This window comes from Corynebacterium sp. AOP36-E1-14 (assembly GCF_052377495.1).
Taxonomy (GTDB): Bacteria; Actinomycetota; Actinomycetes; order Mycobacteriales; family Mycobacteriaceae; genus Corynebacterium.
In genome coordinates this window covers 1-57671 of the sequence record NZ_JBQSWV010000002.1, presented here as the reverse complement: position 1 = coordinate 57671, position 57671 = coordinate 1, and the positions used below count along the sequence as shown (strand labels likewise).

The 57671-nt window shown below is 70.1% G+C and carries 41 protein-coding genes, 1 tRNA gene and 1 pseudogene (1 of these 43 running past the window's edge); 16 read left to right on the top strand and 27 right to left on the bottom strand.

All coding sequences use genetic code 11. The features are described 5' to 3' along the window. From ACT3TD_RS01450 to ACT3TD_RS01430, 5 genes and pseudogenes are all read left to right on the top strand, one after another. A pseudogene (locus tag ACT3TD_RS01450) lies at positions 1-667 on the top strand (NAD(P)/FAD-dependent oxidoreductase); its annotated part reaches 647 nt to the left of the window's first position; the annotation flags it as partial. Between the two features lie 39 nt (positions 668-706). Next, the gene (locus ACT3TD_RS01445; protein ID WP_441578808.1) at positions 707-1492 is read left to right on the top strand and encodes a DUF1365 domain-containing protein; all 786 of its coding nucleotides are present in this window, start codon (positions 707-709) and stop codon (positions 1490-1492) included. Between the two features lie 3 nt (positions 1493-1495). Further along, entirely contained in the window at positions 1496-2791 is a 1296-nt protein-coding gene (locus tag ACT3TD_RS01440) for a class I SAM-dependent methyltransferase (RefSeq protein WP_441578793.1), read from the top strand. Then, positions 2788-4161, top strand: a complete 1374-nt coding sequence (locus tag ACT3TD_RS01435; protein WP_301443489.1) for an SAM-dependent methyltransferase — start codon at positions 2788-2790, stop codon at positions 4159-4161. The genes ACT3TD_RS01440 and ACT3TD_RS01435 overlap by 4 nt, the downstream gene beginning before the upstream one ends. Next, the gene (locus ACT3TD_RS01430; protein ID WP_301443488.1) at positions 4151-4993 is read left to right on the top strand and encodes a DUF1295 domain-containing protein; all 843 of its coding nucleotides are present in this window, start codon (positions 4151-4153) and stop codon (positions 4991-4993) included. The genes ACT3TD_RS01435 and ACT3TD_RS01430 overlap by 11 nt, the downstream gene beginning before the upstream one ends. On the opposite strand, the gene ACT3TD_RS01425 is transcribed toward ACT3TD_RS01430, so the two are convergent. From ACT3TD_RS01425 to ACT3TD_RS01415, 3 genes are all read right to left on the bottom strand, one after another. Then, complete coding sequence (locus ACT3TD_RS01425; RefSeq protein WP_301443487.1) at positions 4938-5432, bottom strand: MarR family winged helix-turn-helix transcriptional regulator; 495 nt, start codon at positions 5430-5432, stop codon at positions 4938-4940. The genes ACT3TD_RS01430 and ACT3TD_RS01425 overlap by 56 nt on opposite strands. Positions 5433-5766: 334 nt before the next feature. Further along, on the bottom strand, positions 5767-6021 hold the full coding sequence (locus tag ACT3TD_RS01420; protein ID WP_301443486.1) for a helix-turn-helix domain-containing protein: 255 nt from the start codon (positions 6019-6021) through the stop codon (positions 5767-5769). Further along, complete coding sequence (locus ACT3TD_RS01415; RefSeq protein ID WP_301443485.1) at positions 5937-6266, bottom strand: helix-turn-helix domain-containing protein; 330 nt, start codon at positions 6264-6266, stop codon at positions 5937-5939. Before ACT3TD_RS01415 ends, ACT3TD_RS01420 begins: the two co-directional genes overlap by 85 nt. Before the next feature lie 360 nt (positions 6267-6626). On the opposite strand from ACT3TD_RS01415, the gene ACT3TD_RS01410 reads away from it, so the two are divergent. Then, on the top strand, positions 6627-6998 hold the full coding sequence (locus tag ACT3TD_RS01410; protein ID WP_301443484.1) for a histone-like nucleoid-structuring protein Lsr2: 372 nt from the start codon (positions 6627-6629) through the stop codon (positions 6996-6998). 63 nt (positions 6999-7061) lie between these two features. Then, positions 7062-9014: an amino acid transporter gene (locus tag ACT3TD_RS01405; protein WP_444637938.1), complete on the top strand. Its 1953-nt coding sequence runs from the start codon at positions 7062-7064 to the stop codon at positions 9012-9014. A 4-nt stretch (positions 9015-9018) separates the two neighbouring features. Here ACT3TD_RS01405 and ACT3TD_RS01400 read toward each other — a convergent pair whose 3' ends face one another. Genes ACT3TD_RS01400 through ACT3TD_RS01390 form a run of 3 tightly spaced genes read right to left on the bottom strand, consistent with a single transcriptional unit; the run spans position 9019 to position 11791 of the window. After that, positions 9019-9819 carry an anti-sigma factor gene (locus ACT3TD_RS01400; protein ID WP_301442986.1) on the bottom strand — a complete coding sequence of 267 codons (801 nt, stop codon included), beginning with the start codon at positions 9817-9819 and terminating at the stop codon, positions 9019-9021. Between the two features lies 1 nt (position 9820). After that, positions 9821-10420 carry a sigma-70 family RNA polymerase sigma factor gene (locus tag ACT3TD_RS01395; RefSeq protein ID WP_301442985.1) on the bottom strand — a complete coding sequence of 200 codons (600 nt, stop codon included), beginning with the start codon at positions 10418-10420 and terminating at the stop codon, positions 9821-9823. 21 nt (positions 10421-10441) lie between these two features. Beyond that, complete coding sequence (locus tag ACT3TD_RS01390; protein ID WP_301442984.1) at positions 10442-11791, bottom strand: hypothetical protein; 1350 nt, start codon at positions 11789-11791, stop codon at positions 10442-10444. A gap of 243 nt (positions 11792-12034) precedes the next feature. Here ACT3TD_RS01390 and ACT3TD_RS01385 point away from each other — a divergent pair, with 243 nt between their 5' ends. Beyond that, entirely contained in the window at positions 12035-13465 is a 1431-nt protein-coding gene (locus tag ACT3TD_RS01385; protein ID WP_444637937.1) for a hypothetical protein, read from the top strand. 4 nt (positions 13466-13469) lie between these two features. Here the strand turns inward: ACT3TD_RS01385 and ACT3TD_RS01380 are convergent, their stop codons facing one another. The 11 genes from ACT3TD_RS01380 to wzm form a co-directional block, all read right to left on the bottom strand. After that, entirely contained in the window at positions 13470-14531 is a 1062-nt protein-coding gene (locus ACT3TD_RS01380) for a TRAFAC clade GTPase domain-containing protein (RefSeq protein WP_301442982.1), read from the bottom strand. Beyond that, positions 14528-15550, bottom strand: a complete 1023-nt coding sequence (locus ACT3TD_RS01375) for a hypothetical protein (RefSeq protein WP_301442981.1) — start codon at positions 15548-15550, stop codon at positions 14528-14530. The genes ACT3TD_RS01380 and ACT3TD_RS01375 overlap by 4 nt, the downstream gene beginning before the upstream one ends. Positions 15551-15561: 11 nt before the next feature. Continuing rightward, the gene (locus ACT3TD_RS01370) at positions 15562-17160 is read right to left on the bottom strand and encodes a GAP1-N2 domain-containing protein (protein WP_301442980.1); all 1599 of its coding nucleotides are present in this window, start codon (positions 17158-17160) and stop codon (positions 15562-15564) included. Between the two features lies 1 nt (position 17161). Then, complete coding sequence (locus ACT3TD_RS01365; RefSeq protein ID WP_441578791.1) at positions 17162-19483, bottom strand: cell surface glycoprotein; 2322 nt, start codon at positions 19481-19483, stop codon at positions 17162-17164. A gap of 10 nt (positions 19484-19493) precedes the next feature. Further along, positions 19494-22331, bottom strand: a complete 2838-nt coding sequence (locus ACT3TD_RS01360) for a hypothetical protein (RefSeq protein WP_441582259.1) — start codon at positions 22329-22331, stop codon at positions 19494-19496. After that, positions 22331-25966, bottom strand: a complete 3636-nt coding sequence (locus ACT3TD_RS01355; RefSeq protein WP_301443519.1) for a tubulin-like doman-containing protein — start codon at positions 25964-25966, stop codon at positions 22331-22333. The genes ACT3TD_RS01360 and ACT3TD_RS01355 overlap by 1 nt, the downstream gene beginning before the upstream one ends. 58 nt (positions 25967-26024) lie before the next feature. Continuing rightward, a complete protein-coding gene (locus tag ACT3TD_RS01350) occupies positions 26025-28763 on the bottom strand; it encodes a vWA domain-containing protein (protein WP_441579489.1) in 2739 nt (912 codons plus the stop codon). Positions 28764-28766: 3 nt separating this feature from the next. Next, on the bottom strand, positions 28767-29297 hold the full coding sequence (locus tag ACT3TD_RS01345; protein ID WP_301444000.1) for a hypothetical protein: 531 nt from the start codon (positions 29295-29297) through the stop codon (positions 28767-28769). Between the two features lie 360 nt (positions 29298-29657). After that, positions 29658-30131, bottom strand: coding sequence for an NINE protein (locus ACT3TD_RS01340; RefSeq protein WP_301442256.1), 474 nt, complete (start codon positions 30129-30131; stop codon positions 29658-29660). A 169-nt stretch (positions 30132-30300) separates the two neighbouring features. After that, positions 30301-31092 (bottom strand): galactan export ABC transporter ATP-binding subunit Wzt/RfbE, encoded by a 792-nt coding sequence (gene wzt / locus ACT3TD_RS01335; RefSeq protein ID WP_301442257.1) that lies wholly within the window; start codon positions 31090-31092, stop codon positions 30301-30303. Between the two features lie 12 nt (positions 31093-31104). After that, a complete protein-coding gene (wzm, locus tag ACT3TD_RS01330) occupies positions 31105-32010 on the bottom strand; it encodes a galactan export ABC transporter permease subunit Wzm/RfbD (protein WP_441579490.1) in 906 nt (301 codons plus the stop codon). A gap of 188 nt (positions 32011-32198) precedes the next feature. On the opposite strand from wzm, the gene ACT3TD_RS01325 reads away from it, so the two are divergent. Then, entirely contained in the window at positions 32199-33506 is a 1308-nt protein-coding gene (locus tag ACT3TD_RS01325; protein ID WP_301442258.1) for an aminotransferase class V-fold PLP-dependent enzyme, read from the top strand. On the opposite strand, the gene ACT3TD_RS01320 is transcribed toward ACT3TD_RS01325, so the two are convergent. Further along, positions 33503-34489, bottom strand: a complete 987-nt coding sequence (locus ACT3TD_RS01320) for an NAD(P)H-quinone oxidoreductase (protein WP_301442267.1) — start codon at positions 34487-34489, stop codon at positions 33503-33505. The genes ACT3TD_RS01325 and ACT3TD_RS01320 overlap by 4 nt on opposite strands. A gap of 120 nt (positions 34490-34609) precedes the next feature. Here ACT3TD_RS01320 and ACT3TD_RS01315 point away from each other — a divergent pair. Together ACT3TD_RS01315 and ACT3TD_RS01310 are read left to right on the top strand one after the other, a co-directional pair. Then, positions 34610-34697, top strand: a tRNA-Ser gene (locus ACT3TD_RS01315). 188 nt (positions 34698-34885) lie between these two features. Further along, complete coding sequence (locus ACT3TD_RS01310; RefSeq protein ID WP_301442259.1) at positions 34886-36394, top strand: GntP family permease; 1509 nt, start codon at positions 34886-34888, stop codon at positions 36392-36394. A gap of 13 nt (positions 36395-36407) precedes the next feature. On the opposite strand, the gene ACT3TD_RS01305 is transcribed toward ACT3TD_RS01310, so the two are convergent. Then, on the bottom strand, positions 36408-37004 hold the full coding sequence (locus ACT3TD_RS01305) for a L,D-transpeptidase (protein WP_301442260.1): 597 nt from the start codon (positions 37002-37004) through the stop codon (positions 36408-36410). Between the two features lie 77 nt (positions 37005-37081). Next, a complete protein-coding gene (locus tag ACT3TD_RS01300; protein ID WP_301442261.1) occupies positions 37082-37861 on the bottom strand; it encodes a hypothetical protein in 780 nt (259 codons plus the stop codon). Positions 37862-38302: 441 nt separating this feature from the next. On the opposite strand from ACT3TD_RS01300, the gene gltB reads away from it, so the two are divergent. The 5 genes from gltB (at position 38303) to ACT3TD_RS01275 (ending at position 46638) form a co-directional block, all read left to right on the top strand. After that, positions 38303-42895 (top strand): glutamate synthase large subunit, encoded by a 4593-nt coding sequence (gltB, locus tag ACT3TD_RS01295; RefSeq protein ID WP_301442268.1) that lies wholly within the window; start codon positions 38303-38305, stop codon positions 42893-42895. Continuing rightward, the gene (locus ACT3TD_RS01290) at positions 42895-44472 is read left to right on the top strand and encodes a glutamate synthase subunit beta (protein WP_301442262.1); all 1578 of its coding nucleotides are present in this window, start codon (positions 42895-42897) and stop codon (positions 44470-44472) included. Before gltB ends, ACT3TD_RS01290 begins: the two co-directional genes overlap by 1 nt. Positions 44473-44529: 57 nt before the next feature. Next, on the top strand, positions 44530-45183 hold the full coding sequence (locus ACT3TD_RS01285; RefSeq protein WP_301442263.1) for a LysE family translocator: 654 nt from the start codon (positions 44530-44532) through the stop codon (positions 45181-45183). A gap of 277 nt (positions 45184-45460) precedes the next feature. Continuing rightward, positions 45461-45820, top strand: a complete 360-nt coding sequence (locus tag ACT3TD_RS01280; protein ID WP_301442264.1) for an RNA-binding S4 domain-containing protein — start codon at positions 45461-45463, stop codon at positions 45818-45820. Then, complete coding sequence (locus tag ACT3TD_RS01275) at positions 45820-46638, top strand: VOC family protein (RefSeq protein WP_301442265.1); 819 nt, start codon at positions 45820-45822, stop codon at positions 46636-46638. The genes ACT3TD_RS01280 and ACT3TD_RS01275 overlap by 1 nt, the downstream gene beginning before the upstream one ends. A gap of 104 nt (positions 46639-46742) precedes the next feature. Here the strand turns inward: ACT3TD_RS01275 and ACT3TD_RS01270 are convergent, their stop codons facing one another. The 7 genes from ACT3TD_RS01270 to ACT3TD_RS01240 form a co-directional block, all read right to left on the bottom strand. Beyond that, the gene (locus ACT3TD_RS01270) at positions 46743-48392 is read right to left on the bottom strand and encodes a glycoside hydrolase family 25 protein (RefSeq protein ID WP_367620295.1); all 1650 of its coding nucleotides are present in this window, start codon (positions 48390-48392) and stop codon (positions 46743-46745) included. A gap of 256 nt (positions 48393-48648) precedes the next feature. After that, positions 48649-49149 carry a hypothetical protein gene (locus ACT3TD_RS01265; RefSeq protein WP_441579428.1) on the bottom strand — a complete coding sequence of 167 codons (501 nt, stop codon included), beginning with the start codon at positions 49147-49149 and terminating at the stop codon, positions 48649-48651. 58 nt (positions 49150-49207) lie between these two features. Beyond that, the gene (locus tag ACT3TD_RS01260; RefSeq protein WP_441579429.1) at positions 49208-50368 is read right to left on the bottom strand and encodes a PrsW family intramembrane metalloprotease; all 1161 of its coding nucleotides are present in this window, start codon (positions 50366-50368) and stop codon (positions 49208-49210) included. After that, positions 50358-51245, bottom strand: coding sequence for a hypothetical protein (locus ACT3TD_RS01255; protein ID WP_301443219.1), 888 nt, complete (start codon positions 51243-51245; stop codon positions 50358-50360). Before ACT3TD_RS01255 ends, ACT3TD_RS01260 begins: the two co-directional genes overlap by 11 nt. Positions 51246-51255: 10 nt before the next feature. Continuing rightward, positions 51256-53325 carry a M13 family metallopeptidase gene (locus ACT3TD_RS01250; RefSeq protein WP_301443220.1) on the bottom strand — a complete coding sequence of 690 codons (2070 nt, stop codon included), beginning with the start codon at positions 53323-53325 and terminating at the stop codon, positions 51256-51258. Between the two features lie 21 nt (positions 53326-53346). Beyond that, complete coding sequence (locus ACT3TD_RS01245; protein ID WP_441579430.1) at positions 53347-53700, bottom strand: hypothetical protein; 354 nt, start codon at positions 53698-53700, stop codon at positions 53347-53349. A 455-nt stretch (positions 53701-54155) separates the two neighbouring features. Further along, positions 54156-57608: an arabinosyltransferase domain-containing protein gene (locus tag ACT3TD_RS01240; protein WP_444614756.1), complete on the bottom strand. Its 3453-nt coding sequence runs from the start codon at positions 57606-57608 to the stop codon at positions 54156-54158. Between the last annotated feature and the right edge of the window lie 63 nt (positions 57609-57671).

Here is a 57671-nt window from a genome sequence, read left to right as displayed (position 1 = left end):
CTCGCCGCAGTGGCGCACGGTCGTCGGCGGGTCACGCGAGTACGTCCGGCGCGTCACCGCGGTGGTCGCCGGACGTGGCGGGGAGGTGCTCACGGGCACGTCCGTCACCGGTGTGCGGCAGGACGCCGGGTCGGTCGTCGTCACCGTCGCCGACGGCACGTCCCGACGTTTCGACGGGGTCGTCGTGGCCACCCACCCGCAACAGGCCCTGGACATGCTGGAGGAGCCGTCGGCGGTGCAGCGGGAGATCCTGTCGGCGATCCCGTACTCGCGCAACGAGGTGCAGCTGCACACCGACACCTCGCTGCTGCCGCGGGCGGCGGGTGCGCGGGCGTCGTGGAACCACCTGGAGCGCGACGGCGGGGGCGTGGTGGTGACCTACGACATGACCCGGCTGATGCGGCTGCCGCACGCCGACGGGACCCGCTACCTGGTCACGCTGAACGCCGCGGACCTGGTCGACCCGGCCACGGTGCTGGCCACCCGCCGCTACGGGCACCCGGTGTACACGCCGTCCTCGGTGGCGGCGTCGCGTCGGGCGGGTGAGCTCGACACCGGGCGCATCGTCTTCGCCGGAGCCTGGCAGGGCTGGGGGTTCCACGAGGACGGTGCGCGGTCGGGGCACGACGCCGCGGTGCGGCTGCTGCAGGACCCGGGTGCGACCCCGCCGGCACAGCCAGCACAGCCGGCACCGCCCCAGCGTCCGGTGAACCGCGTGCTGCGGACCCGGGTGCGCCACGCGCGCACCTCCCCGCTGGTGCACCGGTTCACCAACCGCTCGTGGATGTGGCTGGTGGACCTGGACCACCTGCCGGACCACGGGGCGGCGTCGTGGTGGCGTGGCGCGTTCGTCGCCGGCGACCACCTGGGCGACCCGGGGCGCAGCATCCGCGACAACATCGTCGACCTGCTCGTCGAGCGTGGGGTGCATGCCCCGGTGGGGCGGGTGGCCATGGCGGCGATGCCGCGGGCCTGGGGCAACGGCTTCAACCCGCTGTCGGTGTTCTGGTGCGACGCCGAGGACGGTTCGCCGCTGGCCACGGTCCTGGAGGTCCGCAACACCTACGGCGGACGCCACGCCTACGTGGTGCGTCCGGATGCGGCGGGCCGGGCGCGGGCGGACAAGGAGCTCTACGTCTCCCCGTTCCACGGCACCGACGGGAGTTACCGGATCCGGGCCCCGCGGCCGGTCGACGGCCGGGTGCAGGTGGGGATCACGTTGGAGACGCCGGGCTACTCCTTCACTGCCTCGGTGCACGGGCGTCCCGCCCACGACGGCGGCCCCCGCTGGTCCGACACCGTGCGCGCGGCACCGGCGGCACTGCTCACCGCGGTGCTCATCCGGGTGCACGGCGTGTGGCTGTGGGCCCGTCGCCTCCCGGTGCAGCCTCGACCAGACAGTCACCCAGAACACCACCCAGAACACCACCCAGAACACCACCCAGAACACCACCCAGAAATCACCCGGTACACCACCCCGAACGGAGCCTGACCAGTGAACTCCCCCGTTGACACCACCGCAGACACCACCGCACACACACCCCTCGCCCCGCCCGTGCCCGCCCCGGCGCACCCGTCCGGTCTCGTGCCGGCCCCGCCGCAGGCGCGTACCGCCGCCCGCGTCACCCGGCGGCTGCTGGTGCGCGCGGCACGCACCGCGGGCATCACCGTCGCGCACGCCGGCGACCCCGCCCAGGCGTTGCAGGACGCCGACCTGCGTGTCCTGCGTCCCGGGGCGTTCTACGCCCGGTTGGGCGCCCGGGGGCTCACCGGGTTCGGCGAGTCCTACACCGCAGGCGACTGGGAGGCCGACGACCTCGCCGGCACACTCACCGCCCTGTGCCGCAGGTTCACCACCCTGGTACCCGGCTGGATGCAACGGTTCCGGGCGGTCTACCTGCGGCGACGACCACGTTCCCAGCGGAACACTGTGGACGGGGCGCGGGCGAACATAAGCCACCACTACGACCTGTCCAACGACTTCTTCGCCGCCTTCCTCGACCCCGGCATGAGCTACTCCTCGGCCCTGTTCGACCCGCCGGGGCTGGACCTGCGTGCGGCGCAGGACGCCAAGATGGACCGGGCCCTGGACCGTGCCGGGGTCGGCGCGGGCACCCGCCTGCTGGAGATCGGCACCGGCTGGGGTGAGCTGGCGATCCGCGCCGCCGGGCGTGGGGCGCGGGTGCACACGGTCACGCTCTCCGCCGAGCAGGCCGCCCTGGCCCGGGAGCGCGCGGCGAGCGCCGGGGTGGGCGACCTGGTGGACGTGGAGATCCGCGACTACCGGGAGGTCACCGGCACCTTCGACGCGGTCGTCTCCGTGGAGATGGTCGAGGCCGTCGGCCACGAGTACTGGGACGACTACATGGCGGGCATCCGGGACCGCCTCACACCCGGGGGCACCGCGGTCGTCCAGGCGATCACCATGGACCACGACCGTATGCTGGCCTCGCGGGACAACGCCACGTGGATCACCACCTACATCTTCCCCGGCGGGTGCATCCCGTCGGTGCCTGCGCTGGACGCCGCGGCGCGGCGGGCGGGCCTGCGTCCCGGGGCCCGTCGCTTCTTCGGCGCGGACTACGCCAGGACGCTGGCCCTGTGGGACGAGGCGTGCGAGCGGCAGGCCGGACGCATCGGAGAGCTCGGGTTCGACGCGCCGTTCCGTCGGCTGTGGCACTTCTACCTGGCGTACTGCCGGGCGGGGTTCGCCGCCGGCTACATCGACGTCGGCCAACTGGAGTTCCACCGGCCGGTGGACTCCACCACGGGACGGGAGGATCGGTCATGACCGGGGTGCGGAACGAGGATGAGGGCGTCGCGGGACGTCTGGTGTCGGTGGTCACGCAGCTCACCGGGGTGGCCCCGGAGGAACTGCCGGTGCGGTTGCGCGCCTGGGACGGCAGCGTGGCCGGGCCGGACGCCGCGGCGGGTGTGCCGACGCTGGTGGTCAACGACCCGCAGGCGCTGACCCGGCTGCTGTGGTCGCCGGGTGAGCTGGGCCTGGCGCAGGCCTACGTCACCGGTGAGATCGACGCTGAAGCCGCCGGGACAGGGGCCGGCGACCCGCTGGCCGAGGGGTTCGCCCGCCTCGCCGCGCTGGCCCGGCGTCCGGACGTCCGCCTGCGGATGCCGGCGTCCTCCCCGGGTTCTGCCGGGCTCGCAGGTCTTGCCGGGGTCGCTGACGTGCTGCGCACGGTGCGCGAACTGGGTGTGGTGCGGCGACGTCCGGCACCGCCGGCGTCCCAGGCACACCTGCGGGGCCGGGTGCACACCCGTGCACGGGACCGTTCGGTCATCGCCCACCACTACGACCTGTCCAATGAGTTCTACGCGCAGATCCTCGACGAGACGATGTCGTACTCCTGCGCCTACTTCGGTGCAGACGCCGGTGCGGTACCGGCACGCACACTGGCGGACGCCCAGCGCGCGAAGCTGGACCTGCTGTGCACCGCCCTGCAGCTCAGCGAGGGCCAGCACCTGCTGGACGTGGGCTGCGGTTGGGGGTCGACCGCGGTGCACGCCGCGGAGAACTACCGCGTGCGCGTCACCGCGGTGACGATCTCGTCCGAGCAGCGCGACTGGGTCGAGCGGCTCGTGCGTGAGCGCGGGCTGGACGACCGGGTCACCGTGATGCTGCAGGACTACCGGGACGTGCGTGGTGTCTACGACGCGGTCTCGTCGGTGGAGATGGGGGAGCACGTGGGCCAGCGCAACTACCCGACGTTCATCCGCACGCTGCGCGACCGGGTGCGTCCCGGCGGGCGGGTGCTGCTCCAGCAGATGTCGCGCCGGGGCCGTCACCCCGGCGGCGGGCCGTTCATCGAGGCGTTCATCGCCCCGGACATGCACATGCGCCCCCTGGGGGAGACCGTGGCGATGTTGGAGGACGGTGGTCTGGAGGTGCGCGCCGTGCGGGGGATGCGCGAGGACTACGCCCGGACCGTGGACCACTGGATCGACCGTTTCCTCGGCAACCGGGACCGCATCGTGGATCTCGTCGGCGAGGAGGTCTTCCGCGTCTGGCACCTCTACCTCGTCGGCGGGGGCATGGCGTTCCGGCAGGGGCGCATGGGAGTCGACCAGATCCTGGCCACCCGTCCCGGGGCGGACGCGGCCGACGGCACGACCGAGGGCACAGGGGGCGGCGATGTTCGCTGACTGGTTGGGCGTCGCGCTGGCCTGCGCCGCGACGACCGTGGTGGTGATGGCGGTCGTGGCGGTGGTGGTGCGCCGCAGCGGCCGGGTCGCGGTGATGGACGTGCTGTGGGGTCCGCTGATCCTGCTGAACTCGGTGACGGCGGTGCTCGTCGGGCCGTCCGGCGCGCCGGCGTGGCTGATGCTCGCGGTGGTGGCGGTCTGGGCCGCGCGGCTCTCCCGTCACCTGCTCACCCGCGTCGGTCACGACGTCGAGGACCCCCGGTACGAGGAGCTGATGGAGAAACCGGCGTCCTCCCTGCTGACCTCGGTGCTGCTGCCGCAGGGTGCGGTGGCGTGGCTGGTGTCCGTGCCGCTGCAGGTTGCGGCGGCGGCAGGAGCCACAGGTGATTCAGGTGCGCGGTGGGCGTTGGTCGTCGTCGGCGTGGCGGTGGCGCTGGCGGGGCTGGTGGTGGAGACCGTCGCCGACCGGCAGCTCGACGCCTTCCGGGCACAGGGGGTGTCCGGACGGGTGATGGACCGTGGTCTGTGGTCGTGGAGCCGCCACCCGAACTACTTCGGGGAGGCGGTGGTGTGGTGGGGGATCTGGATCGCCGCCGCCGGGGCCGTGCCGTCGGCCCCGGCAGCGCTCCTGGCGCTGGTCTCGCCGGTGGCGATGACCGTGACGCTGGTGTGGGGTACCGGCGCCCGCCTGCTGGAGAAGCGGATGCAGGGTCGCGCCGGGTGGGAGGACTACCGGCGACGGACCTCGGCGTTCATTCCGCTGCCCCCGCGGCGTTCTACGCCCCCGGAGACCCGGAATCCCCAGGGGCCTCAGGACCGACGGAGTCGGTGAGCGCGTCGAGGAACCTGATGATGGCCTGCCGGTCGCCGGACGGTACCGCGTGGGCTGCCTGCATCATCTTCTCGTGCATCGGGGAGAGCCAGTCGTCCACCTCCTCGTGGGCGTGGTCGGTGGCGACGATCACGACGGAGCGCCGGTCGTGGGGGTGTGGGGCGCGGCGCACGTGACCGGACTCGGTGAGCCGGTTGAGCAGCTTCGCCGTGGCGGCGGTGGAGATGTGCAGCGCGTCGGCCAGGCCGCGGGCCGTCACGGGCGTGCCGGCACGTTCGCAGGCGATGACGTGCCGGACGGCCTCGGTGTCGGTGGCGTTGATGCCCATGTCCACCCCGAGATGACGCCGCATCTCCTGGTCGGCGCGGCGGAAGCGGCGGACGGCGTGCAGCAGAGCCACTGCGGGGTCCGTCGCGTCGTACCAGTAGTCCGTTGACATGTACTCAGCATAACCGGTCGGCACAACTAACTCATATAGCTAGAGCGGCGAGGTAAGTGGGCGTCGCGGGATATTGGCCGAAGGGCGATCTCGGTCGCGGGCACCGGGCGTCACTGTCGTGTCACCGGCACGACACCCCGGGGCGTATCTCATGTCAGTGCAGGTCCGACGCGGGAATATTGCCGCTGAGTCATCATTGGAATGTGGCGTGCGGAAGCCGGCGACAGACGCGGTTATTCGCCGAAATGGCCGACGCGGGAGATGCTGCCTCCGTCTGTCGCGGGCCCGTTATTCTTAGCCCGGGATATTAACTTTAGTTGTACGAATAGTCGGATTATGTCTCGAGGTTCGGAATGTCGAGATGTCCCCAAATCCGGCCGATCGTGGAGACCGACAGCCCGGTACGGCGGGAGAGCTCCCGCCGGGTCCAGCCCGCCGTTCCCGTCCGGCCGTGGTGGCGCCCGGGGTGGTGTGCCTTGAGTACCGCGCGGATCTCCTCGATGGTCATCGACGGGGGACGCCCCGGACGGGGTTCGTCGGCCAGTCCGTCGAGCCGGCGCTCGACGAACCTGCTGCGCCACTTGCCCACTTGCCCACGGTCGGTCGGGAGACGCCGAGATGCTCTGCGACACGGGTGTTCGGCGCCCCTGTCGCGCACGCGAGGATGATCCGGGAGCGCAGGGCGAGCTGCCCACCGTCCCCGTTCGGCGACGGTGTGTCCGGCGTGCCTTTCGCCCACTCGGTCAACGTCGCCCGTTCCTCGGGGGACAGCGTCAGCGCCGTCTTCGGGCGCCCTGGCGGGCGGGAGTTCCGGAGGCCGTGATCGTCGGTCATGTCGCTAGCCTAGCGAGATAGGTACTTTCCGTGCCACTTTTTGAGTTTTCCGGAACGGAACGAGGGAATGGAGGTAATGATCCTCGCCAGGTGAACGATAAAGGTCGGTCCACCTCCAATCGAGGGTGGACGTCCCCCTTATCCGACCGGTCGCCCCTAGCCCCGTACAGGGGATGGCGCCGGTATCGGTGTCCGGCCTTGCGTGGCCACCCTCGAATGGAAAGTCAACGAGAGAAAAAGAATGCTTTGCGCAAGAAATAGTGTGACGTTTGGGGGCACCGTCACGGGGGCGTTCGGAACCGCCACCGGACCGCCACCGAGCCTCCGGGGAAAAGGGGGGTCGATGGTAGACTGACCGGAATGGGACGACGAACAGTGATCACCTACGTAGACGACATCGACCGTGAGGAACTGGCCCCCGACGAGGTCCGCAGCGTGAAGTTCGGCTTCCGTGGCGACGACTACGTCATGGACCTCTCCGAGCTCAACGCCGAGATCTTCGCCGAGGAGCTCGAGCCCTACCTCAAGGTGGCGCGCAAGGTCCGTGCCTCCACCGGGCCGCGCCAGGCGAAGGGCACCCTGTCGGCCAACGCGGCGCGCGTGCAGCGCTCCAAGCGCAACCAGCGCATCCGCGACTGGGCCAACGACAACGGTTTCGTGGTGTCCTCCCGGGGAAAGCTCTCCGACGAGGTCATCAACGCCTACGAGGTCGCGAACCCGCAGGACATCTGACACAGGACATCTGACCTGCTAATACCCCTTGTCGCCGGGGGTGCACGGGCGTAGCTTCTTGCTATGCGTAGAGCGCAGGGCCATCCACCGGTCCGCCGGGACGCCTTCACCGCACAGGTGCCGCGTCCCCTCCGAACCGCCGGCCACGACACCGGTCACAGTACGGGGCACGACGCCCGCCACCCGTGGTGGAAGGTCATGTGCCTGTCCGGCGTCGACTACTTCTCCACCCTCGGTTACCAGCCGGGCATCGCCGTCGCCGCGGCCGGTGCCCTGGCCCCCGTGGCCACCCTGGTCCTGGTGGCGGTGACGCTGCTGGGGGCGGTTCCGGTCTACCGGCGTATCGCCGCCGAGTCGCCGGACGGTCTGGGCTCGGTCGGCATGCTCGCCGCCATGGTCCGCGGCTGGCGCGGGAAACTCCTGGTCCTCGTGCTGCTCGGCTTCGCCGCCTGCGACTTCATGATCACGGTCACGCTGTCCGCCTCGGACGCGGCGGCCCACCTGCTCAGCTCCTCGACCAGCCCCTTCCTCCTGCCCGTCACCCTCGTACTCGTCGGCCTGCTCGCCGCGGTGTTCCTCAAGGGTTTCACCGAGGCCGTGCGGGTCTCCGTGGTGCTGGTGGGTGTCTACCTGGCACTGACCACCGCGGTGGTCGTCGCCGGACTGTGGCGCATCCTCACCGAACCGGGCCACGTGGCCGACTGGACGGCCGCACTGTCCAGCCAGCATTCGAGCGTGTGGGCCATGGCCGCCGTGGCGGTGCTGGTCTTCCCGAAGCTGGCGCTCGGACTGTCGGGGTTCGAGACCGGGGTGTCGGTGATGCCGCTGATCCGCCCGGGCCCCGGAACGGATCCTGGAACCGAGATCACCGCTACCGCGGCACGTGACTCCCGCATCCGCGGGGGACGCCGCCTCGTGCTGGTCAGCGCGCTGGTGATGAGCGCCTTCCTCGTGGCGTCCTCCCTGTGTGTGACGATGCTGGTTCCCGCCGGGCAGCTGGCGTCCGGCGGTGAGGCCAACGGCCGCGCCCTGGCGTGGCTGGCGCACGAGCAGTTCGGGCCCGTCGTCGGCAACCTCTACGACGCCTCCACCATCGCGGTGCTGTGGTTCGCCGGTGCCTCGGCGATGGCCGGGATGCTCGCGCTGATCCCGCGCTACCTGCCCGCCTACGGCATGGCGCCGTCGTGGGCGCGACGCTCGCGTCCGATGGTGGTGGTGCTGACCGGCGTGGCGGTGCTGCTCGTGCTTCTCTTCCGCGCCGACGTGGACGCCCAGTCCGGCGCCTACGCCACCGGTGTGCTGGTCCTGCTGTTCTCCGGGGCGTCGGCGGTGACGCTGCACACGAGACACCGTGGCACACGTCGGGCGACCATCCTGTTCGCCCTGGTCACGCTGGTGCTGGGCTACACCCTGGTGGCGAACGTGATTGAACGTCCCGAAGGGCTGCGGGTGGCGGCGTGGTTCATCGTGGGCATCATCGTGGTCTCGGCGGTGTCACGCACACGCCGCTCGCTGGAGCTGCGCGGCACCGAGATCCGGTACGACGCCGCGGCGCAGCACATCCTGCAGGCCGCTGCCGCCGGCACCGGGGAGCTGCACCTCGTCGCCACCTGCGCGCAGGACGTGGCGGGGGACGTGGCGGCGCGGGAGCGCGGCGTGCGCCGCGCCAACCACCTGCCGGCCGACCGGGCCTTGGTGCTCCTCGAGGTCAGCGTGACCGACGCCAGCGACTTCACCTCCGTGCTCGAGGTCACCGGCCGGGCCGTCGACGGGGTGCCGGTACTGAACGTCACGGCCACGACGATGCCCAACGCCGTCGCCGCGGTCGCCCTGGACGCCCGGGAGCACGTCGGTGTGGTGCCCGACCTCTACTTCGAGTGGGGGACGGGGACGCCGGTGCACGAGATGCTGCGCTTCCTCACCGTCGGCCGTGGCCACAACGCCGCGGTCACACGCGAGGTGCTGCGCCGGGTGGAACCCGACGAGGCCCGCCGCCCGCGCGTGCACGTGGGCTGACGGCTCAGCCGTTCCCGTCTGTGCCGCCGAGCGCGAGCACGACCACCGGGTCGCTCGTCGGAGCCGGTGAACCACCGGCCGGTTCCTCGGTGACGGCCATCGCGGCGGCCCCGGTCCCGTCCGCCCCGCCGTCGCCGCCGACGCTGATGACCCCGTCGGAACCGTCGAACAGGCCCGCCGAGGTCGGCTCGCCGGCGTCGTCGAGGGCCCACAACTGGTAGACGCGGTCGTCGGCGACCCCGGGCAGGTCGCGGGCGATGACGGTCATCTCCCCACCGGCGGCGACGACCGCCACGGACCCCTCTTCACCGTCACCGACACGTTCCGAGGTCACCGACGCGCCAGGGGAGGTGAGCATCCGGGTGATCTCCCGGGTGGTGTCCTCGGCCTGCACCGAGGTGTTGTGCTGGGAGATCGCCACCGTCAGCGACGGCACGGCGACGGCGAGGGAGACCGCGGCGACCGCCGTCATCACCCAGGCCGTCCTGCGGGAGCGGCGGTAACCGTCCAACCGGGTGACCGGTGTGACCGGGGCCGCCGGCGCATCAGGACCACCGGCACCGTCCGCGGCGAGGCGGCGCATGACCGCCTCCTTCACCTCCGGCGGCGGGGCGGTCTCGTGCACCGCCGCCAGCTGCGCGGCGACCTCCCGGTAGCGGCGCAGCGCGGCCGCGGCGTCCGGGTCGGACGCCGCCAGCGCCTCGGCCTCCCGCACGTCCTGCGCGGAGTCCAGGGCGTCGAGCGCCAGCCCGACGAGAAGTTCATCGGTTCGGTCACGGTCAACATCACGGTCCGGTCCGGTCATCTCAACTCATCTCCAAACAGGTGCGCATGCGCGACAGGGCCGAGCGGATACGGCTCTTCACCGTGGCCAACGGCGCGGTGAGGTGGCTCGCCACCTCGGAGTAGGTCCGCCCACCGAAGTAGGCGGCGACCAGGGACTCGTTCTCCAGGTCCGTGAGCTCGCCCAGGCAGTGACGCACCCGGTCGGACTCCTCGCGCCGGAGCAGGTCGGTGTCCACCCCGCCCGAGCCGCCGGCGGCGTCCGGCACGTCGACGTCCCGGAACTCGTGGTGGGTACGGTGCTCGCGGACCCGGCGGGAGGACTCCGAACGCACCCCGTCGACGGCACGACGGTGCGCGATCATCGCCGCCCAGGCGTACACGGTGCCACGGGCGGGGTCGTAGGACGACGACCTCGTCCACAACTCCAGCATCACCTCCTGGGTCGTCTCGGCGGCGATGCCCTCGTTGCGCAGGACGCGACGGCAGATGCCGTGGACCACGGGGGACACCTCGTCGTAGAGCAGACCGAAGGACCCCCGGTCGCCGGCGGCGGCACGCTCGACCAGTGCGGTCAGCTGCGTCTGGTCCCGTCGCCCGGGGTCGGGGGTCTGCTGGGTCATGAGGTCGATCATAGGGATGGTTCAGTCGACGAGAGCGTCCTTGAGCGACTGGATCGTCCCGGCCACGGTGGAGATGTGTCCGGCCAGGCCCTCGGCCAGCTCATCGGCGTCGAGCTCGCCGTCGGTGATCCCGGCGAAGAACTCGCCGGCCTGCGGACGGTAGCCGTCGAGGTTCTCCAGCGCCTCGTCCGCTGCGGCGGTGTCGTCGGTGGCCAGGGCGTTGGCGTAGTCCACGAAGTAGCCGATGTGCTCGCGCCACAGCGCCAGGAACTCCTCGCCCTTCTCCTCCCCGGCGACGGAGCCGACCGCCTCCGACAGGGCCATGGAGTTGTGGTCCAGGGTGTCGGCGGCCGCGGCGAACGCCTCGGAGTCGGTGCCGCCCTCCGTGGTGTAGGCGGTGAACACGGCTACCCCGGCGAGGTACACGTGCTCCTGCAGCCCGGTGGCCAGGGTGACGCGCAGGGTCGCGGCATCGTCGGTGGCATCTCCCTCGATGTCGTTGCCCTCGGCGAGTCCCGAGGCGAGCGTGGCGATGAAGTCGCCACCGTGGGACGCCGCGGCGTGCAGGTCCCCGTAGGCGGCGGTGTCGCCGGCGGCGAGGGCGTCGATGGCCTGTGAGAGACTGTCGACGTGGTGCTGCAGGCCCTCGGTGGCCTCACCGGCGTCGATGACCCCCTGCGACAGTCCGGAGAACGCCTCGCCGGCATCCACCGTGTACTGCGTCAGGTCGTCCTGGGCGGCGGCCTTCGCCGCCTCGTCGCCCTCCTTGGCGGCGGTGGCGTAGTCCACGAAGTAGCCGATGTGGTCACGCCAGAGCTCCAGCACGGCGTCGCGCTTGTCCGGGTCGATCGTGGCGACCATGTCGGCCAACGCCACGGCGTTGGCGTCCAGGGCGTCGGACGCGGCGGCGAAGGCGTCGGAGTCCGCTCCCTCGGTGTAGGCGGTGGCCACGGCCATGCCCGCGAGGTAGACGTGTTCCTGCAGGTTGGACGCCAGGTCGGCGTGCAGGGTGGCGGCGTCGGAGTCCGGGTCACCGTCGATGCCGGCGGAGGCGACGATGCCGTCGGCGAGGGTCTGGCCGGTCATCGGCATGTGGGACGCCGCGGTCATCGCGTCGGCGAAGGGGTCGCCGGTGCTCACCGGGGTGATGTCCCCGCCGGAGCCGTGGCCGGAATGCTCGTCCATGGTGGAGTCGGTCATGTCATCCATGTCGGAGGTGCTGGAGGTGCTGGAACTTCCTGAGGTCATTGAGCCGGTCGACCCGTCGGAGCCGTCCGAGTCGTCCGAACAGGCGGCGAGGGCCAGGATCAGGGCGGCGGCGGAGCCGACGGCGACCGTCTTGGCGGTGTACTTGGTGGACTTGGTGGACATGGTGGGCACTCCTCGGTGTGTGGGCCTGACATGAGGCCCGGGGATGGTGTCACCCCTGAGTTCGGAGCCGCACGCGCCGCGGATTGGTCGGGTGGGGAAAAAGTTTCGGGAAAGTTCCCCGGCCGCCGTCAACCGGGGTGTTGCGCGACCCGTCCACCGGGTATTCCTTAGAATGATGGGCGACGACACAGTTTTTGCAGTCTTCGCCCTTCATCTTTTTCTTCGTCACCACAGGAGCCCACCATGGTCGCAGCACCGCTGGACACGTTGACCGTCATGCAGGACCTCGACCAGCTCCGGGACCTGGCCGACGAGAACTGGGACGCGCTGTCCTCCGCCGGCCAGGCGGAGGCCTTCCTGGCCCAGACCGCGGAACTGGACACGGTGTCGCTGCGCATCGGTGAGCTCTCCGTCGACGACCCGCGGCTGCGCAGCGTGCGCGACCTGGCCTTCGCCCGCTGCGTCGCCGCGCAGGCGTGCCAGCTCGGCGACGAGCTCGAGGCCGCGGCGTCCCTGCTCGCCGCCCTGTCACTGTCAGCGGGCGACCCGGTGATGCTCGCCACCGCCCGGCTGCACCTCGCCGAGTCCGCCCTGCTCCAGGGCAGGAGGGAGGACGCGGAGAACCTGGCGCTCAGCGTGCGCATGGCCGAGGGCGAGATCGACGCCACACCGGTGGCCGGAGGCCTGCTGGAACGCATCCGCCGGCCCGAACCTGAGCCGGAGCCGGAGCCGGAGCCCGAGGTCGTGCTGCCGCAGACCGTCACGGCGTCGGTGACCTGGGACGACCGCGTCCGCGAGCTCGCCGCCGAGCCGTTCACCGAGGACAACGACGCCCGGTGGGACGAACTGCTCGGTGAATGCCGGTACAGCCTGGAGACCGCCGACAGCACCGGCGACCTGTCCGCCCTGCGGCACCGGCTGGGGGAGCTGATGGACGTCATCGCCGGGTCACCGTCGCTGGAGTCCCCGCACCTGCGGCCCGAGGTGATCACCCGCGCCGTGGGCGTGCACCGCCTGCAGCAGGCGGTCATGGAGGCCCTCGGAGACTCCATCCGTGCACGCCAGGACCGCAACAGGTTCTTCGAGACCGTGCTGTCGCGGGTGAACCGCGAGCTCCCGTCCTCGGTGCCGCTGGACGACAGGATCCTCGTCACCCACCTGCACCTCAACCTGTCCGCCGAGGTCACCGGGCACGACCCGGAGGCACGCAGCGGGTACGCCTCGCAGCTCGCGGAGCTCTACCAGCGCAAGAACGACCACAACGGCGAGATCATGGCCTTCCTGGAGAAGGGCGCGTGCCTGGAGAAGCTGGGTCGGCTGGCCGACATGTACGACGTCTACGAGCAGTCGCTGAACCTGTCGCGACGCTACGGGCTGACCAGCGGGGTCATCTGGTCCACGATCCGCCTGTCCTACGCGCACTTCCTGGCCAAGGATCCCCGCACCGCCACCCAGCTGCTGCTGGACATGGACGAGCGGCTCACCGAGGACGAGGTCAGCGGGGTCGACGAGCGCGAGGCCTACGCCGAGGCGAAGGTCGCGCTGGCCAACCTCTTCGCCCACGCCGGTGCGCAGGACGGCTCCCAGCGTTTCTACGGTGAGGCCGCCGACATCTTCGACTCGATCGGCAACGACGGCCGCGCGTGGGAGTGCCGGCAGAAGTCCCTGCAGTGACCGGCTAGCCGGTGAACACGCCGTGCGGGGCGAGCACGGAGAGCACCGGGTCCAGCACCCGGTAGGGGGCGATGCCGCGGCGGTTCAGCTTCTCGCCGTTCGGTGACTCGCCGAGCGCGGAGACCGCGCAGTACTGCCACAGGTCCGGGCGCACGTGTCCGGCGGCCTGCGGGGCGGCGTCGTACGTCCAGCCGTAGTCCTGTCCGATGAGGTTGACCAGCTTGTCCGCCGACATGTAGCGCAGCAGGCTCTCGATCTCCAGGTGGAGCAGCCGTTGGTCGTTGACGTCGTGGTCCCAGCCGGTGTCGCGGCGGAAGGCCGCACCGTGGTTGCCCATGATGCGCGCCCATTCATTGTCGCCGGTGCGGGCGAGCTGCTGGAGCGTGTCGAACTTCGAGATCGTGACCGCCAGTTTCGGGCGGCTGCCGTCCAGCAGGCGGATGAGGTTGCGCAGCACGTCCTCCGGGTCGCCGCCGGTGAGGTTCTGCGGCGGGATGATGCCCTGCAGGTAGGTGCGGATCGCCGGGACGCGCAGCGGGTCGAACAGGAAGATGATCAGGTCGGCGTGGCGGAAGAACGACAGTTCCGACGGGTCGGACGGCAGGTTCTCCAGGTCCTCGCCGGCGACGTCGCGGAAGACCAGGTAGTGGGGACGCAGCGTGCCCTGGGCATCCGTCCACCGGCCGAGGGAGAAGATCAGTGGGTCGCGCTGGTACGCGTCCGAGCTGGAGGCCGGCGGGGTGGCCGGCATGTGCTTCATCTCCCGGTAGAGCGGGGTCTCGTAGTGGGTGCGGAAGCGTTCCTGGGTGGAGTCGTCCGCCGCCTCGACCACGCGGTTGTGGTGGCTGGCGATCTCCTCGAGCTGTTTGATCAGCACCGCGGTGTACAGGCTCTTGCCGGACGCCCGGGCGCCGGCCATCGCCACGCAGTGCACGTGCGCGTGGTCCCAGTCGGACGGCAGGTCCTGGTGTCCGGAGACGGAGGCGCCCGGGTGGAGGGGCTCGAAGGTGTACGGGTCGCGGGAGAGCGATCCGGCCTGGTTGGGGGCCTGGTGGGCGGATGTCACGCGGAGACCTCCTTCACGGAGTCGAGGATGGAGGCGACGACGGCGGCGCCGTGGTTGAAGGCCCCCGGGTCGCCGGCGAGCAGGCCGGCGGCGAGGCGGGCGTCGACCGGCAGCACGCCGGTGGCGGCGGTGAGGTCGGGGGAGGAGGAGAACAGCGACGCCTCCTCCACGGACCCGTCGCCGAGGACGAGGACCAGGGAGGTGGAGCGGCCTGCACCGTCTGCGACCATGCCGGTCACCGGTGTGGAGGTGAGGTGGACGGTCAGGGTTCCGGGGGCGGTCCCGGCCGGACCTGCCGCCGTTCCTGCCGCCGGGGTCCCGGGCAGGACGGACGCGCCGACGCGGGTGACGTCCGCCGCCGCGGCCTGCAGGACGAGGTCGTCGAGCTCGGGGACGGAGACCTCGCCGCGGCGTCCGGCGCCGGTGAACAGTTCCACGGTGTCGAGGGAGAAGGTGGTGGCCAGGCCACGCACCGCGGTGACCGCGGCGGTGAGGGTGTCCGGCTCGGTGGCGGCCGACAGGGTCGCCCCGGTGTCGGCGAAGACCCGCAACGCGGAGACGCCGGAGACGCCGGCCGTGGAGGTCAGGTGGGTGCGCACGGCGGAGGACACCGCCATCACCGCCCGCGGCAGGTCGGTGGACACGGAGGAGCCGTAGGCCGTGAGGTTGTAGGAGGAGCCGGTGTGGTCGATGCGGCCGAGCTTCTTCTCCGGGACCCCGCCGACGCGCACCACGGGGAACTCCACGGTGGTGCGGTCGGTGCCGGTGACGGTGAGACGCACCGCCTGGTCGATGCCGAAGTCGCCGCCGGAGGTGGGGGCGATGGTGATCGTCGCCGAGGCGGGCACGGCGGTGACGATGGCCAGGGTGTTGTTCGGGGTGGTTGCCCGGACGTCCTCGCCGGTGACGCTGATGCGCAGGTCGGACGTGCTTCCCCCCACGGGGAAGACCTGGACCTTCAGCAGGCCACCGTCGTCGACGGCGTGGGACTCGCCGTCGTTGAGTGAAATGGTGTGCATGGATGGTGTCCTTATCGTCGGGGGGTGCGGTTGAGCGGGAGGTGGTCGGGCTGGGCCTTCGCCAGTGAACGTTGCCGACCGAGGTACACGGCCTCGGCGAGCTCGCGGAGGCGGGGATTGACCAGTGAGCTCAGGTTCGGGTGTCCGGTGTCGTAGAAACCGTGTTCGGAACCGTGGTGGACGGTGTAGTCGACGGTGTCGTCCACCAGCCGGTCCCGGTCGGTGTCGTCGACGGCGCAGAGCGCGTCCTGGTTGCGGTCTCTCCCGGCTTGCCGCAGCGCAGGGAAGTACCCGTAGGACGCCAGCGCCAGCATGCGCACCCGCGTGGTCCAGCCGAGTTCCGTGGCCGGGTCGAGCAACAGGTACTGGGGGACGGGCTGGGTGAACCCGTGGCGTGCCTCGGTCTGGGTGAACACGTTGTTCCACTCCGAGAGCGGTGCACCCAGGATGAAGTCGGTGTCGATGTCGGAGGTGAAGACGATGGCCGGCAACGTGCCCTCGGGTGTGGACCGTGCCGGTGCTGGTGCCGGTGCCGCCGGGGCAGGCCGGGGCTGTGTCGGCAGTGTCGGCTGTGCGGGTTCGGCCGTGGCACCGGTGTCGAAGGGGTTCGCGGTGTGCGACGTGGCCTCCGGTTCCCCCGGTGTCTGTGGCGCGGTCACCGGTGCCCAGGTCGTCCCGCCCCAGCCGGACATGACGGACGTGGCCGCCAGGCTGGACGTGCTGGGCGCTGCGGGCGCCGGGGCGTCCGGCACGACGGGGAGCACCGCTGCGGTGTCCACGACGAGGACGCCCGGGGCGTCCTGCATCTTCTCGGCCTCGGCGGACGGCACCACGGCGAAGGACACTCCGGCGGCGAGGGTCTCGGTGACCGTGGCGGCCTTCTCGTAGGTCGACCAGGTGAAGGAACGGTCCGCCGGCAGCGTCGGCGGGAGCTGGTCGGCCAGGGCGGTGATCCACAGGGGCCCTTCCGCGACGTCGGTGAGCAGCACCACCGGTGTGCCGTCGGTGACCCGGGCGGCGAGGAAGTCCAGGATCTCGCGGCGCGGAACCGGACCCGCATGTGGCCGGACCCGGCCCAGCTCCTGGGGCCAGGACAACTCGTCGGCGGTGCCGGTCCCGTCGAGGAAGCCCTCGATGACCTTGTCGGTCAGCACGGTGGTCTCGGTCATGTCGGTATTGCCGGGGGCCTCGGCGGCGTCGACCTTGCGCTTGCCGTAGGGCGCGGGGACGGACGCGGAGAACATCAGCTTCACCGCGTCGCGCCGCGGCAGGTGGCCGGGGTCGCTGACGAAGACGTAGGTGAAGACGTTGCCGGGGCGTCCCGTCGCGTCCTGACCGGCGGGCACGGAGGCGAGGAACACGCCGGTGTCCGCGGACTCCACCGGCTCCCACGGGGCGGGCAGCCAGGCGAACCGGCGGATCCGCCGGGCCAGCTCCTCGCGGTCGGGGAAGGTCGGCAGCGCGACCGGGTCGGACAGGTGGGTGGGGATCAGCGGGACGACCTCGTCGACCTGGAAGGCGGCGAGCTCCCCGGTGCGGTGGCCGACGCCCCATCCGCCGGAACGCTGGTCGGACGGTGAGAACGAGGCGTAGGTGAAGGAACCGGACATGTCAGGGGTGCACCTTCCGACGCGACGGGTAGGCGAGCTTCGTGGTGACGACGGACTCCACCACGATGGCGGGGATGGTCGCGGCGTTCCACGACGTCGGGGTGGTGCCGGTGGAGGCGCCGGTGCCGGCGGCGTCGGGGTTGCCGAGGCTGCCGCCGAACGCGCCGGCGCTGAAACCGGCGCGCGGGGTCGGGCTGGCGGCCGGTGCCGGGGTGGCAGAGGAGGCAGGGGTGGTCGGGGTCTCCGGTTCGTCGACGAAGAGGCGCAGGTAGCCGCCGTCGATGGTGGTGTGGTCGATCCACCAGGTCGCGTCCTGCGACGATGCCGAGGTCACTCCCCACCCAGGGGTGGACTGCGACCCCTGTTCCGGGCCGGACAGCGATCCCGACGGCAGGGCGGACTGGTAGAGGTCCGTCGTCGGCTGCGGCTGCCCGGCGGGCCCGGCCGACGCACCGTCCTTCGCGCACGTCACCGCGGAGCCGTCGCCGATGTGCAGCGGGAGCCGGGACGGGTTGTGCACCAGGCGGAAGTGCGGGGCGTTCGCGTCCGGGTTGCCGACCGACCAGATCTGCAGCTGCGGGAAGCCGTCCGGCGAATCGGTCAGGTCGTAGGAGTACGCGCGCAGCCCCGGGTAGGTGATCTCCGTGGGGGAGTCGGCGTACTTGTCCTTGCCCGCCCAGATCGCCGCGGGGGTCAGCGTGACCTTGTCGCCGGTGTTCAGCAGGTTCAGGCGCACCCCGCCCTGGCGGCGGTAGGCGTCCTCGTCGAGACGCATCCGGTCCTGGGTGGTGCGCACGTTGATGTGCGTGGCGCCGGCCGGCCAGTCGAACGTGATGAGCTGGCCGGACACCCGCTCCACCAGCTGCGGGTCGGTGATGTTCTCCACGCGCTGCAGCACCCGGCTGTCACCGACCCACGCCCGCTGCTCCACGATGTTCACCGGGGTGATGTACACCTGGTGCCAGTCGGCCGGCCACACCAGCGTGCGGGTCACGTGCTCGCCGGGCACGGAGTTGTCGTCGGTGGTCCACTTGGTGGAGCCCAGGGCATCGTCGTCGTCGAGGTAGCCGCGGTCGACCTGGCCCAGGGGGAGCTCCGGGTCCGGGGCGGTGTCGGTGAGGAAGACCCGGACCTGACCGGTCGGCGGGGCCTCCCACTCCAGGATGATCTGGTCCTCGTTGTTGTGGTCGGGCAGGTAGCCGGCGGTGATCAGGGAGACCTTCTGGATCTCCGCACTGACCAGGATCTTCTGTTCCGGGATCGCCGGGCCGGTGTGGGTGCGCCCGCGGAAGGAGACGACCGGGGCCAGGGTGAAGTCGTAGTTCAGCCCGCGGGTGCTGACGCGGTAGCTGAAACCGGACTGTTCCACACCACTGACCAGCATGTTGCCCGGGTCGGTGAGACGTCCGGCGTAGCCCTGCCTGGCGTGGTAGACGCGCACCTCGTCGTGTCCGGGCATGGCGTCCCAGGAGCCGTTGACGGTGCCGTTGGACTCGACGAGCTTCACGTCGCGCGGCGGGTAGATCGCCACGTCCTCACCGATGAACAGGGCAGGGGCGTTGAGCAGCCCGGCGGGGCCGCCGTCCCAGGTGTAGGCCCAGACCATGTAGTGGCGCAGGCCGGTGGAGTTCGGGCGCTCGTCGCGGAAGGCGGTTCCGTGGGTGATGACCAGTTCGGTGCCGGCGCCCGGGGCGCACTCGGCCTCGTGGTCGGCGGCGATGACGCGGTAGAGGGTGGTCTCCTTCGGACGGTTCGGCAGCTTCGGCCAGGTGATCAGCACGGACTCTTTGCCGGTGACGTCCGGGTCCTGCGAGGCCTGCGGGTCCTGTGGGGCGGGGTCCTCCACCGAGTAGTTGACCTTGATCGGGCCGGGGGAGGTGTAGCCCTCCGGCGCGCTGTAGGCGAACGCCTCGTCGGAGCGCTGGAAGATCTGGGTGAAGATCGGGTCTCTCTCGAAGTCGGACTCGTCCACGGTGTTCGTGGCGGCGTCGCCGTCGAGGAGCAGCTTCATCTGGTCGGCGAGGGACATGGGCGCCTTCGGTTCCTTCTTCTGGTTCTTCGAGGACGGGGCGGGGGACGTCGCAGGCTCGGGTTCGGGGGTGGGCTCAGGTGCGGGCACTGGGGCCGGTTCGGGGGCTCGCTCTGGGGCTGGATCTGGGGTGCGGCCCTCGAAAAGACCGCGGACGTCGGACGCCAGGGCGTCCTTCGCCTGGTCGTCCAATCCTGATGGCAGCAGGTCGCGGACCGCGTCCTGTGTGGGGTCGGCGAGGGTGGCGATCCGCCGGCAGACGTCGAGGGGCAGGTCGTGGATGTGGGAGGTCATGTCCTGTCCGTCACTCCCCGAACCGGGGGCCGTCGAAGGTGGGCGCCTCGAAGGACGGTGCCTCGAAGGACGGTGCATCGAACGTCGGCGTCTCGAAGGGGGCGGCCTCGAACACGGGCATCTCCGTGGAGGTGACCGGCACGTCGGCGGCGGCCTCGGGCTCGCCGCCGAGGTTGGACAGGGCGGTGGTGCGTCCGAACTGCACCAGGGTGGCCGAGCGGGTCAACGTGTGGGACGCGTCGCTGCGCGTGCGGTCGAGACGGCACACGTTCGGGTCCATCGACGTGGCGCCGTCGTTCAGCGCGACGGTCGACACCACGTCCTGCAGGAAGTTGCCGGCGACCCGGTTGTCGGTGTGCAGGGTGCTGAGGAACTGCTCCTTGGTGGTGGACATCGGAGCACCGTTCTCGAAGTAGAGAACCGTGTCGATCGTCTCGGCGAGTTCGCGTCCGAAGTTCTTCGACGCCTCGGGGGAGCCGATGATCCGCGCCCAGTGCTGGCGGGTGTGGTCGCGGTCCTCCAGCTGCGGGGCGACCGACCAGGCGGTCAACCGGTCGAGCGGCGAGCCGGTGCCGGCACCGGACTGGCCGCGCAGCTGCCCCTCCGGCGGGGTGTGCTCGCCGGTGTGGTGCGACAGGCTGGCGGCCGCGTCCTCCATGAGGGAGTCCAGGGCGTTGGACGCCCACTGCGAGGGGAAGAGCTTCTCGCGGATGGAGTTGACCAGGGGGACGAGCTTCTCGTCGGGGACGGCGGCCTGCCCGATGCGGGTCGACAGCGGCAGCCCGGCCGACGGCGACGCCAGCCCCTCACCGGTGGACAGGTCACGGCCCAGCGGGCGCGAGATCGCCCGGCCCAGCACCGTCGACCAGCTCAGGAGCTGCCGGTAGGCGGCGATCTGGCGGTTGTAGTTCTCCATCGCCGCGTTCACGTTCGTGCCGGTGATCTGCACGTTCGCCCGGAACAACCGCAGGTTCTCGAGGTAGCGTTCCACCCCGCGCCGGGCACGGGCGTAGGCCACCATGTGGATGACCATCAGCACGAAGGAGCCCAGCAGGAACCAGCCCAGCGCCCAGCGCCAGTCGAAGCCGGAGAAGAAGCTGAGCTGCCACTCCGACTTGTAGTGGATGGTCGTCGAGTAGGCGAGGAACAGGATCAGCAGGAACTCGAGCCCCAGGAGGGAGAAGGTGGTCCTCGTGTAGGCCGAGTTCCTTCCGGCGGTGTCTCGGTGGTCGAGGTCGTCCAGGTTCTGCTTGTGCCGGTCGTACCTCTCCAACTGGTCGTGGACGTTGTGGCGGGACTGGTCGATCAGCCCGGTCAGGCCTTCGCCGGTCTGCCAGGCGAAGCTGCGGGACGCGGTCTGCTTCCACGCGGCGAAGTCCGCCTGGAGCTGCCGGATCTCCGGCTCGCGGGTCTGCCCGGCGACGAAGGCGATGCCCTCCTCGTAGGCGGCGGCCTTGCGCGCGTCGAAGGGACGGATGGTGGCGTCCTCCTCGGAGATGCCGAGGCGCTGGCCGAGCAGCGGGTGGAAACCGTGGAAGGAGTCGTCGACGTCCGGGACGGCCTGCCAGCCCTGGCGGACGATGGCGCGGTTGCCCCAGGCGTCCTTCGGGGACTGCAGGTTGCCCTGCTGGCGTTCGGTGCCGTCCACCAGTGTCAGCGAGATGTCCTTGTAGGAGTCCCACATCTCGGAGAGCTGGGGGACCTCGCCGACGCGCACGCCGGACTGCAGCGCCTGGCGGCGGTACCAGGCGGCGGTGGCGGACATGTCGTCCAGCGACATCGACTGGGCGGGGGACGACGCCGAGTTCGAGACCACCCGGACCGGGGAGTCCTCACCGTAGAGGAAGGTCTGGGTCCGGTTCTCCGCGGCGCGCAGCGTGGCCTGCCCGGCCTTCTGCGCCCAGCTCTTCGGACTGCCCAGACCCATGCGGAAGTAGTCGCCGAGGAAGGAGAACAACGCCTTCCACCACTTCTTGCGCACGACCTGTCCGCTGTCCTCCGGCTGCATGGGGGTGGTCAGAGACGGGCCGTGCTCGGCGAGCAGGCGTTGGGCCATGGCCTCGGGCACGCCCTCGTCCTGTCCCAGGTAGCTGGCCTGACGTCCGTCCGGGGTGACCGGCTGCGGCAGCCGGTCGCGGACGTCGGACGCCTGGCGGCGCAGCTGGTCCTCGACCGTGGAGGCGTCGATGGTGCGGTGGTACGAGCGTGCCAGACGCACGCGGTACTCGCCGCCGGTGGAGATCGGCGCGCCGTTGTCCTCGGTCAGCGCGCAGCCGGTGGCGCTGGACCACAGGCCGGTCAGACCGCACAGCGTGGGTGCGGCGACACGGGCGATGTCCGTGGGGTCACCGGCCCTGAGCACCGGCTCCAGTGGGGTGTGCGGGGCCTCGGAGTCCTCCGGGGCGATGGCCACGGTGGTCGGCCACGACTGGTGGCTGGTGGGGCTCCAGTTGCCGCGCGGCACGCGGGGCAAAAGGACCCGCACGCGGCCCGGTGCCGTCGACAGGCGCGACTCGACCGCGTTGGTCCACCGGTCGACGGCACCCATGTCGAGTCCGGCGCTGGTGGTCGTGGTGTCCGTGGCGCTCTCCACGTCGAGTGCGAGGAAGAGGATGGTCCCGGAGATCGTGCGCAACGCCTGGTCGAGGGGCAGGATGCGTTGGCCGCTCCCGCTGACAACGCGTACGGAGGGCGTGGCCGCCGCCGAGTCCGGCAGCCGGGGGTCCACCCAGTAGAACGGCTTGACCATGCCGAGCGAAGACAGGTCGGTCAGGTTGCGGCGCACCTGGTCGGCCACGGTGCCGTGGCCGAAGAAGATGACGGTCGGTGTGGTGTCGGTGGCGCTCATCAGAACAGGTCACCCCCGAAACCGGTGAAGGTCGGGCCGGACGTCGGGGCGGGCTGGCCGGCCGGCGGGCCGCCGGGTAGACCACCGGGCATCCCGGCCGGCGCCGCGGGCGCCTCGGCGCGCTGCTTCGCCTCGTCGAGCCTGGTCCGCAGTTTCGCGGTCATCTCGACCACGTCCGGGGCGAGGTCGTGGAACAGCGGCATGTTCGAGGCGTAGGAACGCTCTCGCACCGTGGCCCACGGCTTCTCCTGGGTCTGCGCACCGGGCAGGCCGGAGCCCTGACCGGGGATGAAGGCGTCGGCGTTGGTGGCGTAGGACGTGAGGTAGCGGGTCACGATGCCGTGGCGCTCCTCGACGTCGGCGCCCTGCGGCGCCTGGTCGGGACGCTCGCCGGAACCCAGGAAGGTGCTCAGACGCTCCACGACCGGGTGGATGATGTTCGTGCCGTCCGGTGTGGGGCCCTCGGTGGCGTTGTCGTACAGGCCGCGCAGCAGCTGGTAGGGGCGCAGCGACCAGGCAGGCTGGCCCTTGTCGTTGCGGGTCTGGATGTTGGCGTAGGCCAGCAGGACCGACTCGATCACGGCCGGCATCCAGTCGATCTTGTGGCGCATCTCCTTCGGCGGGGTGAGCAGCGGGTGCGGGAAGGGCACCCACTCGGAGCGGGCGTCGTCGTACACGTGCGCACGTGCGGTCGGCAGGCCGTCGTCCTGGATGTAGATCCGGCCGGTCGCGGTGCCCACGATCCAGCCGGCGACCATCGCCTTGCGCTCGTCGTCGGACAGCGGGACGGAGCCGGCGATCGTGCGGCTGCGGCGGTCCTTCCAGAAACCGGCGTTGTTGCGTCCGGTGCCCCATTCCTTGGCCACATGCGGGAACAGCGAGCTGTAGACCACCGGCGAGTAGTTCGGGTACGAGCCGAAGACGTCGATGTGGCGGATCTTCGTGTCCGTCGACAGTGCCCCGGTCAGCACGCTCTCGGTGGAGGGGTCCAGGTTGGTGGTCTCGTTGAGCACGGAGACCAGCTGGTCGGTGGCGGAGTTCGCCTTCAGCGGGATCTCGGAGAAGGTGTAGCGGTAGCTCTCGTCGGTGCCGTGCACCTGGCTGACCATCGTGGAGTCCACGGCGGCCAGGGGGCGGGCCTGCGCCAGCGCGGTGCTGAAAGCCTCGCGCAGGCGGGCGATGCGGCGGGCGAAGGTGGCGTCGTTCGTGGCCTCGTCCTGCGTCATGTAGCTGCGCAGGTCGGTGCCGATGAACTTCGAGAAGTGGTAGTCGGGACGCTGGATCCACAGCCGGGACCGCTCGAGCAGCTGGGCGGGGCGGATCCGCGCGGTGAACGAACCGTGGCGCGACTCGCGCTCCTCGTGACCGGATGGGGAGGAGACCAGGTGGCGGCTGACCCAGCCGGCACGGTTGCCGCCGGGACGTGCCGCGGCGGAGAGGGTGTTGTTCGGCGCCTTCTCCGAACCGTTGGTCTCCCACGTGCCCAGAACGACCGACTGGGAGGCGAGCTGTGTGGCGGCGGCCGCGTCGAAGACGGACGGCTCGGCGACACGCACGTCCTGCAGGACGTGGGCCTCGAAGTCGGAGGGGAAGCTGTCGACGTCGCTGATGAGGATCTCGTTGGCGGAGCCACGGAAGCGGTCGTTGATCATCTCGTCGCGGTTGCGGGGCCAGGCGACCGGGTCGTTGGTGGCCACGTCGGCGAGGTTGACGTTGACCTTCTTCTGCTTGTCGGCGTACTCGAGGTCGGCGTGGGCGTCGGTGAGTTCGCGGGTCAGCCGGCTCAGCGCGTTGTTGAGGAAGTCCTCCAGGACCGGTGCGAGGTATGCGGCCACGCGGATGCCGAAGTACTCGGTGAACTGGCCACGGTACTGCGTGGCGATGTTGTCGAGGATCTGGCCGGAACCGGTGACGGCCCCGTTGCCGGTGAGCGGCTGCAGCAGCTGGTCGATCGGCGGGGTGACCACCGCGGGGCTCCTGCCCCGGGTGGCGGCCACGTAGTTCTCCATGGGGTTGATGAGGCGCTGGCGGATGTCGTCGGCGAGCTTGTCGAGCACCTTCTCCACGAAGGGCAGGCCCACCGAGGCGAGCTCCTCCTCGGCCATCTGGATCACCACGTCGCAGAACCGGTCGGCGAACTCGTGCACGGACGCGTACGCCGCGGTGTCCAGCTGATCGTGGACGCCCGCCGGCACGCCCGGGTCGGTGAGACGGCTGCGCACCAGCGAGCCCCATTCGGCGGCCTTCATGCCGTCGGACGCGGGCAGACGCTGGCGCAGCCACACCTTGGACTGCTCGGCTGCGGTCTCGGCGAACTGTCCGAAGAGGTGCCCGATCCAGCCGGCGATGAACTGCTGGTTGGGCTGGGACTGCAGGACCGCCTTGTTGACCCAGACCCGGTCGAGGATTCGCGGGTAACGCTCGTTGAGCCGCTTCTGGAGCTGCTCCTCACCGGTGTCCGAGCTCAGCGGGTCCATGTGGCCGCGCAGGATCCGGTCGAAGGAGGTGCGGGCCAGGCGCTGGGCGGAGTACTCCGCGTAGCGGTCGCGGCCCATGCTGAGCTGGGCGTACCCCATGGAACCCCAGGGCATGGCGCTCCACGGCACGCGGTCGGCGTTGGCCCAGCCCAGGATGTTGCGGTCTGGCTGGTTGGCCGGCGGGTTGCCCAGGGAGTACTGCACGAAGCTGTCCGCGGACTTCTCCGAGGACATCAGTGCTGCCAGCGAGCGGCCGAGGCCACGGAAGATGGTGTTCGGGTCGCCGTCGCCGAAGCGGGCACCGGTGGCGCCCATGCGACCGCCGATGGGGAACAGGCGGGCGAAGGTGTTGCGCGAGGCGCCGGCCTCCACGCCGAGCGCCTTGAACAGGTCCACGTCCGCCTTGGTGGAGGACCCGGTCTGGGTGGCCACGGCCTCACCGAACATGGCCAGGGCGTTCGGCCAGGCGCCGACCATGGCGTCCGACGGGAGGTTCTCGAAGACCTCCGGGGTGTACATGAACACACCGGTGTGCTCCGGCTTGGCGTTCGGCAGGGTCGACAGGATCCGGCAGACGTCCAGGAACATCGAGGCACCGGCACCGCCGGCCATGGAGGAGACCACGAGGATCACCGGGGAGGCGTCCGCGGCACTGCTCTGGTGGCCGGTGATGCGGTGGTTCAGGTCGTTGAGTTCGGCGATGGTCGACGCCTCCTCGAGGACGTCCATCGCGGACTTGAGTTCCTCGCGCATCTTCGCGATCGACTGCAGGGTGAGCATGCGGCCGACCGCGCGGAACTGGCCGGCACCGTCGGAGACCGGGGTGGTGTTCGTCTCCGGTGCGCGCGGTGCCCAGGTGGCGATGTCGCCCAGGGCGCCGCGGCGGCCCAGGTACTGGGAGAGCCCCGAGTCGAAGGTGCGGTACTGCTGCTTGGAGCCGATGCCGACGTAGCGCCCACCGTTCTCGGGGACGTTGCCGAGCCCGCCCGGCCCCTTCTCCGGGTCGATCGGCACGTCGATGCTGACGAACTGCCATGCCTTCGGCAGCGAGGTCAGCGTGGGGTCGAACGACCGCAGGTGCGCCTTGAGCTGGTCGATCATGTACGCCTGGGTCTTGGCTCCGGAGCCACCGCAGCCGACGACGAGGAACTTCTTCACACTGTCTCCTTAGGGGTGATACTTGGGTCTTGCAGGGGTGTGCCGGGTGCGCTGGGGGTCAGCGGGGGCCGAACGGGCTGGATCCGGGGGATCCGAAGGGGTTGTCGCCGAAGTCGGGACCTGACTGGGTACCGGGCTGGGTGCCGGAGGGACCACCGTCGGACGGGGAGCCCCATCCGGTGGCCGGACCGCCGAAGGGGCTGGCCCCGGCGTCCGGTGAGAACGGTGCCGCGCCTGCGGCGCCGGCTGCGGGGTCGGAGGCGGCACCGCCGTCTCCACCTGCCCCGGCGCCCGAACCGGGTGCTGTCCCGGTCTCGGCCAGCGAGGTCGACAGACGGTTGAGCAGGTCCGGGGTGTCCGTGGTGATCTTGCCGACGAGCGCAGTCAACCGGTCGTCGGTGATTCGTTCGTCCACGGCGAGCACGACCTCGCCACGCGAGGGGTCACCCGGTGTGCCGATCACGAACCAGTGGTTGTGGACCGCCAGCGGCAGGCGCGCGGAGTCCTTGACCTGCAGGCCCTCGTCACTGATCGACGGGGTGGCGTCCACCACCGCGTACGGCGCCGACAACGGGTTCGCGCCGAGCTTCACCCTGACCTGCGTTCCGGCGAGGTTGACCTCGCGACCGGTGGAGGTCACCCGCGGGGTGCCGGAGACGATCTCGTCGAAGCCCACGGTGAAGGCGCCGCCGGTGTCCGGGCGCACGAGGCGTCCGTTGTCCACGCTCACCGGGATCCGCAGGGCGTGGATGCCGGGCGAGCCCGGGATGCGCCCGGTGAACCACTTCATCAGGTAGAGCACGCCCAGCGGGATGAGGATCGCCGCCAGCAGCGCGCCGATCAGCGTCGCGATGAACACGGCCGTGTTGACCGGGGCGGACATCGACCCGGTGAGCTCCACGTCGATCTCAGCGGTGGAGTCGCCCTCGGCGGAGACCAGGTTGACCGTGGGGGTCACCGAGACCCGGCCGTCGGCGAGGTCCTCGGTGCTCACGGTCACCGGCAGATCGGCGGTCTCACCCTCGGCGAGTTCCAGGGCGTTGTCGGCGCTGTTGTGTGGCGAGGACACCGACACCTGGTCCACGCCCTCGGGCAGCACGGTGGGACCGTCGCCGGCGGAGTAGGACGCGTCGGCGACCCACACCTTGCCGGGGCCGGTGACCGGCACGCTGACCTCGGTCTCCCGCGAGTCGATGGTCAGGTCGGCCGACCCCAGGGTCGGCATGTTGACCGGGGTGACCGTGACGGGGAAGCCAACGACGATCGGGCTCAGCGCCGTGCCGGGTGCCGAACCGGAGGCCTTGGTGGTGATGTTGGTCTGCACGACCACGTCACCCGCGGTGGGTTCGGTGATCGCGTCGAGGGGGAACTCGACGGCGTCGCCGTCGCTGACGGACGTCGGCTCACCGAGGTCGGTGCTGCGTCCGTTCCGGTCGATGAAGTGGGCGGTCATCGTGGCCTCGCCCTCGAGGTCCACGCCCGCGCCGTTGCGGTCGACGAGCGAGGCGGTGAGGACCTCGTCGGACTTCATGCCGCTGGGGATACCGTCGTCGAGCTCGTCGACCTTCACGGTCAGGCCCGGTTCGAGCACGACCTTGGCGTTGTAGCGGGCGGCGTCGGGGGCGTCGGCGCCGGAGGTGTCGTAACCGAAGGACCACTCGCCCTCCCAGCTCTCGCCGTCGGCGAGGGTCAGGTCGGCGTCGACCATGCCGTCGACGGCATCGGTGGTGGTCACGTTCACCTCGGCACCGCCGACGGTGTGCTCGCCCTCGGTGAGTTCGAGCTCGTCACCGTCCGGGGAGGTCAGCACCGGGGTGATGCCGTCGCCGATGGACGTGGTGGGCTGGGCGGAGAGCCGGACGGTGGTGATGGAGTTGTCCAGGGTGAACGGTTGCGGTTCGTTCATCGACAGGGTGGAGTCGATGCTGTTGGCGGTGGGGATGAAGTTGCGGAAGGACGCCAGCAGGCCGGCGGGGTCGGTGCCGGCGTCGAAGAACGCGCCGTTGGGTGCGGCACCGCCGCAGTCCTCCTCGGCCATCCGGGTGAGCAGTTCGCGCGGGTTGGCGGTGCTCTGCGGGATGAGGCCGACGCTGAAGAAGCGCACCCCGGAGTTGCGTAGGGAGGCCAGCGGGCTGCCGGGCCGGCAGACGTCCTCGGCGGCGGCCTCGCTGCTCTTCTCCTTGTCGGTGACGGCACCGTCGGTGAAGAAGAGGACGGACTGGCAGTCGCTGGGCTGTCCGTCCTCTCCGGTGGGGGCCGAGGCGAACTCGGTGAGCGCACCGTTGAGGGCGTCGCGGTAGGAGGTGTAGCCGTCCTCGTTGCGGTCGGTGAAGCCGTCGATGGGGTCGTCGAGCTCGTCGACGCCGTCGCGCACGTTCACCCATCCGCCGTAGTCGGAGGTGTCGTTGTGGTAGCCGTCGCCGAAGCCGGCGAGCTTCACGTTGATGTCGGCGTTCAGGTCGCCGGCGTGGATGCCGAGCTGGTTGACCAGGTCGCGGGTGGCGTCGACCCGTACGTTGCGGGGGTCGGTCGGCGGCTCTCCGTCGAAGCCCTTCAGTGACTCCGACTGGTCGATGATCAGCAGGATGTCGGCGGACTTCGTGGCGGCGATGCAGCTACCCAGGTCGGCGATGTTGTCCTGGCCGGTCTGCGACAGGCCGGTCTCCCCGCCGGGCTGGGCCGTCGCGGCGGGCAGGCCGAACATGGTGGCCGTGGACAGCAGTGCCGCGGCACCGACGGCGCTGACGGTGCTGACGGCACGGCGGGCCCGGGGGCGCAGGATGGTGTTGTCGGTCATTCGTCAGGCTCCCACGGTCTTGCTGATCCACAGTGCGATTTCGATGGCGGTGGCGATGACGCCCACGCAGGCCACACCGATGGCGACCTTGTACAGGACGGCCTGCGAGGAGGTCTCCACGTAGAAGTTCTCGGCGCGGCGGCGGGTGTCCTTCGCGGTGTGCACGCCGAGCAGGATGAAGGTCACGATGCCCGCCAGCGCCCAGCCGGCCAGGGCGAAGACCCGGAAGACGAAGTCGGTGGGTGACCCGGTCACCACGGCGATCACGGCGAAGACCACGCCGAGGACGGCCGTTGCCGTCGCCGTCGCGACGAAGGCCCAGGGGCCCGTGACGGGACCCGAGACCGGGCCGGAGGACGGACCGTCCGACGGGGTGGCAGCGGACGGCGCGCCGCCCGGCGTGAAACCGCCCGGGGACGACGCGAAGCCGGGGGAGGCTGACGGGGATCCGGACGGGGACCCGGGTGAAGACGACCCGGGAGAAGACCAGGTGGGGCCGTCGGAGGCAGGGCTACTGCCGAAGGGACTTGTCATGGTAAAGACCTACTTGGCGCTGAAGGACGACGGGGAGGAGCGTGGGCGGATGAGGACGGACTCGCGACGGGGACCGCCGGTCCGACGCCCACGGCTGAGCTTCAGATGTGCAGTCCCCTGGCGGGGGCTTGGAGAGGACCTCATGAGGCCAGGTATTTGCCTGGCCGGAAAATTAATACCCCGACCGTATCAGAACTATCTCATGGTTGATTCAGGTCTTGCGTGCCTGGGCGGATGCCGGCCGGGTGGGGCCGGAAGGGCACGGTGGGGAGGTGTGGTGAGGGAGGGTGGCGGAGCGGGGCTCTGGGGGCGCTGACGGTGAGGCGGCGAGCGGGGTGGTGCCCGGTCGGGTGTTCGGTGCTAGCTCAGCGGGATTCCGCGGGCGTCGCGGTCGTACTTCCCGCCGCCGATGAGGATCATGATGAACTCGATGAACGCCCAGATGCCGACGGCGAAGATGAACAGGAAACCGATGGCGAAGATGGCGGTGAGGTAGCCGAAGATGGTGAGGATCAGCTGGCACACGGCCTTGCCGGTGTAACCGAGGTAGAAGTTGTGGATGCCCAGGGCGCCCAGGAAGAACGCCAGCAGGGCGGCGGCGAGCTTCGACTTCTGGGGGCCGGTGTACATGGGGGCGCCGTAGCCGGCGTGCTGCGGCATGTTCCCCTGCGGGTAGTGCTGGGGAGCCTGCTGCTGGTACTGCTGCGGCTGCTGGTGGTTCTGCTGGTACTGCTGCGGCTGCGACGGGTACTGCGCCGCACCGTAGGAGCCGCCCTGCGGCGCCGGGTTTCCGGAGTTGCCGCTGTCCTGGGGGGTGCTGAAGGGGTTGGTCACTGAAGGCTCTCCTCGATCTACTGGCTACTCGACGTGGTGTCAGGGGCCACGTCGGCAAGTAGAGGATAACCTACCAGATAAGAAGCGTTTATTTAACCTCTTCTATTCAGGCTGCTCTTGGTAAGAGCGTGGACCGCCTCCCACCTGGCGGTCTGCCCTGGCGTTACCGCTAGTCCAACCGCCCCAGGTCGCGCAGCACGTTGCGCACGTGCTCGGCCGCCCCCGGCCCCTCGTACTCGCCGACGATCTCGTCCACCGGCCCGCAGGACCGGATCTGGCCGTGGTCGACCCACAGGGCGGAGTCGCACAGCTGCGCCAGGAACTCGTTGGAGTGCGAGGCGAACACCAGGATGCCGGACTTCTCCACCAGCGACTGCAGGCGGATCCGCGCCTTCTCCATGAAGGCGGCGTCCACCGCGCCGATGCCCTCGTCCAGCAGAAGGATCTCCGGCTCGATCGAGGTCACCACGCCCAGTGCCACGCGCACGCGCATGCCGGTGGAGTAGGTGCGCAACGGCATGGCCAGGTAGTCGCCGAGCTCGGTGAACTCGGCGATCTCGTCCATCTTCTTCTCCATGGACCTCCGGCTCTCGCCGAGGAAGAGGCCACGGATGATGATGTTCTCGAAGCCGCTGATCTCCGGGTCCATGCCCACACCCAGGTCGAAGACCGGTGCCACACGTCCCTTCACCGCGGCGGAACCGCGCGTGGGTTCGTAGATGCCCGACAGCAGGCGCAGCAGCGTGGACTTGCCGGCACCGTTGTGGCCGACCAGGCCGATGCGGTCGCCCTCCTCGAGGTGCAGGTTCACGTCACGCAGCGCCTCGACGACCACGGTGTTGTCGGAGTTTCGTCCGATCGCGCCGCCGGCCGCGCCGAGGAAGGCCTTCTTCAGGGAGCGGGACTTGGCGTCGAAGATGGGGAAGTCGACGCAGGCGTCGTAGGTGTCGATGGAAACCATGGTTGTTCTCCTTTAAACCCAGTAGCTCACGCGGGAGCGCCACTGGCGCATGAACACCATGGCGAACAGGGTGCCGAGTACGGTCAGTCCGATGACGATGAGCCAGGAGTGCATCTCGACCGGCTCGTCGATCATCGGTCCGCGGACCACGCTGAGGTAGTGGAAGAGGGGGTTGATCTCGGCGATCCGTGCGCGCTCGGCCACGGCACCGCCCTGCTCGAGCAGTGTCTTGGTCGTCCACACGATCGGGGTCATGTAGAACAGCAGCTGCACCAGCGACTCCAGCAGCGGGGCGACGTCGCGGTAGCGGGTGGCGATGATGCCGAAGAACATCGACACCCACACGCCGTTGGCGACCAGCAGCGCCAGGCCCGGCACGGCCAGCAGGACCTCCCAGCCCACGGGGATCTGGAAGACCACCAGCAGGATCACCCAGATGACGAGGTTGTGGCACAGGATCAGGAACTGCTTCCAGACCAGTCGGTAGACGTGCACGCTCAGCGCGCTGGGCAGCTGCTTGATCAGCCCCTCGTTGGCGATGAAGACCTGCGAGCCCTCGATGATGCACCCGGAGATGAATCCCCACATGATCAGGCCCACGGCGACGTGGGGGAGGAACTCCTTGAGGTCCATCTGGAAGAGCATCGAGTACAGCAGGCCGAGGGCCAGGGCCATCACGCCGGTTGCCAGGGTGATCCACAGCGGGCCCAGCAGGCTGCGCCGGTAGCGCTGCTTGATGTCCTGCCAACCCAGGGCGAGCCAGAGCTCACGCTGGCCGAACCCGCTCTTCAGGTCCTGCCACGCGGCACCGAACGTCTGGGAACGGGAGGTGGGTGCCTCGCCGTCCACAGGGGCGGCGACGAAGCGCTCGTACTGCGGTGCGGTGGCCACCGGCCGGGGGTTTTCTGAATCTGACACGTGGTTACGGTACTCCGGAACGGGCGGGTGTGCGGTAATCAACGCCGGTACCACTCATGTCCGTGGGTCGATGTAGTATCGGTGACGTTGACGGGACGGCGCGGTGGTTCACTGCGCCCAAGTAGCTTGACCTGCAGGAATATTCTCAGTCTGCCGGTGTGGCGAGATGCGGAAAGGGGCAGTCGGAAGTGTTCGACATCGCGAGGGTGCGAGGCCTCTACGAATCCCTGTCGGAGGGCTGGACCTACCTCAATGCAGGACGGCGCGCGCAGGTGCCCGAGAAAGTCAGTTCGGCCGTGTCACGGGCGTTCCGTGCGTCCCCGCTGCAGGGGCAGGACGGTGGCCCGCGTGGCGACCGGTACGTGTCGGCGGCCCGTGAGGCCGTCGCCGACCTGGTCGGTGCGTCCCCCGAGTGCGTGGTGCTGGGGCCCAGTCGGGCCACGTTGCTGAGCACCCTGGCCACGGCCGTGCCCGCGAAGCTGCGCATGGGCCGTGAGGTCGTGCTCAGCCGGGTGGACGAGCCGTCCAACATCACGCCCTGGAAGCTCGCCGCGGACCTCTACGGTGCCTCGGTGCGGTGGGCGGAGGCGGACCTGACCACCGGCGCGCTGCCTGCCTGGCAGTTCACCAGCCTCATCAGCCTGGACACCTCGATCGTCGCGGTGCCGGCGGCGAACGCCCACCTGGGCACCGTCACCGACGTGCGCGCGATCGCCGACATCATGCGGGCGAAGTCGCGGGCGTGGCTCGTCGTGGACGCGGGCGCCTACGCGCCCTACCGTCTGATCGACATGGACGCGTGGGACGCGGACGTCGTCGCCCTCGACCTTGCCCCGCTCGGCGGCCCGGAGGTCGGCGCCCTGGTGTTCCGCGACCCCTCACTGCTGGCGGAGCTGCACCTGGTGGAGCTGCGCCGCGGACGCCACGCCGCTCCGGACGCGCAGGAGCTCACCGCCCGCCGCGTCGCCGAGCTCGAGCGTGACGGCAACGCCCCCGGCATGTTCGGCGGCGTCCCCGCCGCCGTGGACCACCTCGCCGGGTTGGACGAGGAGGCCACCGGCCCGCGTCGCGAACGTCTGCGCACGTCCCTGCAGTCCGCCGAGGAATACCTCGGACGGCTCGCCGGATACCTCGTCGACGGACTGCGGGACCTGGAGAACGTGCACGTGGTGGGTGTGGACGGGGAGATCGACGTCGACACCGAGCACGACCACAACAGCTGGGGCTCGGTCCCGGACGACAGCGGCCGTCACTTCGGCCCGGTCGACCGCCTGCCGCGGGTGAGCTTCCTGGTCCAGGGCATCGAGGCGTCCACGGTGGGTGAGCGGCTGCTCAGCAACGGGGTCGTGGCGCAGACCGTCGGCCTGGAGGAGAGTGCCCTGTTCGACCAGATGGGTGTGGCTGAGATGGGCGGCGCGGTCTGCGTCGCCCTGGCCCCCCACAACACGCAGATGGACATGGACCACCTCGTCCGGGTGATCGGCGGGATCGTCTAGTCGGTGACCTCGAGGATCGCCTTGCCGGTGATCCTGCCGTCCAGCAACTGCTGGTGGGCGTGGGCGGCGTCCTGCACCGGGAAGACCCGGTCAACGTGGTGGCTGATCCGTCCGTCCTCCAGCATCGGCCACACGTTCTTCACCGTGTCCGCCACCACGCGTGCCTTGTCCTCGCGGTCACGGTAACGCAGGCCGGTGGCGGAGATGTTGCCGCGTTTGGCGAGCAGCTTGCCGATGTTGAGCTCGCCCTTCACACCGCCCTGCATGCCGATGATCACCAGGTGACCGTCCGGAGCCAGTGCGGAGATGTTGCCGTCCAGGTACTTCGCGCCGATGATGTCGAGGACCACGTCCGCACCGCCGAGTTCCTTGATGACCTTGACGAAGTCCTCCTCGCGGTAGTTGATCAGCACGTCCGCGCCGTAGCGACGGCACACGTCGAGCTTCTCGGAGCTGCCCGCGGTGACCGCGACCCGTACGCCCAGCGCGTGGGCCATCTGGATGGCGAAGATGCCGATACCGCCGCCACCGCCGTGGATGAGCAGGGTGTCGCCCTCGTGCAGGCGCGCGGTCATCATCAGGTTCGACCACACGGTGCAGGCCGCCTCGATCACGCTGGCGGTCTCGGCCAGGCCGAAGCCGTCCGGCACCGGCACGAGCTGGCCGACGGGGACCACCGTGTACTGCGCGTACCCGCCGCCGGAGAGCAGGGCGCCGACCTCGTCGCCCTCCCGGTAGGGGGTCCCGTCCGGACGCTCGCAGCCGTTCGGGTCGACGACGATGCCGGCGGCCTCCAGCCCCAGGATCTCCGACACCCCCTTCGGCGGCGGGTAGTTCCCCTTGGCCTGGAGCGTGTCGGCGCGGTTCAGGCCGGCGGCGGTGACCTGCACGAGCACCTCACCGTCCTGCGGGGTGGGGATGTGGGTCTCCTGCCAGTGCAGGGCCTGGGGATCGTCGGGGTCAGTCTGGATGATGGCCTTCATGTTCCCGTTCATGGCCGCCAGCCTAGTCATCCTGCGGCTACGAGGGGTGGACACCGACAGGAGGCCCGCGGTGGGTTAGAATCAGGGCGCGCCGGACGCACCAGGTGTGCGTGCGGCCAGGGAGACGTGGCAGAGCGGCCGAATGCACTGGTCTTGAAAACCAGCGACGAGCGATCGTCCAGGGGTTCAAATCCCCTCGTCTCCGCCAATGTGAGTGCGGTACCCGCGGGAGGGGCGCGCGACTTCATCCTGGGGCACGGCATGGAATGGCGTGGCCGGATGATCCGGGCGTGAGGATTTTGTTGTCCACGGCTAAGTACTCGTGTAGGTTCAGCGGCGTCCCTCACACGCCTGCCCCCCGGCGGACGGTGGTCACACATCGACCGGAAGTCACCGATGCCCCCTACGCAACAGTCGGCACCGCGTCCGTCCTCCTCGCAGAAGACGGGCCCCACACCCGGCCCCACGACGGGAGCGTCCTTCGGGATCGGCCTCGTCCTCATCGCCCTCGGGCTCCTCGCCGTCGCGCTCGTCCCGAAGCCAGAGATCTACGGCTCCGGCCTGCTGCTGACCATCGCCGCAGCTGCCGTGGCGGTCCTGCTCCTGCTCATCATGAAGATGAAGCTGCACCCGGTGATCGCGCTGGTGCTGGTGAGCCTCGGAACCGCCCTGGCCACCGGCATCACCATGACCGAGGTGCTCGACGTCCTGCTCGACGGCTTCGGCAGCACCCTCGGCGAGGTCGGGCTCCTGCTCGCCTTCGGCGTGATGTTCGCCCGGCTCTTCGAGACCAGCGGCGGGGCCGCGGCCCTGTCCTCGGCGATGATCGACCGCCTGGGGGAGAAGCGCGCCCCCTTCGCCCTGGGTGTCGCCTCGCTGATGTTCGGGTTCCCCATCTTCTTCGACGCCGCCTTCATGGTGATGCTGCCGATCCTGCTGGCCACCGCGCGCCGGCTCGGCGGCAGCGTCCTGATTTACGTGCTCCCCGCTGCCGCGGCGCTGTCCACCATGCACGTCCTGCTGCCGCCGCACCCCGGGGTCGTCGCGGCCACGGTGCTGCTCGGCGCGGACGTCGGCCTGGTGGTCCTCGTCGGCCTCGTCGTCGCGATCCCCTCCTGGTACATCTCCGGCTACCTCTACGGCATGTGGATCGGCAAGCGGATCGACCTGCCCGTCCCCGAGCTCGTGACCGGTGGTCCGCAGGTCGACGACGTCGAACCGCCGCGCGTCCGGGTCCTGGTCGGCCTGCTCGCCCTGCCCCTGGTGCTGATCTTCATGAACACGCTGGTCACCACGTTGGGACGCACGGGCACGATCGACCCGGACGCCACCTGGGCCGCGGGCCTGGTCCTGCTCGGCTCCACGCCGATCGCGCTGTTGATCACCGTGCTCGCCTCCTGCTGGGTCATCGGCGTCCGCAGGGGCAACGCCCCCGAGGTGATCGAGGACATGCTCGACAACGCCCTGAAGCCCATCGCGCCGGTCATGTTGATCACCGGTGCCGGCGGCATGTTCGGCGGCGTCCTGCTCGCCAGCGGCATCGGCGACGCGCTCTCCGGGACGCTGCAGGACACCGGCCTTCCGCTCGTCGCCGCTGTGTTCGTCGTCGCCGCCATCGTCCGCGTCGCGCTCGGCACGGCGACGGTCGCGATCACCACGGCCGCGGGGCTGCTGGGCGCCTCGGTGGCGGCGGCCGGACTGAGTCCGCTGCAGACCGCGGCGTTGACCATCGTGCTCGCAGGTGGGTCCTCCGTGCTGTCCCACGTCAACGACGCCAGCTTCTGGCTCATCGGCCGACTGCTGGGGATGAGCGTGCCGCAGACGTTCAAGACCTGGACGGTCATCAAGACCCTGATCGGCTGTGTCGCTGCCGCGCTCGGAACCGTGATCTACCTGATCGCGTAGACGGACGGAGGCCTCAGGCGACCACGTCCACCACGTCGCCGACCTGCAGGGAGTTGAAGAAGGCGACGGCGTCGTCGTGCAGCAGGTGGACGCAGCCGTGGGAGAGCACGCCCGGATCGCCCTCGTGGAACGCGATGCCGATGTCACCGGGGTACGTCGACCCGGCGGAGAAGAACACCGAGAACGGCATCGGCGCGTCGTAGGCGGTCGACCACCAGTTGGCGTCCTTGCGGGTGACCTGCGTGGTGCCGACCGGGGTCTCGAAGCCGGCGCGCCCGGTGCTCGCCGCGACCGGGCCGCGCGTGACCGTTCCCGCGCCGTCCTGCAGCCAGGCGGTCTGGTCGCCCAGGCTGATGCACGCCTTGGCCTCCACGGCACACGGGGCGTTCACGGGAGCCGGAGACGGGGACGGAGCTGGAGACGGTGCAGGTGCAGGCGCCGGCGCGGGAACCGGTGTCGAGCCGTCCGGCAGCAGGTCGGAGGCCCACGAGGGTAGCTGGGGGAGCGCAGGCATCTGGAGTGCCGGCGCGGCGTTCGCCGGGGCGGCGAAGCTTAGGGTCAGGGCAGCGGTGCCGGCGAACAACGACAGGACTCGACCGATTCTCTTCATCGGACGCACCTCCGGAGGATAGTTTGTACCTGAAACGTGTTCGGTCAACCTTACCTCCCCTGCGCGGTGCGGCGCAGCTACTCCAGCACGGTGACCTGCTCCACGACCGGCAGGTGCATCCGTCCGCCGCCGTGGCGCTCCACGGTCAGCTCCGCGCCAACCGCGGCGGAGACCAGCCGTGACCAGCGCACCTTGTCGCGGTGGACCTCCCGCCGGGAAACGTCGAAGATCCACAGCGAGCGGTCGACCAGCACGGTCGTCCCGGCGAACTCGTCGCCGGCGAGTCGCAGCAGGTACACGTGCCCGCCCAGCCGGTCGTGGGTGAGGCCGTCCAGGTCCGGGGCGTCGGTGGGGGAGGACACCGCCGGGCTCAGGACACTGATGCGGGTGACCAGGCCGAAGCGGTGCACGGTGCCCTCGGCGTCCAGCACGCTCAGCGGCTGGCCGGTCGCGCACCGCCGGACGCCGCCGTGGCGCCAGACCGTCGGCTGCGGCGCGTCGCGCGCGTCCTGCGCCGTGCCGTCCTGCGTACGGGAGGTCCTGGAGGTACTGGAGGTGCGGCCGGTACGGCCGGCGCGGCCCGGACGCACCGCCGCCCACCAGGGGTCGAGGGTGATGCGGTGGTGCGGGTCCTCGGTCTCCACGAGGTAGCGTCCCGGCGACTCGGCGGTGAGGTGGGACGGTCGCTCGGCGACCAGGGCGTCCAGCACATCGGTGACCTCCTCGTCGGAGGAGTTCCAGCCGATGCCGCGGGACTCCAGCACGCCGTAGAGCTGGGGGAGGGTGAGCTCGGGTTGGCGCTCCCATGCCTGCGAGAGGGTCTCCAGGACGCGGGGAATTCTCAGGGGGTCCTTCACCACTCCCATGGTAACGGCGCGACAGTGTACGCATGCGTCGGGTCCGGCGGCGCGTTTCAGACGCGTTGCGGCGCCCTCGGGACGTACACAACGAAGAAATGGCGATGTAACTGCGTTGTAACAATCATCCCGAACCGTGGGATATGCCTCAGCGCCAAGTGGGAATACGCTGCTGTATCGATATGCCGTCCCGCGGGAGATAGGATACAAAGACAACCACAGAACGAGACGGACACCGGCACGACGAAAAAATGTGTGCTGCATCACATTTCGCCGAGCGCACCAGCGGCTCTAAGCCAAGCCTAATTTTGTGTCGCCTGCGCAGGTCCGTATCAGTAGGGCAAACGCACCCGTACCGAGGAAAGGCCACCACCCCAGGCCACCGGCGAAACGCACTGCCCGACCCGACGACCGGAGGATGACCACCCCGTGAACAACCAGCTGAAGAACTACCCGGCGCCCCAGGGGCTCTACAACCCCGCCCACGAACACGACGCGTGTGGCGTCGCCTTCGTCGCCGACATGCACGGACGCGCCACCCACGACATCGTCGAGAAGGGCATCCAGGCGCTGGTCAACCTCGACCACCGCGGTGCCGCCGGAGCCGAGAAGAACACCGGCGACGGCGCGGGCATCCTCATGCAGGTCCCGGACCGCTTCTACCGCGAGGTGCTGGCCGAGCAGGGCATCGACCTGCCCGCACCCGGCGCCTACGCCACCGGCATCGCCTTCCTCCCGGCCGCCCGCATGGCCGCCCTCGACGCGATGCGCGCCGTGGAGTCCATCATCGCCGAGGAGGACCTCACCCTGCTCGCCTGGCGCGAGGTCCCCGTCGACGACTCCGCGCTGGGCGCGATGGCGCGCGACGCCGAGCCGATCTTCTACCAGCTGTTCATCTCCGGGCAGGACGCCGAAGGCAACGAGCTCTCCGGCATCGAGCTGGACCGCCGCGTGTGGTTCGTGCGCAAGCGTGCCGAGCGCGAGCTCGGCTCCAAGGGCCCCGGTGAGGGCCCGGGGTCCGACACCGTCTACTTCCCGTCGCTGTCCTCGCGCACCATCGTGTTCAAGGGCATGCTGACCACCCCGCAGCTGCGCGACTTCTACCCTGACCTGCAGGACGAGCGTGTCGAGTCGGCGCTGGCGGTCGTGCACTCCCGCTTCTCCACCAACACCTTCCCCTCCTGGCCGCTGGCGCACCCCTACCGGCTGCTCGCGCACAACGGTGAGATCAACACCGTGCGCGGCAACGAGAACTGGATGCGCGCCCGCGAGTCCCAGATCCGCTCGGAGGCCCTCGGCGACATCGAGCGCATCCTGCCGGTCTGCGACCCGTCCGGCTCGGACACCGGACGTTTCGACGAGGCCCTGGAGCTGCTCCACCTCGCCGGACGCTCACTGCCGCACGCGGTGATGATGATGGTCCCGCAGGCGTGGGAGCGTAACCCCGCCGTGGACCCGGACGTGCGCGCCTTCTACGAGTACCACTCCTCGCTGATGGAGGCGTGGGACGGCCCGGCGGCGCTGGTCTTCACCGACGGCACCGTCATCGGCTCCGTGCTCGACCGTAACGGACTGCGTCCCGGGCGCATCTGGGTCACCAAGGACGGCCTGGTCATCGGTGGTTCCGAGGCCGGTCTGCTGCCCGTTCCCCCGGAGGACATCGTGCAGCGCCGCCGCGTGGAGCCCGGCCGCATGTTCCTGGTCGACACCGCCGAGGGGCGCATCATCCCCGACGACGAGATCAAGACCCGCCTCGCCGACAAGCCCTACCGCCAGTGGGTCGACGACAACATCGTGCGCTTCGCCGACCTGCCCCCGGTCGAGTACGAGGCGATGAGCCACGAGCGCGTCGTCCTGCGCCAGCGGGTCTTCGGCATGACCGAGGAGGACGTCGACGTCCTGATCCAGCCGCTCGCCGTCACCGGCGGCGAGCAGCTCGGCTCCATGGGCACCGACACGCCCATCGCGGCGCTGTCGGACCGTCCCCGCATGCTCTTCGACTTCTTCGCGCAGCGTTTCGCGCAGGTCACGAACCCGCCGCTGGACTCCATCCGCGAGAAGATGGTTACCAGCATGTTCACCCAGCTGGGACGCCAGGTCGACGTCACCACCGAGGTGCCCGAGGCCGCGCACCGCATCCACCTGGAGACCCCGGTCCTGCTGAACTCCACCCTGGCCACCCTGCGCCAGGCCGGCGACCACGAGGGTTTCGGCGACTTCCGCTCCGCGGTGATCTCCGGGCTCTACCCGGTCGCCCACGGCGGCCGCGGCATGCGCCAGGCCATCGAGCGCATCCGCCGCGAGACCTCGCGGGCCATCGAGGACGGCGCGACGCTGATCATCCTCTCCGACCGTGAGTCCGACGAGCGCATGGCGCCCATCCCGTCCCTGCTGCTCACCAGCGCGGTGCACCAGCACCTCGTCGCCGAGCGCACCCGCACGCAGGCCTCGCTGATCGTCGAGTCCGGTGACGCCCGCGAGGTCCACCACCTGGCGATGCTGATCACCTTCGGCGCCGACGCGATCAACCCCTACCTCGCCTTCGAGACCATCGACGAGCTCGTCAAGCGCGGCCAGCTCGGCTCGCTGAGCACCGACGAGGGCTGCCGGAACTTCATCGAGGGTGCGACCGCCAGCGTGCAGAAGATCATGTCGAAGATGGGCATCGCCACCGTGGCGTCCTACCGCGGCGCCCAGCTCGCCGACGTCACCGGCCTGCACCAGAACCTGCTCGACGACTACTTCGAGGGCTGCAACAGCCCGATCTCCGGCATCGGCCTCGACGAGGTCGCCGCCGACGTCGCCGTGCGTCACCGGTTCGCCTTCCTGCCGCGTCCGGAGGAGGCCGCCCACCGCGAGCTCGAGATCGGCGGCGAGTACAAGTGGCGCCGCGAGGGCGAGTACCACCTGTTCAACCCGGAGACCGTGTTCAAGCTGCAGCACGCCACCCGTACCGGGGCGTACCGCATCTTCAAGGAGTACTCCGAGAAGGTCGACAACCAGGCCAAGCGCCTGGCCACGCTGCGCGGTCTGTTCGAGATGCACAGCGACCGCCCGTCCATCCCCGTCGACGAGGTCGAGCCGGTCTCCGCCATCGTCCAGCGCTTCTCCACGGGCGCGATGAGCTACGGCTCGATCTCCGCCGAGGCGCACGAGACCCTGGCCATCGCCATGAACCGGCTCAAGGGCATGTCGAACTCCGGTGAGGGCGGCGAGGACCCGGGACGCTTCGAACCCGAGGCTGACGGCACCTGGCGCCGCTCGGCGATCAAGCAGGTCGCGTCCGGCCGTTTCGGCGTGACCAGCCACTACCTGAACAACTGCACCGACATCCAGATCAAGATGGCGCAGGGCGCGAAGCCCGGCGAGGGCGGCCAGCTGCCCCCGCACAAGGTGTACCCCTGGATCGCCGAGGTGCGCGTCACGACCCCGGGCGTGGGCCTGATCTCCCCGCCGCCGCACCACGACATCTACTCCATCGAGGATCTCGCGCAGCTGATCCACGACCTGAAGAACGCCAACCCGGACGCCCGCATCCACGTCAAACTCGTCGCCGAGCAGGGCGTCGGCACCGTCGCCGCGGGTGTGTCGAAGGCACACGCGGACGTCGTCCTGATCTCCGGGCACGACGGCGGCACCGGTGCGTCCCCCCTGAACTCGCTGAAGCACGCCGGCGGCCCGTGGGAGCTCGGCCTGGCCGAGACCCAGCAGACCCTGCTGATGAACGGTCTGCGTGACCGCATCACCGTGCAGTGCGACGGCCAGATGAAGACCGGACGCGACGTCATTATCGCCGCCCTGCTCGGCGCTGAGGAGTTCGGTTTCGCCACCGCACCCCTGGTCGTCGAGGGTTGCATCATGATGCGCGTCTGCCACCTGGACACCTGCCCCGTCGGCGTGGCCACCCAGAACCCCGACCTGCGCAAGAAGTTCACCGGCCAGGCCGAGCACGTGGTCAACTTCTTCACCTTCATCGCCCAGGAGGTCCGCGAGTACCTCGCCGAGCTCGGCTTCCGCACCCTGGAGGAGGCCGTGGGCCACTCCGAGTGCCTGCGCTCCGGGAAGGTCGACCCCGGCCACAAGACCGCCGGGTCGCTGGACCTCTCGCCGATCTTCGCCCGCCCCGACAGCCCGTACATGCACCAGGACCTGTACAAGACCAAGCAGCAGGACCACAGCCTGGACGGCGCCCTGGACAACCGCATCCGCGAGGACGCCGAGGAGACCATCCGACGCGCCGCCGCCGGTGAGGGCACCACCATCGAGCTGGCGTACCCGATCACCAACGTCAACCGCTCCGTGGGCACGATGACCGGCTCGCTGATCAGCCGCGTCGCCGGACGCGAGGGGCTGCCCGAGAGCACCGTGAACCTCACGTTCACCGGCTCGGCCGGCAACTCCTTCGGCGCCTTCGTACCCCGTGGCATGACCCTGACCCTCGTCGGCGACGCCAACGACTACGTCGCCAAGGGGCTCTCCGGCGGCACCATCGCCATCCGTCCCAACGGCCGCGACGGCGCGGTCGGCGAGCACCAGATCATCGCCGGCAACGTCCTGGGCTTCGGCGGTGTCTCGGGTGAGATGTTCATCCGCGGCGCCGTCGGCGAGCGCTTCTGCGTCCGTAACTCCGGCGTCACCGCCGTGGTCGAGGGCATGGGCAACCACGGTTGCGAGTACATGACCGGCGGCCGGGTCATCAACCTCGGCCCCATCGGCGAGAACTTCGGCGCCGGCATGTCCGGCGGCATCGCCTACCTCATGGACGACGGTACCGGCGTGGAAGGCATGTCGAAGCACATCAACCCGGGTCTCGTCGACGTGGAGGCCGTCGCCGAGGACGAGCTCGACTGGCTCGTCGACACCATCGAGCGCCACCGGCGCCTCACCGGCTCCACCGTGGACGTGGACCCCCGGTCACTGATCAAGGTCATGCCGCGCGACTACCGCCGCGTCCTGCAGACCATCGAACAGGCCCGCGACGCAGGCCTGGACGCGGACGGCATCGCCGCCGCCATCATGGAGGGAGTCAAGTAATGGCTGATCCGCACGGTTTCATGAAGTTTCCCCGCGAGGAGGCGGCACACCGCCCCGTCCCGCTGCGCCTGATGGACTGGAAGGAGGTCTACGAACCCTTCGCCGACTCGAAGGTGCAGACCCAGGCCTCCCGCTGCATGGACTGCGGCATCCCCTTCTGCCACGACGGCTGCCCCCTGGGCAACATCATCCCCGAGTGGAATGACCTGGTCCGCCAGGGCCGGTGGAAGGAGGCGTACGACCGCCTGCACGCCACCAACAACTTCCCTGAGTTCACCGGTCGCATCTGCCCCGCCCCCTGCGAGGGCGCCTGCGTGCTCGGCATCGAGGGCATCGGGGCCGGTGCCGGCGTCGGTGACCCCGTCGCGATCAAGACCGTGGAACTTCAGATCGTGGAGCACGCCTTCGAGGAGGGCTGGGTGCGCCCGGTCAAGGCCAGCTTCTCCACCGGGCAGTCCGTCGCCGTCGTCGGCTCCGGGCCCGCCGGCCTGGCCGCCGCCCAGCAGCTCACCCGCGCCGGGCACGACGTGACCGTCTTCGAGCGTGACGACCGCATCGGCGGCCTGCTGCGCTACGGTGTCCCGGACTACAAGCTCGAGAACCGCTGGATCGACCGCCGTCTGGTCCAGATGGAGGCCGAGGGCACCACGTTCCGCACCGGTGTCTCGCCGTCCACCACCGACCTCGCCGGCTTCGACGCCGTGGTCATGGCCGTCGGTGCCACCGTCCCGCGCGACGTCTCCCTGCCCGGACGCAACCTCGACGGCGTCCACCAGGCCATGGAGTACCTCCCGATGGCCAACCGCGTGGTCGCCGGCGACATCGACACCCCCGAGATCGACGCCAATGGCAAGCACGTCGTGATCATTGGCGGCGGCGACACCGGCACCGACTGCTTCGGCACCGCGCTGCGCCAGGGCGCGGCCTCCGTCCGGCAGTTCGACTACCACCCCGCCCCGGACCCCTACCGCGCCGAGGACAACCCGTGGCCGGTGTGGCCGAAGATCTGGCGTGTGGCGTCCGCCCACGAGGAGGGCGAGTACCACATCAGCGGCGACGAGTCCGCCGACGAGATCGTCGCCCTCGGCCTCGCCGAGCGCGAGGTCGGCACCCCGCTGGGCAAGCGCGAGCACCGCATCAACACCGTGGAGCTCACCGGTGAGGACGGCCGGGTCACCAGCCTGCGCGCGGCCACCTGCGACCGCACCGCCGAGGGCACCGTCAACCTGCCCGGCACCGAGGTCGACATGGACGCCGACCTCGTCCTGCTCGCCGTCGGCTTCACCTCCGTGGACACCAGGGGCATCATCTCCGAGCTCGGCCTGCCCGTCGACGGCCGTGGACGCCTGAAGCGCGACGACAACTACCGCACCTGGTGGGCGGAGTCCTCCGCCGTGCGCGACACCGGGTTCGACGCACCGGTGTTCGCCACCGGTGACGCCGGACGCGGCGCCTCCCTGATCGTCTGGGCGATCTCCGAGGGACGCGCCTGCGCCGCCGCCGTGGACCGCGCGCTGATGGGCGAGAGCGCCCTGCCGCGCCCCGTCGCGCCGTCCGACATGCCGCTGAGCGTGTAGTCCGGACCCCGGGGGCGGGGCCGGTCCCGTCTTCGTCCCCGGGTAGATTTACTCCCCATGACCGGCGGCGCACTTCTCAGCATCCTCGTCGCGTGGCTGCTCGCCATCGCGTCGCCCGGGCCCGACCTCGTCCAGATCCTGCGCCTCGGTGCCGTCCGGCGCAACGGGGTGGCCTGCGCCCTCGGCATCATGAGCGGCAACACCCTGTGGATCCTCGCCAGCATGGTCGGCCTGTCCGCCCTGGTGGACGCCTTCCCGTGGGTGCTGACGGTCCTGTTCCTCGTCGGCGGCGGATTCCTGCTGTGGATGGGCCAGGGCGCTCTGCGCGGGGGTCTGGCCGAACGACGCTCCGCCGGGACCACCGTGACGGCCACCACCGCTGAGAAGGTCTCCACGGCCACCGCGTGGCGGCTCGGGCTGATGACGAACCTGGCCAACCCGAAGGCGCTGGTGTTCTTCGGCGCGGTCTTCGCCGGCTTCGTGCCGCCGGACACCGGGTGGGGAATGCGTCTGGTCGTTCTGCTGATGATGCTGGTCACGGGCGTGGCCTGGTTCGTCCTCGTCGCCGTGATGGTGTCGGTGCCTGCGCTGTCGCGACGCCTCCAGGCCGCCGGGCCGTGGATCGACATCGTCGCCGGCGCGGTCTTCCTCGTTCTCGGCGTGATCCTGGTCGGCGAAGGAGTCATGGAGACCGTGGCGCTGCTGCGCTGACCGTCCCCGGCGCTCCTGGCCGTCACATGCGGCCGGATCACCCTTCCAGGTAGCTGTTCTGCCCGAAACCCTGCCTGGGCGGGCGACAATTCAATCGGCGCGGGGCACAGGGCCACCGTCTCCGGTGCGCAGCGCCCCACCACGCAGGCGGAAACCACCATGAGCGCCGCCCGTGAGCGCCCTGAAACTCCCAGCGCACACCCCGTGCCCCGCAAGTTTGGTAACGATATTCCGGCTGGACTTCCCACGCACCGCGCGGAGTCGTAGGATGGTCGGCATGCCTGAGCGAGAAGAGCACAAGGTACCGGCGCAGGACGTCTCCGTCCGCGGTGACGACATCCGGCTCGGCCAGTTCATCAAACTGGCGAACCTGGTCGATTCCGGCGGCGCGGCCAAGGAGGTCATCGCCGCCGGTCGGGTGACGGTCAACGGCGAGGCCGACACCCGCCGCGGACGTCATCTGCGCACCGGTGACGAGGTGGCTGTCCTTGACGAGGACGCCACCCCGGTCGCCACCGCACGCGTCGTCACCCAGGGTGACGGTGTGGACGGTGACGGTGCCAGTGACGATGACGACTACTTCGACGAAGCAACTGCCGATGACGATTTCGACCCCGACAAGTGGAGGAACCTCTGATGCCCGCTCTCGTAGCGGAGCCAGGAATGCCGATCTGGATCGACCTGGCTACCACTGACCTGGAGAAGGCGAAGACCTTCTACACCGAGCTCCTGCACTGGGAGTTCGACACGCAGTGCGACGGCTACCTCGTCGCCAAGAAGAACGGCATGCCTGTCGCCGGCCTCGGTGAGGTCCCGGACGACAAGTCGTCGTTGTGGGGCATGCTGCTGTACGCCCCGGACATCGACACCGTGCACGATGAGGCGGTGAAGGCGGGCGCGACGAGCGTGCTGTCCCCGCGCAACGTGGGACGTCGCGGTCGCATGGCCGTGATCGTCGACCCGTCGGGTGCGACGGTGGGCCTCAAGCAGCCGTCCGGCGACGAGCCGTTCTTCGCCGCGGGCGAGCCCGGGACCCCGGTGTGGCACGAGCTGCTCGTCGGCGAGCAGTTCGACGCGACGATGAAGTTCTACCACGACCTCGCAGGATGGGACATCCGTCAGCACAGCGACACGGACAAGTTCCGCTACGCCACCGGCGAGTACAACGGTGCCCCGCTGTGCGGCATGTGGGACACCAGCGAGCTGGACGAGAACCCGTCGATGTGGACCCTCTACCTGGGCTGCGTGGACGTGGACGCGGCGGCGAAGAAGGTCAAGAAGCTGGGCGGCAAGCTGGTCCGTGCCCCGTGGAACTCCGAGCTGGGTCGTCTGTGCACCCTCGTCGACCCGACGGGTGCGCTGGTGAACCTCTGCGAGATCGCCGAGCCGACGCCGGAGAGCCTCGAGGACATCCACGAGCCCGACATCATGGCCCCTGGCGCGCCCCAGCCCTGACCCGGACTGGCGCGTACTGACGCACGACAACGCCCTGACCGGTGCTGGCGAAAGCACCGGTCAGGGCGTTGTCGTATGTTGTGTCTCTCCCCCGGGGTGGGGTTCTACAGCTGCGCGGCGAGCATGGGGGCGGTACCGACGGGGTCGATGCCGGCCTCGTCCAGCGCCTGCAGCGCACCGGCGGGGTCCGAGGCGAAGCGGGACGCGGTCTCGTGGTCGACGCCGAGGCGTTCGGCGGCGGCGACGGTCGCGGCCGGGTCCGCGGCGAGCTTGCCGGCGGTCTCGGCGTCCACGCCGGCACCTTCCAGCGCGGCGCGCAGCGCCTCCGGGTCGGCGTCGGACGCGACGGCGTCGGCAGCGGCGTCGGACGCATCGGCGGCCGGGGCGTCCTGCGCGGGTGCCGCCGGAGCTGACTTGACCTGGGCCAGGAGGGCGTCGGTGTCGACGGTGCCGTTGGCGATCTGGGCGGCGTAGTCCGTGGCGCCGAAGGCGGTGAGCAGGCGCAGGATGCTGTCGAGCGTGACGTCGCCGCCGCCGATGAGCTCGGCGAGGCGGGAGATGTCGGGGCCACCGTCGCCGAGGGGCTGGCCCTGCTCGTCGACGAGAGAGCCGACGAGGTCGCCGACCTGGTTGGCGATGTCGCCACCGTCGGCGCCGAGGCCGAGGGCGCCGAGCACGAGGGCGGCGATCGCGGCGACGGGCATGGTCTCGCCGGCGTCGCGCGCCTCGATGCCGGAGGACGCCAGGACCGAGCCCAGGCCCTCGCCGAGGCCGGAGTTCATCGCGGCCTCGAGGACGGCCTCCGGGCCGACGGCGCCGCCGACCAGGCCGAGAAGGTTGACCAGCAGGTCCGTGCTCAGCGGCTGGTCGAGGCCCGGCTCGCCGCCCGCGGCCTCCTGGTGCTCGGTGTCGTTGGCCTCCTCGGCCTGGCCGAGTGCCGCATCGGTGATCGGCTTGAGTGCGTCGACGATGTTGCCGGCGGCGCTGCCGTCCGAGGGGGCGCCGGTGAGGCCCTGGAGCTGCTCGTCGGTGCCGTAATAGGTGTTCATGTCGACGTTGGTGTAGATGCCGTCGACCTGGCCCTCGGAGGAGTACTGCCAGAAGGTGACCTCGTCCCAGCCGCCGGGGATCTCGTTCGGCAGGGTGGGGTTGTAGTAGGCGAGCCACAGCGGGTACTCGGAGAACTCCGTGGTGTTGCCCATGTCGTTGAGCCAGAAGTTCTGGTACGTGTAGATGATCGGTTCGCGGCCGGTCTGGACCTTGATCTCGTCGATCCAGTCGCGGACCCAGTTCTGCAGGTCCTCGGGGGCGAGTCCGCCGGACTCCTCGAGGTCGAGGGTCGGCGGCAGGGAGGGCTGGACGCCGGTGGCCAGGGTCGCGGCGTAGTGCTGAGCCTCGGCACGCGGGTCGGTCTCGCCGGGCTTGGCGTAGTGGTAGCTGCCCGGGGTCACGCCGGCGGCGGAGGCCTTGGCGGAGTCGGAGGTGAAGTAGGGGTTGACGTACCCGGTGCCTTCGCTGGCCTTGATGAAGGCGAAGCTCTGGCCGGACGCCGCGACGCTCTGCCAGTCGATGGCGGAGTCGCCGGGGTGCTGGTGGCTCGCGACGTCGACCCCGTCGAGCGCCCAGGTGGGCACGGGGAGGACGTCGGTGGCGACCAGTGCGGCGACCGCTGCGGCTGAGCCGAAGAGGGTCACTGCGGTGAGTCGGGCGGGGACGGTGGTGCGCGCCGATCGACGCCAGGGGAGAGACAACATGCGCCACACGATACACACGATTCACAACATTCACACTAGTAACACGCGCACCGCGTGTCGGATTTTCTGCTGCTCACCGCGCCGAGGTCGTTTTCTCAGGGGTGCCACAGAGCACGGGAAGAGTCGGGGAAGGCCCGGGAAAGGCGCTGGAAAGGGAGCGGGAGGAACGTCAAAGGTCCTCCCCGCGCCCGCCCGGGAGGTACCGGGGACGGGTGCGGGGAGGACCAGGGTTCGTGCTGGTGGAAGGTGGTGTTTCCTACAGGTTGGCGGCGAGCACGTTGGCGGCCCAGGCCGGGTCGATGCCGGCTGCGCGTGCCGCGCCGAGAGCCTGCTCGGGGTTGTTCGCCGCCCAGACGGCGGTCTGGCGCGGGATGCCGAGACGCTCGCCGGCGGCGATGGTGGCCTCCGGGTCGGCGAGCAGCTGACCCACCACGCCGGGATCCACACCGGCGGCCAGTGCGACGCCGGCGACGCGGCCCGGGTCGTTGATCGTGGCCTTCGAGTTGTCCTGGCCGCCGGTCGCACCGGTTCCGCCGGGAAGCGACGGGAGTTCAGGCAGGGACGGCAGTTCGGGCAGCGACGGGAGGGTGGACGCGGACGACGCCGGGGAGGCGGAGGACGCGGTGGCGGCCCCGGCGGTGGGGGCGGCGATCGCGGTGAGCGTCCCGGTGGTGAGGGCGAGCGCGGCAGCGGTCGCGGCGGCGCGGCGGAATCGGGGGCGGCGAGGGGCAGTGGTCGTGCTGGAGAGAATGGTCATGGCGCCGATGATAGTCATATCAGGAATGAACACAACTGTGCCGGTCTGCACGCCGGTACTACCGGGGCTGTGGCGGGCCGTTCCGGCCCTGCTGTGGGTACTGCTGTGGCGGGTACTGCCGGGGTGGGAACGGCGGCGCCTGCTGCGGGAATTGCTGCATCGGCTGTATCGGCGGCATCTGCTGGCCCTGCTGAGCAGCCACCGGCGGCAGGAACGGCCGCACCGGTGCGACGGGAATGCGCTGGTAGATGCTCGCCGCCGGGTACAGTCCCGCGTCTGCGAGCACCCGGGCCTCCTTCGTGGAGATCACCACCGCGGTGACGAGCAGTACCGCGCCGACGGTCCAGATGAACACCATGTTCACGATCTGGGCGGTCAGGGAGTCCAGCTGCAGATTCCATCCGGCGTGAACGAGGAAGCCCGCGGCGCCGCCGCCGAGCACCCAGCTCAGTCGTCGCGTCCAGGTCAGCCCGGCGGCGTAGACGGCCATGCCGATGCCGAATCCGACGAGCCCGGCGCAGATCCCGTGCAGCAGCGGCCCGGCGACCAGACGGAACAACCACATCTCCGAGACCCCGGCCAGGTCGGAGCTCGGGTGGTAGAAGCTCAGCATCATGGCGTAGCCGAAGTTCTCGAAGGCCTCGAAGCCGATGCCGATGAGCACCCCGGCGACGAGCCCGTGCCACGGCCGGTTCCACCAGGCGCGGCCCAGGTGCAGCAGCAGCCACACCCCGAGCCCCTTGGAGAGTTCCTCCGGGTAGGCGCCGCCGAGGGAGAGGGCCATCTCGTCGATGTTCCAGCTGTAGGACAGGTCGATCAGCCGCTCGCCGATGGCGAAGGCGGGCAGCATGGCGCCGGTCATGCCCCACAGCACGGCGGCCGCGGCGAGCAGCCAGGGCGTGCCCCGGTAGATGAGCAGGCGGGAGAACAGGAACCACATCACGGCCGTGAAGACCACGGTGTACAGGGCACACAGGGCGACCGGTCCGGGCCCGGGGAAGATCATCATGATCAGGGGGTTCAGCGCCGCCACCAGCAGACCGATGACGGTGAGGACCAGGAACGTCCACCCGAAGACGTCCCAGGTGGGACGGAGTTTCGGACGCTGCGTCGGTGGGAAGGAGTCGTGGTGGGCACGCGGGACGTCGATCACGCGCCAGCCCTGCCGCGTGGTGTCCCGGGCGCTGACCCCGGGGTCGTTGTTGCCGTTATGCTGCACGGACGCTCCCCAGGAGTTGCTCGGCGGCGGCCGCCACGACGTCTGCGTCGTCGCCGGTCACCGTGACGGTGTAGAGGACCCGTTCCGGGCCGTCCAGCAGGAAGGACGCCGCGGCGGTGTACAACCCCGACCCGGTACTGCCGTCGCTGCCGCTGCCGTCGCTGTCGCCGTACTGCACGGGGCGGGTGTCCGGCGAGGCGGGCTCGCGGAGGCCGTCCTCGAAATCATCGAAGAAGCCGTCGGGGTCGTTCAGCAGGGTAGGTTCCAGTTCGAGCACCGGGGTGGTCAGAACTTCGGTGGTGCGCGCGGCGAGCGTGGGGTGCAGCAGGTCGGCGGCGTCGGAGTCGTCCACGGTGGTGAACGTGGCGCCGGACATGTCGCCGTAGAAGATGGCGCGCATGGACCGCCGGGCGGCCTGCGTGGTGTCCCCGTCCTCGTCGCCGACCCCGTTCATCGACATGATGTCGAGGTCGACGTAGTTGCCGAACCGGTCGGCGCACTCGGCCTCCAGGGTGCCGGGCAACATCGCGTCACCGGTCGCGACGCACTGCGGGTCCAGGGCCGTGAGGTCGAGGGGGTCGTGGTCCCAGGACAGGAGGCTGTCGGCGGCGGCCTCGTTGAGTAGGTACGGTTCGGTGTCCGGTGACGGGTTCATCGGCACGGCGAACGGGACGACGAGCGCCACCAGCACCACGCCGACGAGGATGAACCAGCGCGCGGTGCGGTGCCCGCCGACGGCCGCGGGACGGAAGCGTCCGTCCGGATCGGCGTTCGGCGGGAGAGAAGGAGGCCCAGAAAAAGACCCGGAAACTGGGCCGGGTGCTGGACGCCCCCACCCGTCCGCCCCCGGGTCCGGGGTGATCGGTGCTACCGGCATTCTCAGGAGATTACCAGATCGTCACGCGCTGCTCCTCGGGCAGCCACATGCCGTTGTCGGCGTCCACGCCGAAGGCCTCGTAGAACTCCGCGACGTTGGAGGCGACCACGTTGCAGCGGAACTCTCCGGGGGAGTGCGGGTCGATGGCCACGTACTGCGCGGCCATCTGCGGGCGGATCGCGGTGCGCCACACGGTGGCCCACTGCAGGAAGAAGCGCTGCAGGACGCTGAACTCGCCGTCCAGCCCCTCGACCGGGGCGGTCGGTGCGGAGTCCACGGTCTCGCCGCGGTCGGCGAGCCACTTCTTCAGCGCGACCACGGCGATGCCGAGGCCGCCGAGGTCACCGATGTTCTCGCCCAGGGTGAAGGAACCGTTGACCTTGTGGTCGGTCTGGCCGCGCTGCGCCAGGCCGGTGGGCACCAGCCCGTCGTACTGGGTGACGAGCCGGTCGGTCAGTTCGGTGAAGGCGGCGCGGTCGTCCTCGGTCCACCAGGAGTTCAGGTTGCCCTCGCCGTCGTACTTGGAGCCCTGGTCGTCGAAGCCGTGGCCGATCTCGTGGCCGATGACCGCGCCGATGGCGCCGAAGTTGGCGGCCATGTCGGCGCTGTCGCGGTCGGCGTCGAAGAACGGCGGACGCAGGATCGCCGCGGGGAAGGTGATGTCGTTGCGCACCGGGTTGTAGAAGGCGTTGACGGTCTGCGGGGTGGTGAACCACAGGTCGCCGTCGCTGGGCTTGCCGAGCTTGGCGACCTCGAACTCGTGGTTGAAGTCGGAGGCGGCACGGTAGTTGGCCAGCAGGTTCTCGCCGCGTCCTGCGTGCTCGCCGAGCTCCAGGCCGGAGAAGTCGCGCCAGGTGTCCGGGTAGCCCACGCGGGCGCGGAAGGTGCCGAGCTTCTCCAGGGCACGTTCGCGGGTCTGCGGGGTCATCCAGGGCAGCTCGCTGATGCGGTCACGGTAGGCGGCGAGCAGGTAGTCCACGAGTTCGCCCATGAGCTCCTTGTACTCGGGCGGGAAGTGCTCGGCCACGAACTCCTGTCCGACCTCCTCGCCCACGGCGCCCTCGACCATCATCACGGCCCGCTTCCAGCGGTCGCGCTGTTCGGTGGAGCCGGAGAGCGTGCGCCCGTAGAAGTCGAAGTTGGCCTCGGAGAACTCGCGCGGTAGTTTTCCGGCACGCGCGGTGAGCACCCGCCAGTACGCCCACAGCTTCCATTCGTCGAGGTCACGGCCGTTGTCCGCGCCGGGTACCAGGGAGGCGACGTGCTCCAGGTAGGACGGTTGGCTCACGATCACCTCCGGCGCGACGTCGGTGGTGATACCGACGCCGTCGAGCCAGGCGGCGAAGGGGAAGCCGGACGGCAGGGCGTCCTGCGCGGTGGGGTTGTGCGTCTTCTCCGCGTCGCGGGATGCCACGGTGTCCCAGTGGCCCGCGGCCAGCGCGGTCTCGAAGGCCATCAGCGCGTCGGCGGCGGTGGACGCGTCGGCGTCGGCGAACCTGCCCGGCAGCGGCTGCCCGCCGGTGGCCTCGACCAGGCCCAGGAAGCGCTCGATGAACGCCCGGTACTCGGCACGGACCTCGGCGTGCTGCTCCTCGCGGTAGTAGGCCTCGTCCGGCAGGCCGAGACCGGTCTGCACCAGGTAGGCGACCTCCAGGCCGCTGCCGCCGGCGTCTTTCTCCGTCCAGAATCCGACGACGCCGCCGACGCCGTGCCGGTCGAGCTGCGCGAGCGCGGCGACGAGTCCGTCGGGGCCGTCCAGGTCCGGGGCGTCCCGCACCGGGTCGAGGTCCGGGGACAGGACGGACAGGCCGGCCTGCTCGATGCCGTGCTCACCGTCCTCGTCCATGTAGGAGCTGAACAACGCGCCGATGCGCGTGGACGGGTCCGCGCCCGCCACGATCGCCTTCACGTCCAGTTCGGCGCGGTCGCGCAGCTCGTGGAACTTGCCGTCGACGGCGCGGTCCGCCGGGATCTCGTGGGACGCCAGCCAGGCGCCGTTGACGTGACGGTAGAGGTCGTCCGCCGGCGCGGGGACGGTGCCGGTGGAACGCTCGGTGATGTTGTCGGGGATCTCAGTCATGGCCACCACTGTAGGCATCCGTCAGATCAGCTGCGGATGGAACGTCCACACCCCCGGGTCACGGTAGTGCGGAATCCCCGACCACCTGCGGTTCGCCCGTCTGGCGACGATCCTGGAGTCCACCCCGCCGGGACCGATGCAGAAGTCGGTGTAGCGCAGCACCAGCCACCCCCACTGCGCCGCCGCGGCGTGGGACTTGCCCGGGGTCAGCACGGCGAGGTCGGCGGCGAGCACGTCGTCGCCCTTCGCCCCGTCGTACATCCTGGTCGGGAATCGTCGCAGCTCCCCGTCGGTGGACGTCGGGGTGTGGGACGCCCGGACGTCCACCGCCGCCTGCAGCGGGGTGGCCACCGTGACGCCGTGACGCCGTGGCACCTGCGGTGACGTTCGGTGCCCTTCCTGTCGCGGGCGCGCAGCAGTAGACGGTCCCGCGTGCCGGCGCGTCCGGTGGACGGCACCAGGCCGCGCGCCGGCAAAGAGCATCGGGCGCTCGTCGTAGAGGAACAGGGCGGTCGGCCCGGTGTAGACCAGGTCCGGCACCAGGTGCGACAACGCCTGCAGCGCCGTCAGGTCGTCCGGCGGCGACGAGTTCCGCGGTCAGCCAGAACGGCCGTGAACACAGTGGTGTCGGCGGTGTCGGCGGCGTCGTTGATTCCCCCATGACCTATCCCCTCCGCCCGCCATCGTAGCCGCCCCCGACGGAACCCCGAAGGAATCCGGACGGCCCCCAGACGCACAACGACGGTTTCCGTCCGCCGCCGGGGTCGAAGTGCTCACTTCGTGCCCGGGGCCGGACGGAAACCGTCGTCAACGGTTCCTGCCGGTACCGCCTAGCTCAGGCGCATCGGCCCCGGCGACCAGAGACCCGAACGGTTCTCGGTCTCGATGTCGAGGTCCACCGCCTTGGGCTCCTCGCCGGTGCTCGAGGAGAACTGGGTGAGCTTGGTGACCACACCCCAGTCGCGCTGCCAGTCGTTGTCGAGGTAGGTCGACATCTCGGTGCCACGGGTACTCATCTGGACCAGGCCGCCGGCGCCGCCGCCGTAGTAGTCCATGACCGGTGCGTGGGCCTTCTTGGCGTCGTGCTCCGGGGAGATCTGGTACTCCGGCACCTCGGCGACTCCGGCGTAGTGGCTGAACGGGCGCTGCGCCGGGAACTGCAGCGGCACGGACCAGTCGAGCAGCGTCGGGGCGTCGCCGATGACGTCGTCCAGCGGGGCCAGGGTGGGCACGCGCGGCGGGGTGAAGGCCAGCCACTGGTCCGGCGTGACGTTCATGTCCGCGGCCTGGATGCGCACCACGTCCGCGTCCTCCGGGATCTGGTCCATCGGGAAGCGCAGGTTGCGCCACTGCGGTGCGGTGCCGATGTCCAACGGCTCCAGCTCGCCCATGACCTCGAAGTCGTCGGAGCTGCTCCCGTCGCCGCTGCTGCGGCCGTACTCCAGCTTGAGCTCCTGGCCGTACTGGCGCACACCGTTCATGTCCAGGTGGGAGATCTCGCCGGCGGCGGAGACGATCAGCAGCGGGGAGTCCTCGCTGCGCTCCGGCAGGGAGTACCAGGACGTGGTGGTCTCGGCCTGCAGCTGCAGCCCGTCGGTGTAGGAGCCGACGACCGGGACCTGGGTGCGGTCGATGTCGAAGGGCAGCTGGGCGTAGGAGTCGTTGGCGCCCTCCAGGGAGTTCAGCCCGCCGCCGGGGCCGGTGTCGGTGACGTCCTCGTCGTCCTCACTGGAGCCGAAGGCGTTGGTGTCCACGGCGGAGGTCTGCGGCGAGGAGCCGGACTCGGACCCGGAGCTCTCCTCGATGCGGTTGGGGATGTTGTTCTCCCCGAAGCCGCGGGAACCCTCGCTGGTGAGGGAGTCGGCAAAGTCGGTGCCGTCGGCGGTGTCGAGGAAGGAGTCGTTGGTGTCGGACTCCACGAGGGCGTCGCCGGCCAGGCCGCTGGTGTTGCCGGTCAGGGCCGTCAGGTTGCCCTTGCCGATGGAGTACGCCGGCCACTGGGAGATGAAGCCCTTGCCCAGCGAGGCGAGGTTGAACACCACGACCAGGATGGTGAGTACGGCGATCGGGGCGGCGGCGACACCGGCGAAGCGCTGCGCCTGGGCGGCCTCGCGGCGGTCGACCTCCTTGAGCTCGGCGTCGGTGGTGGCGTTGGCCTCGCGGATGTCGTTGAGGAAGCCGATGACCACGCCGACGAGCATGACCAGCACGGAGAGCACCATCATGCCGGTGGAGATCTCGAAACCGGCGATCTGGACGGGCTTGTCGTACCAGGGCACGCCGAAGCTGGCGATGTACCACCAGCCGTTGGTGCCGGCGAGGGTGAAGGCGAACAGCAGCAGGCAGGCGCCGAGGAAGACGATCCGGTTACGTGCCGAGCGCATCGCCATGCTGGACGCCGCGACGGCGGCGAGCGCCGCCAGGCCGGCGGCGATGCCGGCGTAGACACCGAAGTGGTGGGTCCACTTGGTGGGGGTGAAGGTCATGAAGAACATGGTGCCGACGATCACGAGGGTCAGACGCAGCGCCGGACCGTGGGCCGTGCCCGGGACGCGGCGGTTGCGCAGCATCGAGGCGACGACGACGGCCAGGCACAGCAGCATCATCAGGACGCAGAAGCGGCGGGGGAACGAGCCGTCCACCGTCTGCTTGAGCAGCTCGGTGTAGCGCTGCGGTTCCTCGTACCAGGACAACGACGGGCCGACGGGGCCGCGCACGCCGATGGACTCCATGACGGTGCTCAGCGTCTGGTCGCCGAACACGCAGATCAGCACGGCGGTGCCGGCGCCCAGGAACGGGGCGATCTGTGCGAGGACGGCCCAGGTGACGGACTTCTTCGAGCTGCCGCGTCCCGCGTTGAGCAGGGGCAGACGACGGATCACGATACGGATCAGCCCGGACAGGGCGACCAGGATCGAGGCGACGGCCATGAGGCCGGTCGGCCCGGCGGCCAGCGACAGGGTCGCGACGATGACGCCGATCGCGGCGGGCAGCAGGCGTCCGGTGGCGATGGCGCGCTCCATGCAGACCCAGGTCAGCAGGGCGCCGAGGGCGATGACGGGCTCGGGACGCAGACCGTTGTTGTAGGTCATGGCGAAGACGAGGAACATGCCGGCGGCGGTCCAGTGCGCCACCTTGCGCTGGGAGATCTTGGCACCCAGGCGGGGCAGCACCTCACGCGAGAGCAGCATCCAGGTCAGGAGGCTGGCGATCAGCACGGGCAGTCGCATCCACACCGAGACGGTGGAGACGTGCGTCATCAACGCCAGCAGGTCGTAGTAGGGGGCGCCGAAGGGAGACTCCGGCACACCGAACCACCGGTAGTAGTTCGCCATGTAGCCGGACTCCTGGCTGGCCCGGGCCATGGTCAGCAGGTAGCCGTCGTCGGCGGTGTTGGCGCCGATGAAGTACCAGACCACGAGCACGCCGCCTACCACGGCGTCGAGCCAGCGCGGGCGCCACCAGTTGGCGGGCAGGAACCGACGACGGGTACGGGTGCGTCCGTCGAGGATGTCCATGCGGTGCAGCGCCCAGAGGGAGACGACCATGAACAGGACGCCGAGGACCATCGCGGCGATCTTGATGCCGCTGGCGGTGGAGGTGTACCGCGAGTCGACGGTCACGTCCACCTGCAGGCCGGCGTCGATCGCGGCCTGGGCGTTCTCCGGGCTGTCGGTCATCTCGGTGAAGATGCCGGTCAGCATCGGGCGGATGTCGTCGCCGAAGCCGCCCTCCAGCGGGTTGCCGTCCTCGTCGGTGGCGTCCGGGATCCAGGCGCGCGTGCCCTCGTAGTCGGAGGTGATGCGCAGCTGCGCGTCGTCCGGCAGGCTCTCCAGCGTCTCGGTGTCGACCGACAGCGCCACGGAGTTGCGCACGACCACGTCCAGTCCGTCCGGCGTGGAGCGCACGAACATGCCGCGCAGCGTCGCCTCCTCGGCGTCCTCCGGCACGGTGGACAGCACGGTGGTCTGGTTGCCGTTGAGGTCGCGGACCTCGGCCAACGGCAGGGTGATGTCCAGGTTCTCCGGGTGGTAGGACATCAGCGGAGCCTCGACGCTGCGCAGGTCACCGCCCTGCGGCCAGGAGAAGCTGGACTGTTCCTGATTGACCGGCAGCAGGGGGGTCAGGCAGAACAGGACGAGGGCCGCGATGCCCGACAGGACGGCCAGCGCCTTGAGACGGTCCACCGTGACCGCTGTCGTCCGGGCAGGGTTGTCCCCGGTGTTCGTCTCGGGGGCCTGTTCAGACACCTCGTCGGGCGCCTCATGTTCGACTCGTGACATAGCAGCACATGTTACGGCAGGAGTCTGGTGTGGCCTAAGCCGTGGTCGGGCACGGCGCGTGCG

Coding starts and splice junctions, on each gene's coding strand:
- ACT3TD_RS01435 (WP_301443489.1), top strand. CDS start 2,788: ATGACCGGGGTGCGGAACGAGGATGAGGGCGTCGCGGGACGTCTGGTG.
- ACT3TD_RS01430 (WP_301443488.1), top strand. CDS start 4,151: ATGTTCGCTGACTGGTTGGGCGTCGCGCTGGCCTGCGCCGCGACGACC.
- ACT3TD_RS01425 (WP_301443487.1), bottom strand. CDS start 5,432: ATGTCAACGGACTACTGGTACGACGCGACGGACCCCGCAGTGGCTCTG.
- ACT3TD_RS01415 (WP_301443485.1), bottom strand. CDS start 6,266: ATGACCGACGATCACGGCCTCCGGAACTCCCGCCCGCCAGGGCGCCCG.
- ACT3TD_RS01410 (WP_301443484.1), top strand. CDS start 6,627: ATGGGACGACGAACAGTGATCACCTACGTAGACGACATCGACCGTGAG.
- ACT3TD_RS01405 (WP_444637938.1), top strand. CDS start 7,062: ATGCGTAGAGCGCAGGGCCATCCACCGGTCCGCCGGGACGCCTTCACC.
- ACT3TD_RS01400 (WP_301442986.1), bottom strand. CDS start 9,819: ATGACCGGACCGGACCGTGATGTTGACCGTGACCGAACCGATGAACTT.
- ACT3TD_RS01395 (WP_301442985.1), bottom strand. CDS start 10,420: ATGACCCAGCAGACCCCCGACCCCGGGCGACGGGACCAGACGCAGCTG.
- ACT3TD_RS01390 (WP_301442984.1), bottom strand. CDS start 11,791: ATGTCCACCAAGTCCACCAAGTACACCGCCAAGACGGTCGCCGTCGGC.
- ACT3TD_RS01385 (WP_444637937.1), top strand. CDS start 12,035: ATGGTCGCAGCACCGCTGGACACGTTGACCGTCATGCAGGACCTCGAC.
- ACT3TD_RS01375 (WP_301442981.1), bottom strand. CDS start 15,550: ATGCACACCATTTCACTCAACGACGGCGAGTCCCACGCCGTCGACGAC.
- ACT3TD_RS01370 (WP_301442980.1), bottom strand. CDS start 17,160: ATGTCCGGTTCCTTCACCTACGCCTCGTTCTCACCGTCCGACCAGCGT.
- ACT3TD_RS01365 (WP_441578791.1), bottom strand. CDS start 19,483: ATGACCTCCCACATCCACGACCTGCCCCTCGACGTCTGCCGGCGGATC.
- ACT3TD_RS01360 (WP_441582259.1), bottom strand. CDS start 22,331: ATGAGCGCCACCGACACCACACCGACCGTCATCTTCTTCGGCCACGGC.
- ACT3TD_RS01350 (WP_441579489.1), bottom strand. CDS start 28,763: ATGACCGACAACACCATCCTGCGCCCCCGGGCCCGCCGTGCCGTCAGC.
- ACT3TD_RS01345 (WP_301444000.1), bottom strand. CDS start 29,297: ATGACAAGTCCCTTCGGCAGTAGCCCTGCCTCCGACGGCCCCACCTGG.
- wzt (WP_301442257.1), bottom strand. CDS start 31,092: ATGGTTTCCATCGACACCTACGACGCCTGCGTCGACTTCCCCATCTTC.
- ACT3TD_RS01320 (WP_301442267.1), bottom strand. CDS start 34,489: ATGAAGGCCATCATCCAGACTGACCCCGACGATCCCCAGGCCCTGCAC.
- ACT3TD_RS01310 (WP_301442259.1), top strand. CDS start 34,886: ATGCCCCCTACGCAACAGTCGGCACCGCGTCCGTCCTCCTCGCAGAAG.
- ACT3TD_RS01305 (WP_301442260.1), bottom strand. CDS start 37,004: ATGAAGAGAATCGGTCGAGTCCTGTCGTTGTTCGCCGGCACCGCTGCC.
- ACT3TD_RS01290 (WP_301442262.1), top strand. CDS start 42,895: ATGGCTGATCCGCACGGTTTCATGAAGTTTCCCCGCGAGGAGGCGGCA.
- ACT3TD_RS01285 (WP_301442263.1), top strand. CDS start 44,530: ATGACCGGCGGCGCACTTCTCAGCATCCTCGTCGCGTGGCTGCTCGCC.
- ACT3TD_RS01280 (WP_301442264.1), top strand. CDS start 45,461: ATGCCTGAGCGAGAAGAGCACAAGGTACCGGCGCAGGACGTCTCCGTC.
- ACT3TD_RS01275 (WP_301442265.1), top strand. CDS start 45,820: ATGCCCGCTCTCGTAGCGGAGCCAGGAATGCCGATCTGGATCGACCTG.
- ACT3TD_RS01270 (WP_367620295.1), bottom strand. CDS start 48,392: ATGTTGTCTCTCCCCTGGCGTCGATCGGCGCGCACCACCGTCCCCGCC.
- ACT3TD_RS01265 (WP_441579428.1), bottom strand. CDS start 49,149: ATGACCATTCTCTCCAGCACGACCACTGCCCCTCGCCGCCCCCGATTC.
- ACT3TD_RS01255 (WP_301443219.1), bottom strand. CDS start 51,245: ATGCCGGTAGCACCGATCACCCCGGACCCGGGGGCGGACGGGTGGGGG.
- ACT3TD_RS01250 (WP_301443220.1), bottom strand. CDS start 53,325: ATGACTGAGATCCCCGACAACATCACCGAGCGTTCCACCGGCACCGTC.
- ACT3TD_RS01240 (WP_444614756.1), bottom strand. CDS start 57,608: ATGTCACGAGTCGAACATGAGGCGCCCGACGAGGTGTCTGAACAGGCC.